This window comes from Mitsuaria sp. RG (genome assembly GCF_028369275.1).
GTDB lineage: Bacteria > Pseudomonadota > Gammaproteobacteria > Pseudomonadales > Pseudomonadaceae > Aquipseudomonas > Aquipseudomonas peradeniyensis.
The window spans coordinates 1-57,671 of sequence record NZ_JAQMYQ010000023.1 but is presented as its reverse complement, the minus strand read 5'-3'; the positions used below and the strand labels follow the sequence as shown (position 1 = coordinate 57,671).

The window sequence follows — 57,671 nt, the reverse complement described above, 5'->3', positions numbered from 1 at the left end:
AATGCCTGCTGGAAACCCCGGAGGGCTGGCTGGGCGGACGCTTCAACGACACCTGGTTGCCAGCGCCCTATGCCGACGCCCTGCACTATCGCGAGGCCCTGCCGTTCGTGCTCTCACCCGAGTCCGGTGCCGCCCGCCCGGTGCATTGCGCCAAGCTGATGCTGCTGGAGCGCCCGCGCGCCTATGTACACCTGCCCACCGCGTCGTTGCAGCTGATCTACGACCTGCGCCTGCAGGTGCCCAGGGAGGCCAAGTCGCTGAGCCTGTTCCATGTCGACGAGCGCCTGGAGGGCGATCAGTTGGTGGCCAGGCTCAATCGCAAGCGGCCGGACCTCTACCTGATGCCGCTCAAGGACGGCCAGCCAGTGGCCGAGCTGTACACCTTGAAGAAGGACCAACTGACACCCGCGGGCACGCGCGGATTGTGGCTGGCGGAGAGTTTCGCCCGCCAGGATGGCTGGGTGGTGCGGGATGAGCGGGTACGCTGGAAGGACTGGCTGAAGCAGCAGGGGCTGGTCGAAAGCAAGCCCGCGCCGGCGTCGCACCTGGAACGATTCGGGGACAAGGCACGGGAACTGCTGGCCCGGGCGCGGACCTCACTGCATAAATGAACGCGGGGCAAGCCCGCTCCCAGCATTTCGTGGGAGCGGGCTTGCCCCGCGACTTGCAACGTATCAGTGCTTGCGGATCTTCTCGACGATCGCCGTGGTCGAGCTATTCTCCACCAGGCCCAGCACCTTCACCGTGCCGCCGTAGGCCTTGACGATATCGGCGCCGACCACCTGCTCGATACCGTAGTCCCCCCCCTTGACCAGTACATCCGGCTTGACCTGGCGCAGCAGGTTCTCCGGCGTGTCCTCGGGGAAGCTGATGACCCAGTCCACCGCACCGAGGCCGGCCAGCACGGCCATGCGTCGGTCGACGCTGTTGATCGGCCGGCCCGGGCCCTTCAGGCGGCTGACCGAGGCATCGTCGTTGATGGCAACGATCAGCCGGTCGCCCTGGGCGCGAGCCTGTTCCAGGTAGGTCACGTGACCCGCGTGAAGGATATCGAAACAGCCGTTGGTGAAGACGATCTTCTCGTTGTGCGCACGGGCATCATCGATGGCCAGCAGCAGTTGCTCCAGCCCCAGCACACCCCGCTCCGAGCCCTCTTCACGCTGGATGGCGCGACGCAGCTCGGGGGCGCTGATGGCAGCGGTACCCAGCTTGCCGACCACGATACCGGCGGCCAGGTTGGCCAGGGCGACGGCATGCGGCAGGTCTTCGCCTGCGGCAATGGCGGCGGCGAGCGTGGAGATCACCGTATCACCGGCACCAGTGACATCGAACACCTCGCGAGCGCGGGCCGGCAGGTGCAAAGCCGGGTGGCCGGTGCGCAGCAGGGTCATGCCGTGCTCGCCACGGGTCACCAGCAGTGCGCCCAGGTCCAGCTCTTCGAGCAGCTTCAGGCCTTTGGCGACCAGCTCGGTTTCATCGGTGCAACGGCCAACGATGGTCTCGAATTCGCTGAGGTTCGGGGTGATCAGGCTGGCACCGCGGTAGATCGAGAAATCCTTGCCCTTGGGGTCGGCCAGCACCGGGATGCCCTTGCTGCGGGCAGCCTGGATCAGCGCCTGATGGTTCTGCAGTGCACCCTTGCCGTAGTCGGACAGCACCAGCACCTTGATACCTTCGAGCAAGGCATCAACCTCCGCGCCCAGCGACAGCGGGTCGGTGGCGAACGGCTCTTCGAAGTCGATACGCAGCAGTTGCTGGTGACGGCTCATCACCCGCAGCTTGACGATGGTCGGCTGGTGGGCGATGCGCTGGAAGATCGAGCGCACACCGGCAGCGTGCAGGCTGTTGGCGAGGCTGTCGGCAGCCTCGTCCTGGCCGGTGACCCCGACCAGCGCGGCCGGCGCGCCAAGGGCGGCGATGTTCAAGGCCACGTTGGCCGCGCCGCCGGGGCGATCCTCGATCTGATCGACCTTGACCACCGGCACCGGCGCTTCAGGCGAAATACGCGAAGTACCGCCATGCCAGTAGCGGTCGAGCATGACATCGCCGACCACCAGTACCGGGGCTTGATCGAAACGCGGCATGGACAACTTCATGGGCAACCCATTTTTGGAAAAGTGAACAGGGGCAGGATATTAGCACAGGGATGCGCAGGGCTTTACGGCCAACCGCGGCGATGCTGTATCGATTGACCGGCGAGGCCTGCCAGGCCTCGCCGTGACGCTGACTCAGGTGATGTTGGCCTTTTCGGCCTCGTCCAGCCCCATGGCGTGCAGACGGGCGTAATGGCCATTGGCCTGGAGCAGTTCGGCGTGTGTGCCGCGCTCCACCAGACGCCCCTGGTCCATGACCAGGATCAGGTCGGCCTTCTCGATGGTCGACAGACGGTGCGCGATCACCAGGGTGGTGCGCCCCTCCATCACATGATCCAGCGCCGCCTGGATATGCCGTTCAGACTCGGTATCCAGGGCCGAGGTGGCCTCGTCGAGAATCAGCAGCGGCGCATTCTTGAGCAAGGCCCGGGCAATCGCCAGGCGCTGGCGCTGGCCGCCGGAAAGCAGCACACCGTTCTCGCCGACTTCGGTATCGAAGCCCTTGGGCAACTGGTCGACGAACTCCTTGGCATAGGCATCGGCGGCGGCGGCCTCGATATCCGCGCGCGGCGCGCCGGCCAGATCGCCGTAGGCGATGTTGTTGGCCACGGTGTCGTTGAACAAGGTGACATGCTGGGTCACCTGGGAAACATGGCGGCGCAGGTTGCGCAGGCGGTATTCCTCGATCTCCACGCCGTCGAGCAGGATCTGCCCTTCCGTATGGTGGTAGAAGCGCGGGATCAACGCCGCCAGCGTCGACTTGCCACTGCCCGAGCGACCTACCAAGGCGATCATCTGCCCGGGCTCGGCGGTGAAGCTGATATTGCTGAGCACCTGACGTTCGGTACCCGGGTAGGTGAAGCTGAGGTTGCGCACGTCCAGGCGCCCCTCGACCCGCTCTTTCTCGATGGTGCCGTTGTCGACTTCGGGCTTCTCGTCCAGTTGCTCGAAGATGCTCTCGGCGCCGGCAAGGCCCTTCTGGATGGTCGAGCTGACTTCGGAGAGCTGGCGAATCGGCTTGGGCAGAAGGCCTGCCGCGGTGATGTAGGCCACCAGGTCACCCGCAGAAGCCTCACCACGCAGGAACAGCACCAGGAACATCAGCGCGGCCATGGCGGTGTAGATCACCAGTTGCAGCATCGGCGTGTACAGCGCGCCGGTCTTGGTCATGCGCAGTTGCTTGTCGGTGTTGCTCTGGCTGGCCTTCTCGAAGCGGCGCTCCTCGTAGCTTTCGCCACCGAAGCTGCGCACCACGCGGTAACCCTGGATGGTCTCGGAGGCCACGTGGGTAACGTCGCCCATGGCCACCTGGATCTTCTTGCTCTGCTTGCGGAATTTCTTGCTGGCGGTGCTCACCATCACCGCGATCAGCGGCAGGATCGCCACCATCACCAGGGTCAGCTTCCAGTTCATCCACAGCAGGTAGGCAAACAGGAACACCACCGTCAGGCCCTCACGAATGACTACCTTGATGGCATCGGTGGCGGCGCCGGTGACCATGGTCACGTTGAAGGTGATGCGCGAGATCAGGTGCCCGGAATTGTGGTTGTCGAAGTAGCGGTTGGGCAGGACCAGCAACTTGTTGAACAGCTCGACCCGCAGGTCGTGCACCAGGCACAGCGAGACCTTGGACAGGTAGTAGTTGCCGAGGAACGAACCCAGGCCCTGCCAGGCGGCAATCAGGATGATCAGCAGCGGCACCGCCTGCAGCAACTGCAGGTCGCGCAGGTAGGGCACGTCGGGGAACAGCACCGCCTGCGGATTGCTCAGCCCATCGACGAAATACTTGAGGATCCCGGCCAGCATCGGCTGGGTCGAGGCGAAGATCACGAAGCCGACGATGCTCAGCAGGAAGATGCCGATGTAGGGTTTGACATAGCCCAGCAGGCGCAGATAGATCTTCAGGCTTGCGGGGGAAGACGATTCGGGAACTGTCATGAGAATCCGTCGGGTCAAAAAGAGTCGGGATTATACCACACACGGTGTCTTGCACCGCCCGCCACAGGTTAAGATAGACGGCTGTTCCGAACCCTGGCCCCGGAGGCTTGATGCACGCACTTGACCACGCCCGTTACCTTGCCCTGCGCGAGGGCGCCCACGTCCTCGAGGCCGACGGGACTGGCGACAAGGTCCTGCGCCTGAGGGACGGTTCGATGCTCAAGCTGTTCCGCCGCAAGCGCCTGATCAGCTCGGCGGCCTGGTATCCCTACGCCCGGCGTTTCGCCGACAACTGCCAGGCCCTGGCCGAACGCGGCATCCCCTGCCCGCAGGTCAAGGCGGTTTACCGTATCGCCGAGATTGCCCGCGATGCCGTGCACTATGACCCGCTACCCGGTCATACGCTGCGCCAACTGCTGGAGCAACCCGGCAACCACCCAGGCTTGCGCGACCAGCTCGGACGTTTCATCGCGGCGCTTCATGAAGCGGGGGTGTACTTCCGCTCCGCGCACCTGGGCAACGTGGTGCTGACGCCCGAAGGCAAGCTGGGGTTGATCGACGTCGCCGACCTGCGCATGTACGCCAGGCCACTCCGCCGCTCACAACGCCAGCGCAACTTCCGTCATATGCTGCGTTACCGGGAAGATCGGGCGTGGTTGCTGGGTGACGGCGACAACGCCTTCATCGAAGCCTATCTCGCCAGCCAGCAGGTCTGCCGCCGCCAGGACCTGGCCAACGCACTGGCCTGAACGATAATGGCCGCCCGGAGGCGGCCATCTTCATCATCAGCTCGAACGTCGCTGCTGCAACCCACGGCCAAGCACCATGGCTGCCGGCAACAGGACCAATGGCCACAGCTCGTCAGGGTTGCCGATCAGCTTGCTGCCATCGAAGTTGAGCATCACCAGGGCACAGGCCAGGTACATGCCCCAAGGGTCACGAAGGCGCAAGGCCTGGACCAGGGTCATCACCACGATGACCAGGAACAGGACCAGCGAGACGCCACCGGTGTAGAGGCCCAGGGCAACGAAGATATTGTGTGGATGCTGGATCGGCATGAAGCCGCTCAGCAGCTTGTCGGTATGGAACTCGACGCCGCAGCCGACCATCCAGCCACAGTTTTGCCACTCGCCGACCATCACGTGGAACAACTCGCCACGATAGGAATCACCGCGCTCGAACAGCGAATGGAACCAGGCCATGTCCTTGACCAACCAGAGGGCGATGCCGCCAAGTACCGCGAATACCAGCAGCCAACTGCCGGCCACGCGCGGGAAGCGCCACAGCGCCCAGCACGCCCAGGCGGCAAACAGGAACGCCGCGCCGACCATCGCGGTACGCGTCTGCAGGACGAAGGTAATCGCCACCACCGACAGCGCCACGGCGGCAAACGCTTCGACCCAGCGACGACGGTGCAACCACCCCGGCATGGCCAGCGCCAGCGCACAGAGCAGCCATATACTGGTGTAGATCACGTTCTGCATGCGCGCGGGCATCAGGCTGACCCGCTCACCCAAGGCGTAGATGCCGGTCAGGTAGGCAAACGCCGAATAGCCGAAAATGTAAAGGCAGATGATCCAGAACAGCGCACGCGCGAACACTTCAGAGCGGAAGAAGCCCTGATTCGTCAGCCCTGCCACGGCAAAGACAAAGAGCGCTACATAAGCAATGTGCTTGTAGAACTGCCCATCGCCAGCAATCGCTGCGGGTACCAGGAACCACAGCAGGAATACCAGCCACACCAGCCCAAGCTTGTCGCCAAACAGCCCCGCGCCACGCTCCTTGACCAGGAACACCAGGCCAGGCAACGCGATGAAGGCGTAGAAAATGTTGTTGGTCCATTTCGATGAGGCCATCAACACGAAGCTGGCCAGGAACGCGATCAGCGCAGCGCTGAAGTAACGCCTGCTCGTGCGGTTGTCGTTACCAATCCCTTCAAACATCCTTCAACACCCATCCCAGCAATAGTCCGATAACCAGCACGCCCAACAGACGAATGCGATCCATGCGCTTGCGCCGTGCCTTCTTGATTTTCTCTTCCGCCATTTCCACATGCTCGCCGAAACCGGTATGCAGCACGGCGTCGTTCTCCAGGATCAACGCATAGCGGTCGCGCTCGGCGTACAACCGCGACAAGCTCTTCTCGCCGGAATGCGAGGCGTACGGTGCATGTGCCTGGTAGTCGGCCAGCCTGCGCAGGCCCGGGTTGAACGAGAACCCCTGCCATTCCGCCTTGTGCGAGCCCAGCTTGTGGAAAGCGATGCCCTGCAGCACCTGGCGCTCCTCCAGGAACACATAGGGGCTGTGCACCTGCAGGTCATGATTGAAGCTGCGCAGCCAGACCTGCAACGCTTGCGGGTCGGCCTCCAGCAGTGCCTGGGATTCCTCGATGAAGCCCGGGCGATAGAAGGCCCAGTCATCCTCGCAATGGAACACCCAGAAGGTCTTGATCTGCGAATAGGCGGCGTCCACCGAGCGCAACTGCCCAAGCTTGGGATTGTTGACGATGAAGGTGGTGTGCTCGCGCCAGTGTTCCGGGATGCAGCCACGCACTGCCTCGTCACCGGAGTCTTCGGTGATGAAGACTTCACGGATGGGCGCCGTGTTGTAGCGGTCGAAACTTTCGAGCGTGCGCTTGAGCAGTTCGAATCGACCACAGCTGGTCACCACCAGTGTGATCTCGCTGTTTTCACTGAAGATCATGGCTTCCTCGATGTGTGTAGGGCTTAACGCGACAGGCCGATGGCCAGCAGCACACGCTCCAGCAGGCCAGGCTTCGCGGCCGGGCGCAGCGGCGCGCGCATGGCCTCGGTGATCGCCTGCCCGAGCGCGTGGAAGGTATAGCGCTGCTCGGCCAACTGCTGGCCATTGCGCGAGATACGCTCGGCCAGGGCGAGATCGCCACGCAGCCGGGCGAGCTTCTCGCGCAACTGCTCGAGGTCGCGGTAGAGCACGATATTGTGCATGTCGACGAAGCCCAGCGCCTGGTTCTCTTCCTCGCCCTGGTCATAGGCGAACAGGACGCAGCCACAGGCCATGGCTTCGAAGTTCTTGATCATGTACTCGCCCATGCCGACGTCGGCACTGACGAAAAAGCGGATGCGGCTGAGAGTCCGGCTGTACTCCTCGCCGGATTTGGTACGGGTGATCAGCAGGTTTTCCACCGCCGCAATCGACTCGAGCATCTGCTTGCGCCCGGAGTAGGCCACGCTGCGCAGGCTGCCGACGAACGCCAACTCGATATCACGCTCATGGTTTTCATTGCGCAGCAGCGCCTGGTCGTAACCCTTGGGCACGAAGATCGCGTCGAAGCCTTCGTCGCGCAGGCGTCGGGTGACCACTGCGCCGGAGGTGATGATGCGCGCCCATGGCAGCTGGCGGTAGTACTCGCTGAATTTGCCGGTGTACTTGCAGGGAATGTAATTCTGGTAGGCGTCGTGCTCGAGGATCACCAGGTTCGGGATCGTCCGAATGAAGCGTGCCTGGCGGATCTCTTTCTTGAACCGCAGGAAGAACAGGATGCGGTCGTACTGCTCGACCTGCACATGCTCGCGGAAATAGCTGCGCAGATCGGCCTGCTCGTCACCGGTCAACCAACGGATATCGCACTCGCAGTCGGCCGCGATGCCTTCGTACAGACGGTCCAGGATGGCGCGTTGCTCTTTCTGGACCAGGAACAGGACTTTCACCGTGGTTCTCTCTTGTCGATCATTGTGCCGACCCACAGCAGTTCGTGGCGCCGTACGGCCTTGCGGAAGAATTCATTTTCACCGAATGCGGGCCAGCGCCGGGCGGCGAGGCAGCGCTGCAGGAAGCGACGGATTCGGCGCTTGAGCGGGGCCGCAGGCTGCAGGTCGTGCATCATACCCAAAGCGATGGCCTTTTGCCTCTGCTCTTGCGCATCCACCCCAAGCACCCAAGGGCGCATGGGCATGCCGGCATCGAAGAAGGGTGGCAAAGGTACACCGGTACCGGCATCACCCATCGGCCAACGGTCATTGTCGTGCAGGTGGTTGGCGTAGAACAGCAGGGTTTCAGGCCGCCAGTCGGCGCTCTGCAACGCCTGCTGCAAGGCGTCATGGGCACACACATGGTCCGGGTGCGGATCGAGGGTCGGATGCGGCATCACGATGGTTGCCGGACGCGCGCGCTCGATGAGTTCGCGCAGGTCCTGGACCAGGTTGGTCCAGCTCGGCCGGCCATCGGCATCGCTTTGCAACGCGACTTCGTTGAAACGACGGAATGGCCGGGTGTCGGCCAGGTCCGCCTCGCGCGACGGGATCGATGCCTCGGGCTCGGCCTGCATGGCAGGCAACTGCATGCAGAAATAGCCCAACTGCACGGATTGACTGGAAGGCACGCCGGCCCAACGCGGCACGGCGACGCTGTCCCAGCTGCGCAATTGGCCCTTGAGCCGGGCCGCCTCGACCAGGTCGAGGCCGAAGGTGTCGCGGTAGTACTCGTTCTCGATCTCGCCAGCGGTGAGGGTCACGATCCAGCTGCTCTTCGCCTGGGAATAGGCAGCGAACGCCGCCAGCTCGGCATCGTCGGCATGAGGGGCGATAACCATCAGGGTGCCAGCCAGGTAGTCGGGGTGACGCAGCACCAGCAACTCCATCTCGGGTGCTACGCGACAATGGCGACCACTCAGGCGCAACTGTCCGGCGTTCAGCGCCTCGGCCTGCCCGCTCAGGTTCAGGTAGCGCACACCTCTCACACCCCGCTCGAAGGCCTGGTAATCGGCGACACCACCGTCGATACGTACTGCCGGATCGAACAGCCGCCCCAACCAGCCGGCGCGCAGGCTCACCCGCAACAACAGGGTCTCGCTACCGTCCAGCGTGCAATCGCCCGGCAAGGCCAGCACCCCACCCTGGCTGCGCAGCGCATGACGCTCGCTGGCTTGCAGGTCGTACTGGTAGTCGCTGCCCGGCACATAGAAGAGGTGGTCGGAAAACCAGGCCTCATGAGCCACCCACAGCAGCACCGCGAGCACGGGCGGCAGCCACAGCGCCCACAGCGCCGAGAACAGCAGCACGACCAGCGCCAGCAGCAGGATCACCCGTTTGCGCTTGCGATGGCGTTTGAGCAGTTGCTGTTTGTTGGCGCTCATGTTCAGACCTGGAAGACGTTGACGGGGTTGCACCAACGATCCTTGTACTCCCGGTCGGACCGACCGAACGAGAACCGCAGCGCCTTGCCGCGGGTATTGGCATCCTCCCAGGCGGCCTGGGTATTGAGGAAGCTCAATACGCTACCAGGGCTGAAAGCCTTGGTCTCTGGATCGACACCGCCGTTTACATATTCGACGCTGATCCATTGCGGCGCCTCGACGCGATACACCAGTTGAATGGCGATGGGCGCCCCTTCAAGGAACAGCACCGAACCGATCAGCAGCTCGCGCAGGCGCTCGACCACCTCTGCCATGCGGGCCGCGCCGGTGGCCGGGAAGCCCCAGCGACGCTGGAACAAGTCACAGTACATCGCGGCGGTCTCGGCTGCAGTGAAATCGCCGATCGGTCGCACCTGGCCACCCGCCTCTTCCAGCAGGCGCAGCTCACGACGCTGGTTGTAGCGGAATTTCTTCGACAGATCTTCATGGGGCCGCGCCATGGCCAACTGCTCAGGTTGTGCCTTCAGGCCGGCGAAACGGCCCTGGTTCAACTCCGACAGGTAGCGACCGGCGTGGCGCAGTGGCGCCCCGGCATCGGCGGCGGCTGGCAGGATGATCTCGGCATTGCCCAGGTCGAACAGGCCTTTCTTGCCTTCACGCTTGAGCACGTCCTTGGACAGCGCCAGGTGGCGCCCCCAGGTTGGCAGCGCGGCCTTGAGCTCGGCGCCCTGGAACCAGCCCAGGTAACGCACCGGGATCCCGGCCAGGTCCGCCAGTTGCTCGATCACCAACGGGTGCGTGGCGACACTGCCGCCAAAACGCTGCCAGGCTTCGTTGTAGGCGGCCGCATCGATCACTTGCCAGCCGCGTTCACGCCAGGCCTTGAGATGATTGAGCATCAGGCCTCCGCCATCAGCGCGCGGACGTGCGGCAGTTGCCAGAAGGCATCCCGCACTGCCGAGTCACTGAAGCGCTGCTGCAGGCGCTGCAGCATATGCCCGGCGCATGCCTCGCGCTGCTGCGCGTCCAGTCCGGCCATGTGCTTCAAGCCCTGGGCCAGCTGCGCGGCATCGCCCAGCGGGAACAGCACACCCACACCCTCGACCACTTCCCGGGCGCCGCCACAGGCGGTGGCCAGCACCGGCACGCCAGCGACCATGGCTTCGAGCAGGACCATGCCGAACGGCTCATGGTCGGAGCTCAGGGCGAACACGTCGAAAGCGCGGAAATAGCGGCGTGCATCCGGCACCTGGCCGAGGAAGTCGACCTGCCCGGCGATGCCCAACTCGGCAGCCAGGGCCTTGAGTTTCGCCTCGAGGCGCCCCTTGCCCAGGATCGCCAGGCGTGCACCGGCCGGCAACCCCGGCAAGGCTTCGGCGAAACCACGCAGCAGCGTGGCCTGGTCCTTGTCCGGATGCAGGCGACCGACGTTACCGACCACCCAGGCACGTTCATCCAGGCCCAAGGCCCGGCGCGCCTCGTCACGCGGCACCAGGCTGGCCTGCAGTGCCTCGACATCGATGCGGTTGTACAAAGTCTGGATACGCTCGGCCGGCCACTGGCCCAGGCAGCGTCGCATGTCGTCGCGCACCGCATCCGACACACCGAGCAGGCTCAGGCGCTTGCGGAACAGGTTGGCGAACAGCCGCCGCCCCTTGCGCTCATAATCACCGAAGGCATGGTGCACGCCGATTACCGGCAAGCCGGTCCCCAGCAGCGCAACATAGATCGGCTTGAAGCGGTGGGCGATGCAAAAGCTGAAATTGCGCTGCGCGGCGATCTTGCGCAGCGCGCGGATCGCGCCCAGCTTCAGGCCGCGCACGGCCTTGGAACTGAACTCGAGAAACAGCACCTCGTCCGAGGCACAGCCAGCCGCTACTTTCGCGTCGGCTGCCCCGGTGAGGAACACGGTAGTGACCTTGTAGCCGCTGCCCTGGAACAGGCTGGCGTATTGACGGGCACAATCGAGGAACGGCCCGTCATAGCCATGGCAGAACTGCAGGATGCGCGGTTCAGAGCGGCTGGTCATACGGCGCGGCGCCTTCCTTGACCACCAGGATGTCTTCCATGATCAGGTACTGCAGGTCCGAGCCGAAGAACATGTTCAGGGCGTCGGTCGGCGAGCAGATCATCGGTTCGCCACGGCGGTTCAGCGAGGTGTTCAGCGACACGCCGTTGCCGGTCAGGTCTTCCAGCGCCTTCATCATGTCGTAGTAGCGCGGGTTGTACTCGCGCTTGAGCACCTGGGCGCGCGAAGTGCCGTCCTCGTGGACGACTTCCGGCACGCGGGTCTTCCACTCTTCGGCGACTTCGAAGGTGAAGGTCATGAATGGCGCGGGGTGATCGATCTTGATCATCTGCGGCGCGACGGTGTCGAGCATCGACGGGCAGAAAGGTCTCCAGCGTTCGCGGAACTTGATCTGGTGGTTGATGCGGTCGGCCACGCCTTCCACGCTCGGGCAGCCAATGATCGAACGACCGCCCAGAGCGCGCGGACCGAATTCCATGCGCCCCTGGAACCAGGCCACCGGGTTGCCATCGACCATGATCTTGGCGATCTGCTCAGGCATGTTCTCGAGCTTGCGCCATTTCGGCTGGCTCGGGTGACGGGCACAGGCGGCGATCACGTCTTCGTTGGAATACGCAGGGCCGAGGTAGACATGCTCCATCTTCTCGACCGGCACGCCACGGGCGTGGGAAACGTAGGCGGCCGCACCAACGGCGGTACCGGCGTCGCCGGAGGCCGGCTGGACGAACAGCTCCTTCACATCATCACGGGCGATGATCTTCTGGTTCAGCTTGACGTTCAACGCGCAACCGCCGGCGAAGGCCAGCTTGCCGGTCTCTTTCAGCGTGTCGCCCAGGTAATGGTCGATCATCTGCAGGGCCAGCTTCTCGAACAGCGCCTGCATGCTGGCGGCGTAGTGGATGTACGGCTCGTCGGCGATGTCGCCTTCACGTTTCGGGCCCAGCCACTCGATCAGCTTGGGCGAGAAGTAGAAGCCCTTGCCCTTCTCTTTATAGCGACGCAGGCCGATAACGTTGGCGTATTCGGTGTTGATCACCAGCTCGCCGTTTTCGAAGCTGGCCAGGCGCGAGAAGTCATACTTGCTGGCGTCGCCATACGGCGCCATGCCCATGACCTTGAACTCGCCATCGAGCATTTCGAAGCCGAGGAACTCGGTGATCGCGCCATACAGGCCACCCAGCGAGTCCGGATCGAAGAATTCCTTGATCTTGTGAATCTTGCCGTTTTCGCCGTAGCCGAAGAAAGTGGTGGCGTACTCGCCCTTGCCGTCGATACCGAGGATCGCGGTTTTCTCTTTGAAACCCGAGCAGTGGTAGGCGCTGGAGGCGTGGGCCAGGTGGTGCTCGACCGGCTCGATCTTGATCTTTTTCGGATCGAAGCCCAGTTGCTCCAGGCACCAGACGATCTTCTTGCGGTAGCGCTTGTAGCGGCGGTTGCCCATCAGCAGCGCGTCCAGGGCGCGGTCCGGGGCGTACCAGTAGCGCTTGGCGTAGTGCCAGCGGGCCTTGCCGAACAGGCTGATCGGGGCGAACGGAATGGCCACCACGTCGACGTCAGACGGCTTGATGCCGGCCTGCTCCAGGCAGAACTTCGCCGACTCGTAGGGCATGCGGTTCTTCGCATGCTTGTCACGCACGAAGCGCTCTTCTTCGGCGGCGGCAATCAGCTTGCCGTCGATGTACAGGGCCGCGGAAGGGTCATGGCTAAGGGCGCCGGACAGGCCAAGAATCGTCAGTGCCAAGGGTCTAGCCTCTCAAATCGGTATGAAGTGCGCCAACGGCCATTCGGGCGGATGGCGGCTAAAGGGCGGGATTATAACGCAAAGATGGCGGACACACCGCCCCCTTGTAGGAGCGGCCTTGTGCCGCGAAAGGGCTGCGAAGCAGCCCCGGCAATTTCAGCGGCGCATATGAAATCCGGGGCCGCTGCGCAGCCCTTTCGCGGCACAAGGCCGCTCCTACAGGGTTCGTGCGGGTTATTCGGCGATCAGCCAGTCCATGCGCAAGCTGCCGGCGGTCTGCGCCAGCTCCTTGGCCAGCCACGGCAGCAGCGTCTTGAGCTCATCTTCCAGGCCCCAAGGCGGGTTGGCGATGGCCAGGCCCGAGCCGTTCAGGCCCTGTGGGCTGTCCTGGTGATGCACGTACAACTCGACCCGCAGCAGCTTCGGCGCGCCGGTGCTGGTCAGGTCCTGGTAGAAACGGGTCAGCGAGCGCTGGTCCTTGATCGGGTACCAGATCGCCGCGACAGTCTGGCGCATGCGACCGATCGCCTCTTTCATGGCCACGGTGCAGCGCTTGAGCTCGTCGGCCTGCTCGAACGGCGGGTCGATCAGCATGATGGCGCGCTTTTCCTGCACCGGCAGAAGCGCCCGCGGGATGTGCCAGCCTTCACCCAGGTGAACGGTGACCCGCGGATCCTTCTTCATGTTCTCCTTGAGCAGCGCCCCATCTTCAGGGTGCTTCTCGTTGAGCAAGGCGCGGTCCTGCTGGCGCATCAGGCGGCGCGCGAGCTCGGGCGAGCCCGGGTAGTAGCGCAGCTCGCCATCCGGGTTCAGGCGTTTGATGATGCGCAGGTAGTCTGCGGCCGCTTCCGGCAGGTCGTCGCGGTTCCACAGGCGGGCCACGCCCTCGAGGTATTCGCCGGTACGGCTCGCCTGGTCACCCTGCAGGTCGTAGAGACCCAGGCCAGCGTGAGTGTCGATGTAGGCGAACGGCTGCTCCTTGCGCGACATCAGGGCGATGAGGCGGGTGAGCACGATGTGCTTGAGGACGTCGGCGTGATTGCCGGCGTGGAAGGCGTGACGATAGTTCATGAGGACTCCTGCGGGGGCGCCAAGTTTACCTTGCCTTGCAGCCGGCAAAAAGCATCGCGGGGCAAGCCCGCTCCCACAAATGCCCGAGGACACGTGGGAGCGGGCTTGCCCCGCGATAGGGATAACGCCGATTCAGCAGGCGTTACTTGTCAGCGTGGTACGCCGCATCAGCAGTTTCAAAACGCGAAACCATGCTGTTCGACGGGCTGCCCAGCTTGCTCACCACAAAGATGGCGATGCTGGCGAACAGGAAGCCCGGAATGATCTCGTACAGACCCATGTCCACGTAGTTCTTCCACAGGATCACGGTCAGCGCACCGACCACGATACCAGCCAGCGCGCCGTTGCGAGTCATGCCCTTCCACAGCACCGAGATCAGCACCACCGGACCGAAGGCGGCACCGAAGCCGGCCCAGGCGTAGGCCACCAGGCCCAGCACGCGGTTCTCGGGGTTGGCGGCCATGGCGATGGCGATCAAGGCAACGGCCAGGACCATCAGGCGACCGACCCAGACCAGCTCGGTCTGCGAGGCATTCTTGCGCAGGAACGACTTGTAGAAGTCCTCGGTCAGGGCGCTGGAGCACACCAGCAGCTGGCAGCTCAGGGTGCTCATCACCGCGGCCAGGATGGCCGACAGCAGCACACCGGCGATCCATGGGTTGAACAGGATCTTGGCCAGCTCGATGAACACGCGCTCATGGTTCTCGGTCACCGGACCCGCCAGGTCAGGATGCGCCGAGAAGTAGGCGATGCCGAAGAAACCGACGGCGCAGGTACCGGCCAGGCACAGGATCATCCAGGTCATGGAGATGCGGCGGGCGTTGGCGATCGACTTGACCGAGTCGGCGGCCATGAAGCGCGCCAGGATGTGCGGCTGGCCGAAGTAGCCCAGGCCCCAACCCATCAGCGAGATGATGCCGATGAAGGTCGCGCCCTTGAACATGTCGAAGTGAGCCGGGTTCACCGCCTCGATCGCCAGGAAGGTGGTATCGAAGCCACCGGTGGAGATCAGCACGATGATCGGGGTCAGGATCAGCGCGAAGATCATCAGCGAGGCCTGCACGGTATCGGTCCAGCTCACCGCCAGGAAGCCACCAACGAAGGTGTAGGCGATGGTGGCCGCGGCACCGGCCCACAGAGCGGTCTCGTAGGACATGCCGAAGGTGCTTTCGAACAGACGGGCGCCGGCGACGATGCCGGAAGCGCAGTAGATGGTGAAGAACACCAGGATGACGATCGCCGAGATGATCCGCAGCAGACCGGTCTGGTCTTCAAAACGGCTGGAGAAGTAGTCCGGCAGGGTCAGGGCGTCACCGTTGTGCTCGGTCTGCACGCGCAGACGGCCGGCGACGAACAGCCAGTTCAGGTAGGCGCCGACGGTCAGGCCGATGGCGATCCAGGCCTCGGAAAGGCCCGCGAAGTAGATGGCGCCCGGCAGGCCCATCAACAGCCAGCCGCTCATGTCCGATGCGCCGGCGGAAAGCGCGGTGACCACGCTGCCGAGACTACGGCCGCCGAGAATATAGTCGGAAAGGTTCTTGGTGGAGCGATAGGCGGCGAAGCCGATCAGCACCATTGCCGCAATGTAGACCACGAAGGTGATCGTTAGTGGATTGCCCATGAGTTGTGCCCTGGCGTTGTTTTTATCTCTTGCGACCGCCGCGCACGACGGTTGCACCCAGGCGGCGCATCCTATGCAACAACATGAACGAGGTGCAACCATTTTTCATTTGCAAGTTGCACCCAGCCATGGCTTTTCGGATAAAGCCCCTTTTTTGCTCCTTTTCGGAGCAAACATAGCGTTTTACATAAGCAAAAGCAGTAAAAAAGACCGTTTTGGCTGTAAGGAAACAGCCTTCAGACGAGTTGCACCTTTACCGTGAAGAATTCGGGTTGCACCCGGTTGCACCCGAATTGTCCTACAGGCTAATCTTGCCTTCAGCTTAGGTCACATCCGTGGCCAATAACGAGGATAAGAAATGGCGACGACCACCCTTGGGGTCAAACTCGACGACCCGACCCGTGAGCGACTCAAAGCAGCTGCGCAGTCCATCGACCGCACGCCGCACTGGTTGATCAAGCAAGCGATCTTCAACTATCTCGAGAAGCTCGAGGGTGGCGCCACCCTGAACGACCTCAACGGCCATGCCGCCGCTGGCGATGACGCCGGCGAAGTCGCCGCCGACCACGCCCACCAGTGCTTCCTGGAGTTCGCCGAAAGCATCCTGCCGCAGTCGGTACTGCGCTCGGCGATCACTGCCGCCTACCGCCGCCCCGAGCAGGAAGTGGTGCCAATGCTGCTGGAGCAGGCACGCCTGCCGGCCGCCCAGGCAGAAGCCACCAACAAGCTGGCCGCGAACCTGGCCGACAAGCTGCGCAACCAGAAGAGCGCCGGCGGCCGTGCCGGCATCGTCCAGGGCCTGCTGCAGGAGTTCTCGCTGTCGTCCCAGGAAGGCGTGGCGCTGATGTGCCTGGCCGAAGCGCTGCTGCGCATCCCCGACAAAGGTACCCGTGACGCGCTGATCCGCGACAAGATCAGCACCGGCAACTGGCAGCCGCACCTGGGCAACAGCCCGTCGCTGTTCGTCAACGCCGCCACCTGGGGCCTGCTGCTGACCGGCAAGCTGGTCAGCACCCACAACGAATCCGGCCTGACCTCCTCGCTCACCCGCATCATCGGCAAGAGCGGCGAGCCGATGATCCGCAAGGGCGTCGACATGGCCATGCGCCTGATGGGCGAGCAATTCGTCACCGGCGAGACCATCGCCGAGGCCCTGGCCAACGCCAGCAAGTTCGAAGCCAAGGGCTTCCGCTACAGCTACGACATGCTCGGCGAAGCCGCGCTGACCGAGCACGACGCGCAGAAATACCTGGCCTCCTACGAGCAGGCGATCCACTCGATCGGCAAGGCTTCGCACGGCCGTGGCATCTATGAAGGCCCGGGCATCTCGATCAAGCTCTCGGCCCTGCACCCACGCTACAGCCGCGCCCAGTACGAACGCGTGATGAGCGAGCTGTACCCGCGCCTGCTGTCGCTGACCCTGCTGGCCAAGCAGTACGACATCGGCCTGAACATCGACGCCGAGGAAGCCGACCGCCTGGAGCTGTCGCTGGACCTGCTCGAGCGCCTGTGCTTCGAGCCGTCGCTGGCCGGCTGGAACGGTATCGGCTTCGTCATCCAGGCCTACCAGAAGCGCTGCCCGTACGTGATCGACTACGTCATCGACCTGGCCAAGCGCAGCCGTCACCGCCTGATGATCCGCCTGGTGAAGGGCGCCTACTGGGACAGCGAGATCAAGCGCGCCCAGGTCGAGGGCCTGGAAGGCTATCCGGTCTACACCCGCAAGGTGTACACCGACGTGTCCTACGTCGCCTGCGCCCGCAAGCTGCTGGCCGTGCCAGAAGCCATCTACCCGCAGTTCGCCACCCACAACGCCCACACCCTGTCGGCCATCTACACCATCGCCGGGCAGAACTACTACCCGGGCCAGTACGAGTTCCAGTGCCTGCACGGCATGGGCGAACCGCTGTACGAGCAAGTCGTGGGCAAGATTTCCGAGGGCAAGCTGAACCGTCCGTGCCGCGTGTACGCGCCGGTCGGCACCCACGAGACCCTGCTGGCCTACCTGGTCCGCCGCCTGCTGGAAAACGGCGCCAACACCTCGTTCGTCAACCGCATCGCCGACCACTCGATCTCCATCCAGGAACTGGTCGCCGACCCGGTCGCCAGCATCGAGCGCATGGGCACCCAAGAGGGCAGCATCGGCCTGCCGCACCCGCGCATCCCGATGCCGCGTGAACTGTACGGCAGCGAGCGGGCCAACTCGGCCGGCATCGACATGGCCAACGAACACCGCCTGGCGTCGCTGTCCTGCGCCCTGCTGGCCACCGCCCACAACGACTGGAAAGCCGCCCCGCTGCTGGGCTGCGCCGCCAGCGAACAGCCGGCCGCGCCGGTGCTCAACCCGGCCGACCACCGCGATGTCGTGGGTCATGTGCAGGAAGCCACCGTCGCCGACGTCGACAACGCCATCCAGTGCGCGCTGAACGCCGCGCCGATCTGGCAGGCCACCCCGCCGGCCGAGCGCGCCGCGATCCTCGAACGCGCCGCCGACCTGATGGAAGCCGACATCCAGCCGCTGATGGGCCTGCTGGTGCGCGAAGCCGGCAAGACCTACGCCAACGCCATCGCCGAGGTGCGCGAGGCCGTGGACTTCCTGCGCTACTACGCGGTGCAGGCACGCAACGACCTGCGCAACGACAGCTGCCGCCCGCTGGGCCCGGTGGTGTGCATCAGCCCGTGGAACTTCCCGCTGGCGATCTTCTCCGGCCAGGTGGCCGCGGCCCTCGCCGCTGGCAACCCGGTACTGGCCAAGCCGGCCGAACAGACCCCGCTGGTCGCCGCCCAGGCCGTGCGCCTGCTGCTGGAAGCCGGCATCCCCGAAGGCGTGCTGCAACTGCTGCCAGGCCAGGGCGAAACCGTCGGTGCCGGCCTGGTCGGTGACGAGCGCGTCAAGGGCGTGATGTTCACCGGTTCCACTGAAGTCGCCCGCCTGCTGCAGCGCAACATCGCCGGCCGCCTGGACAACCAGGGCCGCCCGATCCCGCTGATCGCCGAAACCGGCGGCCAGAACGCCATGATCGTCGACTCCTCGGCGCTGACCGAGCAGGTGGTGATCGACGTGGTGTCCTCCGCATTCGACAGCGCCGGCCAGCGTTGCTCGGCCCTGCGCGTGCTGTGCCTGCAGGAAGACTCCGCCGACCGCGTGATCGAGATGCTCAAGGGCGCCATGGCCGAAAGCCGCCTGGGCAACCCGGAGCGCCTGTCCGTGGACATCGGCCCGGTGATCGACGCCGAAGCCAAGGCTGGTATCGAGAAGCACATCCAGGGCATGCGCGACAAAGGCCGCACCGTCTACCAGGTGGCCATCGCCGAAGGCGAGGAAATCAAGCGCGGCACCTTCGTGATGCCGACCCTGATCGAGCTGGAAAGCTTCGACGAGCTCAAGCGCGAGATCTTCGGCCCGGTGCTGCACGTGGTGCGCTACAACCGCAAGGACCTGGACCAGCTGATCGAGCAGATCAACGCTTCCGGCTACGGCCTGACCCTGGGCGTGCACACCCGCATCGACGAGACCATCGCCAAGGTGGTGGACAACGTCAACGCCGGCAACATGTACGTCAACCGCAACATCGTCGGTGCCGTGGTCGGCGTGCAGCCGTTCGGCGGTGAAGGCCTGTCGGGCACCGGCCCGAAAGCCGGTGGCCCACTGTACCTGTACCGCCTGCTGTCGACCCGCCCGGCCGACGCCATCGCCCGCCACTTCCAGGCCGACGATGCGCGCAGCCAGGCCGACACCACCCTGCGCGACCAGCAGCTCAAGCCGCTGACCACCCTCAAGACCTGGGCGGCCAGCAGCCAGATGAGCGACCTGGCCGCGCTGTGCGAGCAGTTCGCCGAGCAGTCGCAGAGCGGCATCACCCGCGTGCTGCCAGGCCCGACCGGCGAGCGCAACACCTACAGCGTGCTGCCACGCGAGCACGTGCTGTGCCTGGCCGACAACGAGGCCGACCTGCTGGCCCAGCTGGCGGCGGTACTGGCCGTGGGTAGCTCGGCGGTGTTCCAGGACGGCGAGCCGGCCAAGACCGTGCGCGGCCGCCTGCCGAAGGAGCTGCAAGCGAAGATCAAGCTGGCGGCCGACTGGAGCAAGGATGACGTGGCCTTCGACGCGGTCATCCACCACGGTCACTCCGACCAGTTGCGCGGCGTCTGCGAGCAGGTGGCCAAGCGTGCCGGGGCGATCGTCGGCGTGCACGGGCTGTCGAGCGGCGATCACCAGATCGCCCTGGAACGCCTGGTGATCGAGCGGGCGGTGAGTGTTAACACCGCGGCGGCGGGCGGTAACGCCAGCCTGATGACCATCGGCTGACACTGACGGTCGTTGAACAGGAAAAGGAGAGCTCAGGCTCTCCTTTTTTGTGGGAGCAACTGTCTTGCCGAGATTTCTCAACCTAGAACGGTCCCTCTATGAAAGGGCCGCTGAGCGGCCCCAGCAATCTTTGCATCAATGCTGAAATCCTGGGGCTGCTACGCAGCCCTTTCGCGGCACAAGGCCGCTCCTACACAGGTTGGCGCAGTGCCTGTAGGAGCGGCCTTGTGCCGCGAAGAGGCCGGCACTGACAACACAAGTCTCAGTGCTTCATGCCAAGCTCGGCATCATCCATCAATGCCTTGGCCAGGGCGCTCAGGTAATACGACGCCCAGAGCAACTGGGGCTTTTCCTCCATGATCCCGGTGATGGTCAGGTCGCGCACGCAGCCCATCAGCTCCGACGCTTGATCGCGGGCGTCCTGGCAGGGGATGCCGGGCTCGATGCAGAACAGCGGGTCGGTCATGCCTTCGCCTTGGTAGAACTTGGTCTTGCCGGCGGTGGTGTGGGTGTCTTCTGTGGTCATGATTATCTCCCTGAAATGGTTGGTGCCTGTGCGGACGCCATCGCGGGGCAAGCCCGCTCCCACGCCAGAACTCAGTAGGCCTCGGCTGCGTGGGAGCGGGCTTGCCCCGCGATTGGGCTTAATGCAACGTCGGCGCCTGCGCCGGCATCTGCACCTGGATCAACGCCGCTTCGAGCAACACACGCAGCGATTCCATTTCATGCATCGACGCCATCATCAACACGGCAGCCGGCGACCTGGGTTTGAGCTGTACGGCGTGATGGGCCACGGTCAAGGCGCACAGGGCGTACTCGGTGGCCTGGATGAGGGTGTCTTCGAGGGAATGAGGGTTGTGGGGGGGATCGGGGACAATCTTCAACATAGCTACCTCTTGCTGATCAAGTGGGACCACCACCCGTTGCTGTCAAACAAGAAGGTGGCAGCTGTATATGGGTTGACAGACCGGTCAGCAAGAGCAAAACCCCGGCGCACGCGAAGTGCCCCACATACAGCCGCCATAAAGGGCAAAGCCGTTGAGTAAGCTCTTGATAATCGGCCTGTCAAAGCCGGTCGCTGATTGTGCAGCGACCGTCCGAGACTAGAGGCCAACCCGGAGCACCGCAATGGCTTGAAAGGGCTTGGGAGTATGTTTGGGAATTGGACTACATGGAATAGGGAAAGTCTTGGAATCTGCGTAGGAAACGCACTGCGGCTCGGCCATTCGAGCCATAGGTGCGACTGGAAAGCTGCGATTAATTTGAGGCCAAAACAGCCATCAGGCCGATTTCTTTTTCACCGTGAAGTCAACTTCCAGGTCGGCGTTCGCCAGAATATTCACCAGTGCATCCAGCGAGAACTTGTCTATCTTGCCATTGAGCAAGTCACTCAAGCGTGGCTGAGTCAGATGCAGTCGCCGTGCTGCGTCTTTCTGCGGCAGATCCCAGGACCGGACAATCCTGGCCAACACCCTCATCAGCTTCGCCCGAAGCCGCAGGTTCTCGGCCTCTTCCGGTGAGTCGAACAGCGCATCCCATACCGAAGTGGAGCGTTCGTTTGTCATCGCAAATCCCTCTGTGCATCCATCTCGTTCAAACACTGTCGACTCCAGCTCAGCAGGCGCCCAACAATTTGTATCGCGCTTTCGCCAGATCGATATCGCGCTTTTCCGTCTTCTCGGTCGTCTTGCGAAACGCGTGCAGGACATAAACCGCTTCTGGTCGACTCACGACGTAGAACACCCGAAACGCCCCGTCCTGACACTTGATGCGGATTTCCCGCGTCCCAGGCCCAACGCTTTCCATTGGTTTCCAGTCGAAGGGGGCCTCACCGTCCTGGATCAGCTCCAGCTGATACCCGGCCCGCTGCCTTGCCACAATCGGAAAGTCCCGCAGGTCCTGCTTGCTGCTACCCAACCATTCGATTGGCTTTTGCCCATCATGCATCCTGCACGCTCCCGCCAATGCACTCGCCTGGCTTGTCCTTATCGGAGACGTAAGCTCTCCATGAGCGGCAAAGATAAAACTATATCGATATCGATATAAGTGCAATTGCGTGACAAGGCTTTGCGACGGGTAACACCTACGCCCATACTGCCCGGCGCAACCCAAAGACGGCCTGGGCGATGGCAACTTCTGCCCCCATATCACCCAAACCAATTAACCTGTCCCCTGCCCTATTACCTTGCCTAGACTCGCTGCATCCCGAACCAGGAATGCCGCCATGTCCGAGCAACTCCTCAGCAGCCGCAACCTCGCCTTCGAACTCTACGAAGTCCTCGACGCCGAAGCCCTGACCCAGCGCCCGCGCTTCGCCGAGCACAGCCGCGAGACCTTCGACGCGGCGCTGACCACCGCCCGTACCATTGCCGAAAAGTACTTCGCCCCGCACAACCGCAAGGGCGACGAAAATGAGCCGCGCTACGTGGACGGCCGCGCCGAGCTGATCCCGGACGTTAAGCCTGCGGTCGACGCCTTCCTCGAAGCGGGCTTTCTCAACGCCAACCGCGACTTCGAAGTCGGCGGCATGCAGCTGCCCAGCCTGGTATCGCAGGCCTGCTTCGCCCACTTCCAGGCCGCCAACGCCGGCACCACGGCCTACCCGTTCCTGACCATGGGCGCGGCCAACCTGATCGAGAGCTTCGGCAGCGACGAACAGAAACGCCTGTTCCTGCAACCGATGATCGAGGGCCGCTACTTCGGCACCATGGCCCTGACCGAACCCCACGCTGGCTCGTCGCTGGCCGATATCCGCACCCGCGCCGAACCCGCGGGCGACGGCACCTACCAGCTCAAGGGCAACAAGATCTTCATCTCCGGTGGCGACCACGAGCTTTCGCAGAACATCGTGCACATGGTCCTGGCCAAGCTGCCGGACGCGCCGCCCGGGGTGAAGGGCATCTCGCTGTTCATCGTGCCCAAGTACCTGGTCAACGCCGACGGCAGCCTGGGGCCACGCAACGACGTGCTGCTGGCCGGGCTGTTCCACAAGATGGGCTGGCGCGGGACCACCTCCACCGCGCTTAACTTCGGGGACAACGGCCAGTGCGTCGGCTACCTGGTGGGCCAACCGCACCAGGGCCTGGCCTGCATGTTCCAGATGATGAACGAGGCGCGCATCGGCGTCGGCATGGGCGCGGTGATGCTGGGTTACGCCGGTTACCTGTATTCCCTGGACTATGCCCGTCAACGTCCACAGGGCCGCCTGCCGGACAACAAGGACCCGCACAGCCCCGCCGTGCCGATCATCGAGCACAGCGATGTGAAGCGCATGCTGCTGGCACAGAAGGCCTACGTCGAGGGTGCTTTCGACCTGGGCCTGTACGCTGCCCGGCTGTTCGATGACACCCACACCGCCGCGGATGCTGAGGCTCGCCGGCAAGCCTTGGAACTGCTCGACCTGCTCACCCCCATCGTCAAGTCCTGGCCCTCGGCGTTCTGCCTGAAAGCCAACGAACTGGCGATCCAGATCCTTGGCGGCCACGGCTACACCCGCGAATACCCGGTCGAGCAGTATTACCGCGACAACCGTCTCAACCCGATCCACGAGGGCACCGAGGGCATCCAGTCCCTCGACCTGCTCGGGCGCAAGCTGGCGCAGAACAACGGCGCCGGGCTCAAGCAACTGATTCGCCTGATCGCCGGCACCTGCGAGCGCGCCAGCCATCACCCGAACCTCGATCCGTTGCGCCAGCCCCTGGAGCACCTGGTCAATCGCCTGCAAAGCGTGACCCTCGCCCTGCTCGGCGACCTGGCCGCCGGCAAGGTCGCCGGCGCGCTGGCCAACTCGGCGCTGTACCTCAAGGTGTTCGGCCACTGCGTGATCGGCTGGCGCTGGCTGGAGCAGGCCATTCATGCCGAGGTCGGCCTGCTCAAGGGCAGCGACCGCGACTTCTATCAGGGCAAGCTCCAGGCCGCGCGTTATTTCCTCACCTGGGAGGTGCCGGGCTGCCATAATGACCTCGCTTTGCTCGAGGCCCGCGACGACACCTGCCTCGCGATGCAAGAGGGGTGGTTCTAGGGGGAGCCACCGCACACACGGAGATTTCCATGTTCGACTCCAGCACCCTGCTGCGCCAGCGCTTTGCCGCGCTGCGCAGCACGGCCGAACTGTTCTCGCTTCGCCATGTGAAACAATCGCACCAGTCACTGTCGGTACGGCGCAACGTCGCCGAGCCGCCCTTCTTCAGCCAGGACGAAGGCGCCATGCTCACCGTGCGGGTGGATGGCGTCGAGGCCTACGCGGCCACCGCCGACCTGTCCCAGGCCGGGCTGCAACGCGCCCTGGAGCAGGCCGAGGCGCTGGCCCGGCGGATCAAGGCCAGCAGCCTGCTCGACCTGAGCGGCCAGCCGGCCCCGGACGGGCGCCACGACCATGTCTCGCCCAACTTCGAACAGCCCCTGCCCAACCTCGCCGACTGCCTGGACCTGCTGGCCGCCGAATCGGCCAGCGTGCCACGTGACGAACGCCTGGTGGACTGGCAGGCTAGCCTTGGCATCAGCGTGGTCGAGCAGACCTACCTGAACTCCGCCGGCGCCGAGCTGCGCCATGCCCAGCGCTTCGTCTACCCGGGCCTGGGTGTCACCGCCAGCGACGGCCAGGATAGCCAGAGCCGCAGCCTGGGCCGGGAGAACTTCGGCCAACAGGGCGGCGTCGAGGTGATCGAGCGCTGCGGCCTGGTCGGCGCGGCCCGCCGCGTGGCTGACGAGGCGCTGCAATTGCTGCTGGCACCCAATACCCCGAGTGGCCGGCGCGACCTGCTGCTGATGCCCGACCAGATGATGCTGCAGATCCACGAGTCCATCGGCCATCCACTGGAGCTGGATCGCATCCTGGGCGATGAGCGCAACTACGCCGGTACCAGCTTCGTCAAAGCCGGCGACTTCGGCCATCTGCAATACGGCTCGAAGCTGCTCAACGTGACCTTCGACCCGACCCTTCGCGAGGAGCTGGCCAGCTACAGCTTCGATGACGACGGCACCCCGGCCAGCAAGCAGTTCCTGATCCGCGACGGCCTGCTGGTTCGCCCCCTGGGCGGCGCGTTGTCACAGCTGCGCTCGGGCCTGGACGGCGTGGCCAACAGCCGTGCCTGCGGCTGGAATCGGGCGCCGATCGACCGCATGGCCAACCTCAACATCGAGCCGGGCGACCAGTCGCTCGCGCAACTGGTCAGTGGCATCGAGCACGGCATCCTGATGCGCACCAACCGCTCCTGGTCCATCGACGATGCGCGCAACAAGTTCCAGTTCGGTTGCGAGTGGGGGCAGTTGATCGAGCACGGCGAGCTCAAGGGCGTGGTCAAGAATCCTAACTACCGGGGCATCTCCGCCGATTTCTGGCGCAACCTCTCGGCCGTGGGCGACAGCAGCACCTTCCAGGTGCTTGGCACCCCCAACTGCGGCAAGGGCGAGCCCAACCAGGTGGTGCGGGTCGGTCACGCATCGCCCGCCTGCGTGTTCCGCCAGATCGACGTATTCGGGGGAGACGCCTGATGAGCACGTATCAACAACGCTTCGAGGACCTGCTTGGCGCCCTTCGCGACGCGGTGCTGCCCGAGGAGCAGTTCACCCTCGGCTACAACGCCGAGCATTCGCAGTTTGTACGCTTCAACCATGCCAAGGTGCGCCAGGCCGGATTGGTCGCCCAGGCCAGCGTGCAGTTGCGATTGATCCGCGACGGCCGCCAGGCCGAGCAGCACATCACCCTGGGCGATGACGCCGGGCTGGATCGCCAGCGCCTGCACGACGGCCTCGGGCAACTGCGTCAGACCCTGCCGTTGCTGCCGGTCGACCCGTACCTGAGCCTCGATCAGAGCGCTTGGCACAGCCACAGTCTGCTGGAGCAGCCACTGCCCGAGCTGGATGACGTGCTGACCCTGGTCGAACACGACGCCGGTGACCTGGACCTGGTCGGCATCTACGCCGCCGGCCCCATCTGCCGGGGCTTCGCCAGCTCCTTCGGGGCCTTCGGCTGGCACCAGGCCAACAGCTTCAACTTCGACTGGAGCCTGTTCCACGCCAACGGCCAGGCGGTCAAGGCCAACTATGCCGGGCAGGCCTGGAGCGGCGAGACCTTCGCCGCGCGCCTGCGCCAGGCCCGCGAACAGCTCGAGCATCTGGGCCGACCGGCCGTCACCCTCAAGCCCGGCAGCTACCGTGCCTACCTGGCGCCGGCGGCGATGGACGAGATTGCTGGCATGCTCTGCTGGGGTGGTTTCTCCGCCCAGGCCCTGGCCACGGGCAACAGCCCGCTGCAGCGCCTGTACAACGGCGACGCGCAACTGAGCCCACAAGTGAGCTTCAGCGAGCAGGTCAGCGGCTCGCTGAGCCCGGCGTTCTCCGACGAGGGCTCGCCCCGTCGCGACCTGCTGCTGATCGGCGAAGGCCGTGCGCTGGAGCGGCTGGTAAGCGCCCGCAGCGCCGCCGAGTTCGCCCAGGAGGCCAATGGCGCCGACAGCCATGAGTCACCGTGCGCGCTGAGCCTGGCCCCGGGCAACCTGCCCGGCGAAGAGGTGCTGGAGCGTCTGGGCACCGGGCTGTACATCAGCAACCTGTGGTACCTGAACTACTCGGACCTGCCCGCCGCGCGCATGACCGGGCTGACCCGCTTCGCCACCTTCTGGGTGGAAAACGGCCAGATCCAGGGGCCGGTAAGCACCATGCGCTTCGACGACAGCCTGTACAACCTGCTGGGTAGCCAGCTGGAGGACCTGACCCAGGAGCGCGAGATGATCCTCTCGACCAGCACCTACGGGCAGCGCAGCACCGGGTCGAGTCATCTGCCGGGGGCGTTGCTGAAGGGGTTGACCCTGACACTGTGATCCGCAGGACCGACCTCTTCGCGGGTAAACCCGCTCCCACAGGTTTGTCGATAACCCTGTGGGAGCGGGTTTACCCGCGAAGAGGTCGGCACAGGCAACACAAAACGTAGAGGTAGCTGATGTCCGATCGCGCACCACTGGACCCCGTCACCGCCCGCTGGATCCCCTGGGTGGTGGCCATCGCCTTCTTCATGCAGTCTCTCGACGGCACCATCCTCAACACCGCGCTGCCGGCCATGGCCCGCTCCCTGGCCGAAGACCCGCTGCGCATGCAGGGGGTGATCATCGCCTACATGCTCACCGTGGCCCTGCTGATCCCGGCCTCGGGCTGGATCGCCGACCGTTTCGGCACCAAACGCATCTTCTTCAGCGCCATCCTGCTGTTCAGCTTCGGCTCGCTCTTGTGCGCCATGGCCAACAGCCTCGGCTTCCTGATCCTCGCCCGGGTCATCCAGGGCCTGGGCGGCGCGCTGATGCTGCCGGTCGGGCGCCTGGTGGTGCTGCGCGCCTACCCGCGCTCGGAACTGGTGCGGATCATGAGTTTCATCACCATCCCCGGCCTGCTCGGCCCGCTGCTGGGCCCGACCCTGGGTGGCTGGCTGGTGGAGATCCTCAGCTGGCACTGGATCTTCCTGATCAACCTGCCGGTGGGCGCACTGGGCTGCTACGCCGTGTGGAAGTTCATCCCCGACCTGCGCGGCGCCGAACGCACCAGCTTCGATGGCCCGGGCTTCCTGCTGTTCGGCGCGGCGATGGTGCTGATCACCATCGCCATGGAAGGCCTGGGCGAACTGCACCTGCCACACCTGCGGGTGATGCTGTTGCTGTTCGCCGGCATGGCCTGCCTCGCCGCCTACTGGCTGCGCGCCGGGCGTGACCCGGAGCCGCTGTTCTCGCCCTCGCTGTTTCGCGTACGGACCTTTGCCATCGGCATTCTCGGCAACCTGTTCGCCCGCCTGGGCAGCGGCGCCCTGCCCTTCCTTGTGCCGTTGCTGCTGCAGGTGGCGCTGGGCTACTCGCCGGCCCAGGCCGGCATGAGCATGATCCCGCTGGCGGCGGCGGCGATGCTCGCCAAGTCCATCGCCCGGCCGCTGATCGAGCGCCTGGGCTACCGCATCGTGCTGACCGGCAACACCCTGCTGCTGGGCCTGCTGCTGGCCAGCCTGGGGCTGGTCGACGAGCAGACGCCCTATGCCGTGCTGCTGGGGCAACTGGCGCTGCTGGGCGCGGTCAACTCGATGCAATTCACGGCAATGAACACGGTGACGCTGATCGACCTCGACGACGCCAGCGCCAGCAGCGGCAACAGCCTGCTGTCAGTGGTCGCGCAACTGTCGCTGAGCCTGGGCGTGGCCTGCGCCGGCGCCTTGCTCGGCGGTTTCACCGCGGCCGGCAGCGGCGATGGCGTGGAGAGCACGCTGGGCGCGTTCCAACTGACCTTCGTCACCATCGGCGTGATGGCCATGCTGGCGGCGGCGATCTTCCTGCAACTGGCGCCGACGGACGGAAGGCGCGCCCGTCGTCCGGAACATCACGTCGAGTCGTAGGGCGAATGGCTTTGAGGCTGGTAGACTATGCGGCATTTTTCGCTTCGCACCGCAGGCCCGCCTCGTGACCGTTGAAAACACCGCTTTTGCCACCCTACCGCTGTCCGCCGCCATGCTGGCCAACCTGGACGCCCTGGGCTACGCCTCGATGACGCCGATCCAGGCCCAGAGCCTGCCGGTCATCCTCAAGGGCCAGGACCTGATCGCCCAGGCCAAGACCGGTAGCGGCAAGACCGCCGCCTTCGGCATCGGCCTGCTCAACCCGATCAACCCACGTTACTTCGGCTGCCAGGCCCTGGTGCTGTGCCCGACCCGCGAACTGGCCGACCAGGTGGCCAAGGAGCTACGCCGCCTGGCCCGCGCCGAGGACAACATCAAGATCCTCACCCTGTGCGGCGGCGTCTCGCTCGGCCCGCAGATCGCCTCGCTGGAACACGGCGCGCACATCATCGTCGGCACCCCGGGGCGCATCCAGCAGCACCTGGACAAAGGCACCCTGGTGCTCGACGGTCTCAACACCCTGGTCCTGGACGAAGCCGACCGCATGCTCGACATGGGCTTCTTCGACGCCATCGCCAGCATCATCGGCAAGACCCCGTCGCGCCGCCAGACCCTGCTGTTCTCCGCCACCTACCCGGCCGGCATCGAGCAACTGGCCAAGGACTTCATGCGCCAGCCGCAGCAGGTCAAGGTCGAGGCGCTGCACAGCGACAGCCAGATCGAACAGCGCTTCATCGAGATCGACCCGCAGCAGCGCCTGGAAGCGGTGACCCGCGTGCTCGGCCACTATCGCCCGCAGTCCTGCGTGGCGTTCTGCTTCACCAAGCAGCAGTGCGAGGACCTGGTCACCCACCTGACCGCCAAGGGCATCGTCGCCCAGGCCCTGCACGGCGACCTGGAGCAGCGCGACCGCGACCAGGTGCTGACGATGTTCGCCAACCGCAGCAGCTCGGTGCTGGTGGCCACCGACGTGGCCGCCCGCGGCCTGGACATCGACGGCCTGGACCTGGTGATCAACGTCGAGCTGGCCCGTGACGCCGAGATCCACGTGCACCGCGTCGGCCGTACTGGTCGCGCCGGTGAGAAGGGCGTGGCGATCAGCCTGGTGGCCCCTGCCGAAGGCCACCGCGCCCAGGCCATCGAGGACCTGCAGAACAAGCCGCTGCGCTGGGAACAGCTGGACAACCTCAAGAGCAAGGGCGGCGAGCCGCTGCTGCCGACGATGACCACCCTGTGCATCGGCGCCGGGCGCAAGGACAAGCTGCGCCCGGGCGACATCCTCGGCGCGCTGACCGGCGATGCCGGGTTGCCAGGCAAGCAGGTGGGCAAGATCGCCATCTTCGATTTCGTGGCGTTCGTGGCCGTGGAGCGGGCGGTGGCCAAGCAGGCGATGCAGCGGCTGAACAGCGGCAAGATCAAGGGTCGTGCCCTCAAAGTCCGTATCGTCTGACCTATTTTTGGGGCCGCTTTGCGGCCCTTTCGCGGCACAAGGCCGCTCCTACAGGGGGATCGCGTACATCCTGTAGGAGCGGCCTTGTGCCGCGAAAGGGCTGCAAGGCAGCCCCGGCAATTCTGAAGAGGTAACACCGTGCACTCCACCGACGTGATCATCCTCGGCGCCGGCGCCGCCGGCCTGATGTGTGCCCAGCTCAGCGCCCGCCGCGGGCGCCGGGTGCTGCTGCTCGACCACGCCAACAAGCCGGGCAAGAAGATCCTCATGTCCGGCGGCGGGCGTTGCAACTTCACCAACATGTATACTGAGCCGGCCAACTTCCTCTCGCACAACCCGCACTTCTGCAAGTCGGCGCTGGCCCGCTACACCCAGTGGGACTTCATCGAGCTGGTGTGCAAGCACGGCGTGCCGTACCACGAGAAGAAGCTCGGCCAGCTGTTCTGCGATAACAAGTCCAGCGACATCCTCGACATGCTCCTGACCGAATGCGACGAGGCCGGCGCCGAGCTGCGCATGAACACCAGCATCGAGCGGATCGACAAGACCGAAAGCGGCTATACCCTGCAGACCAGCGCCGGCCCGTTCGCCTGTCAGTCGCTGGTGATCGCCACCGGCGGCCTGTCGATCCCGACCCTGGGCGCCACCGGCTTTGGCTACCAGGTCGCCCGCCAGTTCGGCCATGAACTGTTGCCGACCCGCGCCGGCCTGGTGCCGTTCACCATCACCGAGCCCCAGCTCAAGGCACTGTGCACTGAATTGTCGGGCACCTCGCTGGACTGCGTCGCCAGCTGCAATGGCACGAGCTTCCGCGAGAACCTGTTGTTCACCCACCGCGGCCTGAGCGGCCCGGCGATCCTGCAGATCTCGTCGTTCTGGGAAGCCGGCGACACGCTGGAGATCAACCTGCTGCCTGATCGCGATGCGCTGGAGTGGCTGCAGGGCCAGCAGGTCGAGCGCCCCAACAGCGAGCTGAAGACCGTGCTGGGCGAGGTATTCACCCGCAAGCTGGCCAACCTGCTGGCCGAACAGTGGTTCGTTTCGAAACCATTGAAGCAGTACACCCCGGCGGAATTGACCCAGATCGCCGAAAAACTGGCGGCCTGGCAGGTGATCCCGGCCGGTACCGAGGGTTATCGCACCGCCGAGGTGACCTTGGGCGGTGTCGATACCCGCGAGGTGTCGTCCAAGACCATGGAGTCGCTGAAAAGCCCTGGGCTGTACTTCATCGGCGAGGTGCTGGACGTGAGCGGGCACCTGGGTGGTTTCAACTTCCAGTGGGCCTGGGCTTCGGCCAACGCGGCGGCGCAGTTCGTGTAGAGTAGAATCCATTCAGCAGCACGGAACGCTTCTTGCTGGTCTGTGCTGGAGCGCCATTTATTGGGGCTGCTGCGCAGCCCTTTCGCGGCACAAGGCCGCTCCTACAGAGGGACGCGATCTCCTGTAGGAGCGGCCTTGTGCCGCGAAAGGGCCGCACAGCGGCCCCAAACGGCCTCAAAGGTATTCAACCGATCTCAGCCCAGGGCCATCATGTCATCGAGCTCGTTCCGCCATTCATTGCGTCGCCTGTGGGGCCAAGACAAGTTCAGCTACGCCATCCGCGTGACCATCGCCCTCACCGGCAGCATGGCCTGGTGCTGGTACCAGAACGAGATGAGCCTGCTGATTCCGCTGTTCCTCGGCATCATCGCCAGCGCCCTGGCCGAGACCGACGATGGCTGGCAAGGCCGGCTCAGCGCCCTGCTGGTGACCCTGGGCTGCTTTGCCATCGCCGCGCTGTCGGTCGAGCTGCTGTTCCCCTACCCCTGGATCTTCGCCGTCGCCCTGGCCCTGGCGGCGTTTTCCCTGACCATGCTCGGCGCCCTGGGCGAACGCTACGGGGCGATCGCCTCGGCCACGCTGATCCTGTCGGTCTATACCATGATTGGCGTCGACCAGCGCGGTGGTGAAGTCAGCGATTTCTGGCACGAGCCGTTGCTGCTGGTGGCGGGGGCGGCCTGGTACGGGCTGCTGTCGGTGCTGTGGCAGGCGCTGTTCTCCAACCAGCCGGTACAGCAGAGCCTGGCCAGGCTGTTCTTTGAACTGGGCAGCTACCTCAAGCTCAAGGCCAGCCTGTTCGAGCCGGTGCGTACCCTCGACGTCGAGGCCACGCGCCTGGAGCTGGCCAAGCAGAACGGCAGGGTGGTGGCGGCGCTCAACGCGGCCAAGGAAATCATCCTGCACCGGGTCGGCAACAGCCAGCCCAACTCCAAGGTCAGCCGCTACCTCAAGCTGTACTTCCTGGCCCAGGACATCCATGAGCGGGTCAGTGCCTCGCACTACCCCTACAATGCGCTGACCGACGCTTTTTTCCACAGCGACGTGATGTTCCGCTGCCAGCGCCTGCTGCGAAAGCAGGGCTCATCCTGCCAGGAGCTGGCCCGCTCGATCCGCCTGCGCCAGCCCTTTGTGCTCGCCAGCGGCTACCCCGAGGCCCTGGAAGACCTCAATGCTTCGCTCGAGCACCTGCGCATCCAGAGCAACCCGGCCTGGCGCGGCCTGCTGCGCTCGCTGCGGGCGCTGGCGGCAAACCTGGCCACCCTGGACCGACTGCTCAGCGCCGCGAGCAATCCGGACAGCCTGGCCGATGCCAGCGACAGCAGCCTGCTCGACCGCTCGCCACGCAACCTCAAGGATGTGTGGAAACGCCTGCGCACCCAGCTGACGCCGACCTCGCTGCTGTTCCGCCATGCCTTACGCCTGTCGTTGGCGCTGTCGGTGGGCTATGGCATGGTGCACCTGATCCACCCGACTCAAGGCTACTGGATCATCCTCACCACACTGTTCGTCTGCCAGCCCAACTATGGCGCAACCCGGCGCAAACTGGTGCAGCGGATTTTCGGTACCGCCATCGGTCTGACCGTGGGCTGGGCGCTGTTCGACCTGTTCCCCAACCCGATCATCCAGTCGCTGTTCGCGGTGGTCGCCGGGGTGGTGTTCTTCGTCAATCGCACCACCCGCTACACCCTGGCCACGGCGGCGATCACCCTGATGGTGCTGTTCTGCTTCAACCAGATCGGCGATGGCTACGGCCTGTTCCTGCCGCGCCTGTTCGATACCCTGGTGGGCAGCCTGATCGCCATTCTCGCGGTATTCCTGTTCCTGCCCGACTGGCAAGGCCGGCGGCTGAACAAGGTGCTGGCCAACACCCTGGCCTGCGCCAGCGAGTACCTGCGTCAGATCATGCAGCAATACGCCCACGGCAAGCGCGACGACCTGGCCTATCGCCTGGCCCGGCGCAACGCGCACAACGCCGACGCGGCGCTGTCCACCACCCTGGCCAACATGCTGATGGAACCGGGGCACTTTCGTAAGGAAGCCGATGTCGGCTTCCGCTTCCTGGTGCTGTCGCACACCTTGCTCAGCTACCTCTCGGGGCTGGGGGCGCACCGCGACACGGCGCTGCCGGCCGAGGTCCACGAGCAGCTGATCGATGGCGCCGGGCGAAGCCTGGCCAGCAGCCTCGACGAAATCGCCAATGGCCTGGCGGCGCGCTTGCCGGTGGCGATCCACAGCGACGCCGAGGAAGCCCTGGCCAATGCGCTGGAGCAGATGCCGGAGGAGCTGGACGAGCATCAGCGGCTGGTGCAGACGCAACTGGCGTTGATCTGCCGGCAACTGGGGCCGTTGCGGACCTTGGCGGGGCATTTGATCAAGGAAGGTGAGCCGGCCTGAAATTCAGCCCCCTGTACCGGCCCTTTCGCGGGTAAACCCGCTCCCACAGGGAACGCATTGCACCTGAAGACGGCTCCCGACCTGTGGGAGCGGGTTTACCCGCGAAGGCATCAACACGGTACAAGATCAGAACCCATGCTGGCGCAGCAACCGGTCGTAGCTGCCGTCGGCCTTCATCGTGGCGATGGCCTTCTCGAAGCGGGCGACGATCTTCTGGTGCTCGGGATGTTTGAGGCTGACCAGGATATGCAGGCTGTTCTCGCTCAGCGGCGGGTCGACGAACGCTACCCCCTCCCGCACCGGCTGCGGCTCGCGCTGCAGGTTGTAGCGCGCCACGTACTCATCCTCCACCGCCAGGTTGACCCTGCCGGCCGCCAGCATGCGCACGGCGGACGAGAAGTTGCGCACCAGCACCTTGTTCAGGCGCTCGTCGCTGTCGAATTCGGGGGAATAGGCGTAATCGCGCACCACGGCGATGGTGTAGGGATACAGGTCGGACTGGCGCGCATAGGCGAACGCTTCACCCTCGCGCTTGAGCAGGCGGATGCGGTTGACCAGGTAGGCGTCGGAGAACTGGCCGATCAAGGTACGGTCATTGTTGTACCAAGCGTTGATCAGCACATCGTAGCGCCCCTCGCCCACGCCCATCAGCGCCCTGGCCCAGGGCACCTCCTCGAACTCGGTGGCGTAGCCGGCGCGGGTCAGCGCCGTGGTGACGATGCTGGTGGCCAGGCCGCCCCCAGGCATGCCGGTGTCGGTAAAAGGCGGCCAGCTGTCGGCCACCAGCCGCAGCTTGCCATGGGCCAGGGCAGGCCCCGCGCACAACAGCCCGAGCAAACCAAGAACGCAAAGCAGTGGCCGCATGCTCAAGTCCTTTCGCAATTGGTAACCCACGCGGTAACGGCGATCTTAACGACTACTGTTCTGGGAGCCTACACAAGGCTGATCGTTGTAGCACGCGACAATACTGTCAAATTGCCTCTATTTTGGCCGGACTGTGGATAATTTCATCGTTCAACCGCGCAGGCGTTCGAAGACCCACTGGGCAATCTGCGTATCCTGCACCGCGACACCGGTCAGGTCGGCCAAGGTGACCTCGTACTGATCCTGACGCCCCGTTCCCTGGCCGGCCAGCACCGCGCCCAGCTCCAGCAGGCGCGAAGGTTCGAACAACCCCGCCTTGAGCGCGTGGGAAACCTCGCCATAGGCACCGCACTGGGCCTGCGAGTCGACGATGATTCGCGACATCGAAGCGACCAGCGCCGCATCCAGCTCCTGCTTGCCGATGCAGTCCGCGCCGACCGCCGTGATATGGGTACCGGGACGAACCCACTCGCGCCTGAGCAACGGCTCACGTGACGGGGTAGTGGTGACGATCAGGTTGGCCGCCTGCGCGACAGCCTGCGGCTGCCCGACCGTCTGCACGCTGAAGCCCAGCGCCCGGGCATGCTCACGGTAGTCCGACAGGCCCTGCGCACTGCGCCCCCAGACAACCACCTGGCGGCAGTTCGTCAGCGGCATCAGGTACTCCAGTTGCAGGCGGGCCTGCAGACCGGTGCCAAGCATGCCGATGGCCTCGACCTCGCGAGGCGCCAGCAGGCGGGCAACAATGCGCCCGGCCAAGGCTGTGCGCACGGCGGTCAGCCAACCCTGGTCGGCCAGCCAGGCCAACGGTTCACCGGTGCGGGCCGACAGCACCAGCATCAAGCCGTCATTGCTGGGCAGGCCTTTACCCGGATTGTCGTAGAAACCACTGGAGACCTTGACCACGAAGGTTTCGCCGCCTTCGAGATACGCCGACTTGATACAGCAATCACCATTGGCCTGGGGGAACTGGAAAGTCTGCACCGGCGGGGCCTGCACCTGGCCCGCACTGTAGGCCTTGAAACCGTCCACCAGCCGCCGCTCGATCGCGTCAAGGTCGAGGCAGGCCTTGATCGCCTGCAGGTCGTGGATCTTCATGCGATGGCCTCCAGGTATTTCTCCAGCTGGATGTTGCGCCCGCACAACACCACCGCCACCTTCTTGCCCTGGTAGTGCCCGGCCAGCTGCTTCATGCCTGCCAGCGCGACGGCGGCAGCGCCTTCGATGATCCAGCGCTCGCAAGCAGCGGCATCACGCATGGCCTGCCTGATCTCGTCCTCGCTGACCAGCACGGTGCGCGTCAGCAGGCGCTGGCAAATGGGCAAGGTGACCGCGTCCGGCTCCACGCCACCGGCGGTGCCGTCGGACAGGGTGGGCAACTCTTCCATCTCGATGATCCGGCCTTGTTCGATGGAGCGTTGCAGGGTCGGCGCGTTGGCCGGCCAGCAGCCGATGATCTGCACCGACGGCGCCAGCTTGTGCAGTGCGGTGGCGATGCCGGAGACCATCCCGCCGCCGCCCACCGCGACGTACACCGCGTCCAGGTCCGGCGCCTGCTCGAACAGTTCCATGCCGATGGTCCCCTGCCCGGCGATGACCTCCAGATCGTTGTAAGGTGAGACGAATGGCTTGTTCTGACACCCAGCCTCCTCACGAGCCAGTTGCTCCGCCCCCAGCGAATCGGCCTCCAGGACCTGCACCTGCGCCCCCAGCTGACGCATCGCCTCGATCTTGGCCGGCGAGGCTTCATCGCTGACATACACCGTCACCGGCACGTCCAGCAGCTGACCGGCCAGGGCAAGCCCTTGCCCATGATTGCCCGAGGAAGCAGCGATAACCCCCCTGCTGCGTTGCGCCTCGCCCAGCAGCCGCAGCTTGTTGCTGGCGCCGCGGAACTTGAACGAACCGGTCAGCTGGAGGTGTTCGCACTTGAGATGGACGTCGCAGCCAGTCATGGCCGAGAGCGCCAGGCTGCGTGCCAGCGGTGTCACCGGCACCTGCGGGCGCAAGGCCTGATGAGCCTGGAGAATGGACTGGTACAGCTGCTCGAGCGCCAGATCGTCGATAGGCATGGGGTGGAATCTCCTCGGAAAGCGACAGGCAGGTGCCAACGCAACATGGAATAAAAATCCACCGTAGAATATTTTTCCACCAAGCACAAGCCTGGAAACTAGGCCTCCCGAGCGAGCTTCACATACTTGTAGACCGTCGCCCTGCCCATGCCGAGGATATTGGCCACGTAGTCGAACGTACCGCCGCCGCGGAAGGCACCTTCCCCGTGCAGGGCCTCGACCAGCTCGCGTTTCTGCTCCCGGCTGAGCCCGTCGAGGCTCAAGCCATGCTGCCTGAGCCAGGCATGCAGGAAGGTGTTGATGCGCTCCTGCCAGTCATCACGGAACAGCACGTCTGGTTGGGGCAGCAAGCGGCTGGCCTGGAAGAACAGGTCCAGTGCCTGCTTGGCCTGCTCCAGCACCGAGATGTTGAAGTTGATGCACAGCAGCGCCTCGGCAGCCCCTGACTCATCGACCATGACGCTGCTGATCGAACGCACTTTCTGACCGTTCCAGTTGAGCTTCTCGTAGGGCCCCAGCGGCGTTGTGGCGCTGAGCTCGCCCGGCAGATCCTCCAGCGCCGAGTCGTCGCCCAACTGCCGTCTGGAAATATTGTTGGCGATATGCACGACCGTCTGGCTGCGCAGGTCGTGGACCACCACTTCGGCATGGGGGAACAACAGGGTCGCGACACCATCGGCCATGGCGGCGTAGTTGCTGAAGCGTGTATTGGTGGCCTTGGCAGACATCGGAACATCCTGAAAATTGGGTGTATTGCTCAAAACCTGAAAACTTGCGCAGTCCCTGTGGGAGCGGGCTTGCCCGCGAACACGGGCGTAGCCCGTGCCATACAGCGCGGTGTCTGTTTCGCGGCTAAAGCCGCTCCCACAGAGGACATGGCCTGTCAGGGATAACCCAGCACGTCGCGCAGCTGGCGCAGGTGTTGGATGATCCACTGCTTGTCGATCGCCCCCCAGTCGCGGATGCGGTAGTGCCCGGCATGGTTGCGCGCCCCGGCCTGCTGCTCGAACTCGCAGACGATATCCAGGTCGGCCAGGGCGGCGATGGTGTCCTGCGCGGTGCGCCGCGGCATGCCGGTCGCTTCCATCAGCGCCGGCACGCTGGTGGCGGTCTGGCTGTCGATCAGCCAGGCCACGTAGAGGCGGCGGTAGAAGCTGCTGCGGGTCTTGCTCACTTCCGTGGTCATGGGGTGCTTGTCCCTCAGGTATTGCCCGGCAGTTCCCGATAGGTCAGGTAGACGCGCAGGTCGAATTCAAGTTGATGGTAGTCCGGCTCCATGTGCTGGCAGAGCTGGTAGAACGCCTTGCTGTGATCGCGCTCCCTCAGGTGCGCCAGCTCATGCACCACAATCATGCGCAAAAACTGCGGCGCTGCCTCGCGGAACAACGAGGCGACGCGGATTTCCTTCTTGGCCTTGAGCTTGCCGCCCTGCACCCGCGACACCGCCGTGTTCAGGCCCAATGCACGGTGGGTGAGGTCCAGGCGGTTGTCGAACAGCACCTTGTCCAGCGGCGGCGCGCTGCGCAGGTACTGCTGCTTGATTTCCTGGGCATAGCCGTACAGCGCCTTGTCGCTCTGCACGTCATGACGCTCGGGGTAGCGCTGGCGCAGGTAGTCGCCCAGGCGATCGCTGGCGATCATCTGGCGCACCTGTTCCTGCAGGTGCGGCGGATAGGCTTGCAGGTAGCGTAAGGCGGTCATGGCAGGCGTTCGGAACGAGAAGACGCGAGTTTAGCCAATCACGACGCCCATGGGAAAACCACCGGGAAGTTGCCGGCATCGCTGGCGGTCAGCGGACGGGCGACCAGGAACCCCTGCACGTAGGCGCAGCCGGCATCCTTGAGCCATTCGGCCTGGGCCTGGGTCTCCACGCCCTCGGCAATCACCGTGATGTCATAGGCCGCGCACAGGCCGATGACGCTGCGCACCAGGGCGATGTCCGCCGCCGAGTCCGGCAGTCGCGCAACCAGGTGGCGGTCAAGTTTGAGGGTGTCGATGGGCAGGTCGCGCAGCATGCGCAACGAGCAGTCACCGGCGCCGAAGTCGTCCAGCGCCACGCGTATGCCCAGCTCACGCAGGCGGTGCACCTGCTTCACCGCCGCGTCGATGTTGTACATCAGCGACGTCTCGGCCACCTCCACCTCCAACTGGGCGGGCTGCAGCTGGTGCTTGTCGATCACCTGGGCCAGTTCATCGACCAACCCGGGCATGGTGAACTGGGCGCGGCTCAGGCTGATGCCCAGCACCAGCTGCGAACCGAATCGATCACTCCAGGCATTGCGTTGCGCGGCGCCCTTGCGATAGATCCAGCTGGCCAGGCGGTTGATCAGGCGCGCCTCTTCCAACAAGGGAATGAACAGCCCGGGCGGCACATCGCCGACACTCGGGTGCTTCCACCGTAACAGCGCCTCGAAGCCGCGCAGCCGGCCATCGGCGAACGCCACCTGGGGCTGGTAGACCAGGCTGAAGTCGTTCTGCTCGATGGCCGTGCGCACGCTGTCCTCGAGCATCAGCCGCGAGCGGGCGCGGCCATTGAGCTCCTGGTCGTAGAAGCGGTACTGCTGGCGGCCGGCCTGCTTGGCCGCATACATCGCGGCATCGGCTGCCCGCAGCAGGCCTTCCACGTTGGCGCCGCAGTCAGGGTAGGTGGCGATGCCGATACTCACCCCCAGGTTGACCTCCAGGCCGTCCACCTGCTGGAAGCTCGACATCCGCTCCAGCAGCTTCTCGGCATAGCGCCCGGCTTGCTCGGGGTACGGCAGGCCATCGAACAGCGCGGTGAACTCGTCGCCACCCATCCTGGCCAGTAGCGCCTCGCTGCCCAGGCACTCCTTGAGCTGATCGGCCACCCAGCGCAGGACCTTGTCACCGGCCTCGTGGCCAAGCAGGTCGTTGATCCGCTTGAAGCCGTCCAGGTCCATGTACATCAAGGCCTTGGCCTTGTCCGAGCGCTCGTTGCGCAGCAGCGCGCTCTCGGCGGCCTGATAGAAGCCACGACGGTTGAGCAATCCGGTCAACGGGTCGGTGACCGCCTGGTACTCGAGCTGCTGATGCAGGCTGCGCACCACCGACATGTCCAGCACCGTCACCACCATGGCCTTCTGCTCGGCGGGCAGCGGCGCGCAGGACAGCGCCACCGGCACCAGCTGACCACCGAGGGTGCGCAACTGGGCATCGTGCACGCGAAAGATCTGCCGGCCCAGGTAGGCCTGGTAGAAGTCCGACTCATGCCACAGGTTGGCGCAGGGTAGCTGGATCAGGTCGAGCATGTGCGCGCCCTGCAGCTTGTCCACCGGGGCATCGAGCAGGCGCGAGATGGCCGGGTTGGCGAAGCCGATGCAGCCCGCCTCGTCCACCACCAGGATACCCTCGGCGGCGTTCTCCAGGATCGAGGCGTTGAAGGCCCGCGCCGACTCCAGTTCACGGGTCAGACGCTGCAGCATGCGCCGGTTGCGCTGCTGCTCCAGCAGGGCTTGGACCTTGGGCTTGAGAATCTGCGGGTCGAAGGGTTTGAACAGGTAGTCCACCGCGCCGCTGGCATAGCCTTTGAGCACAGCGGCATCGGACTGTTCGTTGGCGGTGAGGAAGATGATCGGGGTCAGCCGCGTGCGTTGGCTGCCGCGCATCAGGCGGGCCACCTCGAAGCCGTCCATCTCGGGCATCTGCACGTCGAGCAGGACCAGGTCGACTTCGTGTTCGAGCAGGGTGCTCAGGGCTTCCATCCCTGAACTGGCAGTCAATACCTGCCAATCCTGGCGGGACAACAGGGCCCGCATGCTGATGAGGTTCTCCGGATAGTCGTCTACGACCAGCAGCACCGAGCTGCTTTCCGGTGATTGTGAATAAGCGCCATCCATGCTGCTTCTCTTGGTAAGTCCAACTTCGACTTGTGATTGGATCCGATTGTTACTCTAGACTCGGCACCCGAAGACGCAATGCAGGCAGATGGCTATACGCCATCGGAATTGATGTTAGCCGACTAACGGTATAAGCGGTGGAGAGGCGACGTACGGGACGCGCAAACCAGCAGGCACAAAAAAGCCCGCATCACTGCGGGCTTTTTTTGTTGAACGGTGCCGGATCAGTTGATCTTGGCGGCCAGTTCACCCTTGGCGTAACGCTGGAACATGCCTTCCAGGGAGATCGGCTTGATCTTCGAGGCGTTGCCGGCGGTACCGAAGGCTTCGTAGCGAGCGATGCACACGTCGCGCATGGCCTTGACGGTTTCACCGAAGAACTTGCGTGGGTCGAACTCGCTTGGGTTGGTCGCCATCAGACGACGCATGGCACCGGTCGAGGCCAAGCGCAGGTCGGTGTCGATGTTGACCTTGCGCACGCCGTACTTGATGCCTTCGACGATTTCTTCGACCGGCACGCCGTAGGTTTCTTTGATGTCGCCACCGTACTGATTGATGATCGCCAGCCACTCTTGCGGCACCGAGGAGGAACCGTGCATCACCAGGTGGGTGTTGGGGATGCGCTTGTGGATTTCCTTGATGCGATCGATCGCCAGGATGTCACCGGTTGGCGGCTTGGTGAACTTGTAGGCGCCGTGGCTGGTGCCGATGGCGATGGCCAAGGCATCGACCTGGGTCTTCTTGACGAAGTCGGCGGCTTCTTCCGGGTCGGTCAGCATCTGGCTGTGGTCCAGGATGCCTTCGGCGCCAACGCCATCTTCCTCGCCGGCCTGGCCGGTTTCCAGGCTGCCCAGGCAGCCCAGCTCACCTTCCACCGACACGCCGCAGGCGTGGGCGAACGCCACGGTCTGCTGGGTGACGCGGACGTTGTAGTCATAGTCGGACGGGGTCTTGCCGTCTTCCTTCAGCGAGCCGTCCATCATCACCGAGCTGAAGCCCAGCTGGATCGAGCGCTGGCACACGTCAGGGCTGGTGCCATGGTCCTGGTGCATGCACACCGGGATGTGCGGGAACTCTTCGATGGCGGCCAGGATCAGGTGGCGCAGGAACGGGGCACCAGCGTACTTGCGGGCGCCGGCCGAGGCCTGGACGATGACCGGAGAGTCGGTGGCGTCGGCGGCTTCCATGATCGCGCGCATCTGCTCGAGGTTGTTGACGTTGAAAGCCGGAACGCCGTAGCCGAACTCGGCGGCGTGGTCCAGCATCTGGCGCATGCTAATGAGTGCCATTGTGTATCTCTCTCCCGACAAGCGTCGTTTGTTTCATGCAAGCCTGCCGCAGGGGCGGTTGCTGTTCAAGTAGTGTGGGCCATCTACGTGGCCCGGCCAGTCACGGTGCCTTGCAGCCCCGCCCAATCAGATCGTTGGTCGCCACCCAGTACACCAGGCCTTCTTCACCTTTGGTGTGGAAGGCCAGCATGCCATCGCTGTACAGCGCGCCGGAGGCACCCGGCTCGGCCTTGAGCCGATGGACCTGGTCGCCACCGCCGAGACGGACATCGACCGCGTCCTGCTGCGCGTCGGCGAATCGCCACAGCACTTCGGCCTGGCTGTCGCAGACCCAGCGGGTCCAGTTATCCGCCGGGGCGGGTTTGGCAGGCTGCAACAGCGAGCAGCCTGCCAGGGTCGCCAGGGCCAATGCGGCCAGAAGCGCTTTCATCCTAAAACCTCGTCATGGGTCCGCTGCGCGGCCCTTCACGGGTAAACCCGCTCCCACAAGGTCAGTGCATTCCCTGTGGGAGCGGGTTTACCCGCAAAGGGCTGCGCAGCAGCCCCTCTTCCAAGACCACAAAACCCAGGCGTGGTTGCCAGCCACCCGATCAAGGGCAGCCCACGGCCTTGCGCTGGTGTTCGTCGTCGTACTTTTCCAGGCCGTCCGGCCCCAGGCGCTTGTTGATCACCGGTGCCGTCTCCGCCTGCCACTGGGACTGGTAGCAACCGCCCTTGGGCGGCTGCGCCGGATCGGCTTCGCTGCCCTTGTTGCCGGCGCAGGCGCCCAGCAACAAGGCCACGATCATCACAGGCAATTGCTTGACCATCAGGTCGCTCCCTTTGCCAGGCGCCTTCACGCTCAGGCCTTGGCCCGCTCTTCCAGGATTGCCACGGCAGGCAGGACCTTGCCTTCGACGAACTCGAGGAACGCGCCGCCACCGGTAGAAATGTAGGAGATATCGGCACCCACGCCATACTTGTCGATGGCCGCCAGGGTGTCACCGCCACCGGCGATGGAGAACGCGGCGCTGTCGGCGATGGCCTTGGCCAGGACCTTGGTGCCGTTGCCAAACTGGTCGAACTCGAACACACCGACCGGACCGTTCCACAGGATAGTCTTCGAGGTCTTCAGCAACTCGGCGAACTGCTCGGCGGTCTTTGGACCGATGTCCAGGATCATGTCGTCGGCGGCCACGTCGGCGATCGCCTTGACGGTGGCTTCGGCGCTTTCGGCGAACTCCTTGGCGACCACCACGTCCACCGGCAGCGGTACGCTGACCTTGGCGGCGATGGCCTTGGCGGTCTCGACCAGGTCAGGCTCGTACAGCGACTTGCCGACCGGGTGACCGGCGGCGGCGAGGAATGTGTTGGCGATGCCGCCACCGACGATCAGCTGGTCGCAGACCGTGCTCAGGCTGTTCAGCACGTCCAGCTTGGTGGAGACCTTGGAGCCGGCAACGATGGCCGCCATCGGCTTGGCCGGTGCCTTCAGGGCCTTGCCCAGGGCATCCAGCTCGGCTGCCAGCAGGGGGCCTGCGGCAGCGACCTTGGCGAATTTGGCGACGCCATGGGTGGAGCCTTCGGCGCGGTGGGCGGTGCCGAAGGCGTCCATCACGAACACATCGCACAGGGCGGCGTATTTCTGCGCCAGCTCGTCGGCGTTCTTCTTCTCGCCCTTGTTGAAGCGCACGTTTTCGAACAGCACCAGGTCACCGGCCTGCACCTGAACGCCGTCGAGGTAGTCGGCGACCAGCGGCACGTCGCGGCCCAGGGCCTTGCCCAGGTAGTCGGCAACCGGCTTGAGGCTGTTCTCGGCAGAGAACTCGCCTTCGGTCGGGCGGCCCAGGTGCGAGCAGACCATCACCGCCGCGCCCTTCTCCAGGGCCAGCTTGATGGTCGGCAGCGCTGCCAGGATACGCGCGTCGCTGGCCACCACACCGTCCTTCACAGGGACGTTGAGGTCTTCGCGGATCAGTACGCGCTTACCTTGCAGGTCGAGGTCGGTCATCTTCAACACGGTCATGAATGCAGTCCTTCAGGGCTGTTTGCTGCGGGTTGGGTGTACGACGTGCAGATAGTGTTCGGCAACGTCGAGCATACGGTTGGCAAACCCCCATTCGTTGTCGAACCAGGCCAGCAGGTTCACCAGGCGGGGGCCTGAGACACGGGTCTGGCTGGCATCGACGATGGCCGAATGCGGGTCATGGTTGAAATCACAACTGGCGTGGGGCAGCTCGGTGTAGGCCAGCAAGCCTTTCAGCGGGCCGTCCAGGGCGGCCTCGCGCAGCACCCGGTTGACTTCCTCGGTGGTGGTATCGCGGGAAGTCTGCAGGGTGATGTCCAGGCACGAGACGTTTACCGTCGGCACGCGTACCGCTTTGGCCTGGATTCGCCCGGCAAGTTCCGGCAGCAGGCGTTCGATACCCCGGGCCAGGCCCGTGGAAACCGGAATCACCGACTGGAACGCCGAACGGGTGCGGCGCAGGTCTTCGTGGTGGTAGGCGTCGATCACCGGCTGGTCGTTCATCGCCGAGTGGATGGTGGTGATCTGCACGTACTCGATGCCAAAAGCCTGGTCCAGCACGCGCAACAGCGGCACGCCGCAGTTGGTGGTGCAGGAGGCGTTGGACACCAGCAGCTCGCTGCCGGTCAGGCAATCCTGGTTGACGCCGTAGACCACCGTGGCGTCGATGTCCGCCTCGCTGGCCATGGGCTGGGAAAACAGCACCCGCGGCGCGCCGGCGTCGAGGAAGCGCTGGCCGTCGGCACGGGTGTGGTAGGCACCGGAGCATTCCAGCACCAGGTCGATGTCCAGGGCGGCCCAGTCGATGCCTTCCGGGGTGGCGCTGCGCAGTACTTTCACGCAGTCGCCATTGATATGCAGACAGTCGCCGTCGACCTTCACCTCGCCGGGGAAACGCCCGTGGGTGGAGTCGAAGCGCGTCAGGTATTCCAGGCTGGCCTGGTCGGCCAGGTCGTTCAGCGCGACGATCTCGAAACCGGCCTTCGCCCCCCGCTCGAACAGTGCGCGCAGGACACAGCGGCCGATGCGGCCGTAACCGTTGAGTGCAACTTTGTAGGGACGCGGGTGGGGCATAGGTAGCTCTTGAACTCCGGCGGTTGAACGGGGCCGCTGCGCGGCCCATTCGCGGCACAAGGCCGCTCCTACAGGAAACGGCGTGCGCAATGCCCTGTAGGAGCGGCCTTGTGCCGCGAACGAGGGCCAAAGGCCCTCGCCTTACCTGTATCAGTCTTCCAGCAGCTCTTCGGCGGTACCCAGGATGTTGTCCAGGGTGAAGCCGAACTCCTCGAACAGCGCGCTGGCCGGGGCCGACTCGCCGTAGGTGGTCATGCCGATCACGCGGCCTTCGAGGCCGACGTACTTGTACCAGAAGTCGGCGTGAGCGGCTTCGATGGCGATACGCGCGCCAACTTCCAGCGGCAGTACCGACTGCTTGTAGGCTGCGTCCTGGGCGTCGAACACGCTGGTGCTCGGCATCGACACGACGCGGACCTTGCGGCCGTCCGCGGTCAGCTTGTCGAAGGCTTGAACGGCCAGGCCCACTTCGGAGCCGGTGGCGATCAGGATCAGCTCAGGCTCGCCGGCGCAGTCCTTGAGCACGTAACCGCCACGGGCGATATCGGCGATCTGCTGGGCGTCGCGGGTCTGGTGCTGCAGGTTCTGGCGCGAGAAGATCAGCGCCGACGGGCCGTCCTTGCGCTCCAGGGCGGCTTTCCAGGACACGGCGGATTCCACCGCATCGGCCGGACGCCAGGTGTCCAGGTTCGGCGTGCTGCGCAGGCTGGTCAGCTGCTCGATTGGCTGGTGGGTCGGACCGTCTTCGCCCAGGCCGATGGAGTCGTGGGTGTAGACGTGGATCACGCGCTGCTTCATCAGCGCCGACATGCGTACGGCGTTGCGGGCGTATTCCATGAACATCAGGAAGGTGGCGCCGTAAGGCACCAGGCCGCCGTGCAGGGCGACGCCGTTCATGATGGCGGTCATGCCGAACTCGCGCACGCCGTAGAACACGTAGTTGCCGCTGGCATCGTTGGCTTCGACGCCCTTGCAGCCTTTCCACAGGGTCAGGTTGGAGCCGGCGAGGTCGGCGGAGCCACCGAGGAACTCTGGCAGCAGCGGACCGAAGGCGTTCAGGGTGTTCTGGCTGGCCTTACGGCTGGCGATGGTCTCGCCCTTTGCAGCAACTTCGTTGATGTAGGCCTGGGCCTTCTCGGAGAAGTCGGCCGGCAGGTCGCCGGCGGCGCGGCGCTTGAACTCGGCAGCCAGCTCAGGATAGGCCTTGGCGTAGGCGTCGAAGCGCTGGTTCCACTCGGCTTCGACCTTGGCGCCAGCTTCCTTGGCATCCCACTCGGCCTTGATGTCGGCCGGGATTTCGAACGGGCCGTGGTTCCAGTTCAGTTCCTTGCGGGCCAGGGCGATTTCGTCGTTGCCCAGCGGTGCGCCGTGGCAGTCTTCCTTGCCCTGCTTGTTCGGCGAGCCGAAGCCGATGATGGTCTTGCAGCAGATCAGGGTCGGACGGTCGCTCTTGCGCGCGGTCTCGATGGCGGTCTTGATCTCGTCGGCGTCGTGGCCGTTGACGTTGCGGATCACCAGCCAGTTGTAGGCTTCGAAGCGCGCCGGGGTGTTGTCGGTAAACCAGCCGTGGACTTCGCCGTCGATGGAGATGCCGTTGTCGTCGTAGAAGGCGACCAGCTTGTTCAGGCCCAGGGTGCCGGCCAGCGAGGCGACTTCATGGGAGATGCCTTCCATCATGCAGCCGTCGCCGAGGAACACGTAGGTGTTGTGGTCGACGATGTTGTGGCCTTCACGGTTGAACTGGGCACCCAGCACTTTTTCCGCCAGGGCGAAGCCCACGGCGTTGGCCAGGCCCTGGCCCAGCGGGCCGGTGGTGGTCTCGACGCCCGGGGTGTAACCGAACTCCGGGTGGCCCGGGGTGCGGCTGTGCAGCTGGCGGAAGGCCTTGAGGTCGTCGATGGTGACGTCGTAGCCGGTCAGGTGCAGCAGCGAGTAGATCAGCATCGAGCCGTGGCCGTTGGACAGCACGAAGCGGTCGCGGTCGGCAAAGCTTGGGTTGCTCGGGTTGTGCTTCAGGTAATCGCGCCAAAGCACTTCGGCGATATCCGCCATACCCATGGGGGCACCTGGGTGGCCGCTGTTGGCCTTTTGCACGGCATCCATGCTGAGGGCACGAATGGCGTTGGCACGTTCACGACGGCTGGGCATCGCTGAGTCTCCTGGGGCTTGAAATAGGTGGTGAAGCGAAAAAAGGCGGCCATTTTCGCCCACAGGGGGGGCCGGGGGCAATGACGTATGGTCGCAGTCGGGTTTTTTTCCTGTGTTTGTTCGGCAATTTGGGTGAAAACAGCGGGATTGCCGTCGACTTCTTCGCGGGTAAACCCGCTCCCACAGGTCTGCGCGATCTCTGTGGGAGCGGGTTTACCCGCGAAGAGGCCCGCACAGGCGAACCGATCCTCCGCCCATCGACCAATATCAAAACTTTTTGATATTGGTCTTGCTAGGGTAACGATGCCTGTCTAGACTCCCGCCCCATGAACCTCAATGCGCCCATCACCCCACAACGCAGCGACGAGCTGGCCGCCCTGTGCAAGGCCGGCGGCGACCCCCTGCGCCTGAACGTGCTGCGCGCATTGGCCAATGATTCGTTCGGCGTGCTGGAGCTGGCGCAGATCTTCGACATCGGTCAGTCGGGCATGAGCCATCACCTGAAGGTGCTGGCCCAGGCCGAGCTGGTGGCGACCCGCCGCGAAGGCAACGCGATCTTCTACCGCCGCGCCCTGCCCGACAGCCAGCGCCTGGGCGGCCGTCTGCATTCGGCGCTGCTCGAGGAGGTCGACGACCTCGCCCTGCCTCAAGCAGTGCAGGCTCGCATCGCCCAGGTCCAGCAGCGTCGCGCCGCCACCAGCCAGGATTTCTTCCTGCGCGTGGAAGAGAAGTTCCGCGCCCAGCAGGACCTGATCGCCGGCCTGCCGCAGTACCGCGAAAGCCTGCTGGCACTGCTCGACAAGCTGAGCTTCGACGCGGGCGCCAGCGCCCTGGAGGTCGGCCCCGGCGACGGCGGTTTCTTGCCCGACCTGGCCAGGCGCTTCGAGCAGGTCACGGCCATGGACAACAGCCCGACCATGCTCGAGCTGGCCCGCCAGGTCTGCGAGCGCAACGAATTGAGTAACGTAAACCTGCAGTTGGCCGATGCACTGGGTGCAACGGATGTGGAAGCCGACTGCGTTGTGCTGAACATGGTCCTGCACCATTTCAGCGACCCGGCCCAGGCCCTGCGCCTGCTGGCCAGACGGGTGAAGGCGGGCGGCAGCCTGCTGGTCACCGAGCTGTGCAGCCATGACCAGGGGTGGGCCCGCGAAGCCTGCGGCGACCTGTGGCTTGGCTTCGAGCAGGACGACCTGGCCCGTTGGGCCAACGCGGCAGGGCTGGCCCCCGGGGACAGCCTCTACGTGGGCTTGCGTAACGGTTTCCAGATCCAGGTCCGGCACTTCCAGCGGACCACTGGCGACATACAACATCGGTAAATTTCAGGAACCCATCGAGATGAGCGAATACTCCCTTTTCACCTCCGAGTCCGTGTCCGAAGGGCATCCGGACAAGATCGCCGACCAGATCTCCGACGCGGTGCTGGACGCCATCATCGCCCAGGACAAGTACGCCCGCGTGGCCTGCGAGACCCTGGTCAAGACTGGTGTCGCCATCATCGCCGGTGAAGTCACCACCTCGGCCTGGGTCGACCTGGAAGAGCTGGTGCGTAAAGTGATCATCGACATCGGCTACAACAGCTCCGACGTCGGCTTCGACGGTGCCACCTGCGCCGTGATGAACATCATCGGCAAGCAGTCGGTGGATATCGCCCAGGGTGTCGATCGCTCGCGCCCTGAAGACCAGGGTGCCGGCGATCAGGGCCTGATGTTCGGCTACGCCAGCAACGAGACCGACGTGCTGATGCCGGCGCCGATCTGCTTCTCGCACCGTCTGGTCGAGCGCCAGGCCGAAGCGCGCAAGTCCAAGCTGCTGCCATGGCTGCGCCCGGACGCCAAGTCGCAGGTCACCTGCCGCTACGAAAACGGCAAGGTAGTCGGTATCGATGCCGTGGTGCTGTCGACCCAGCACAACCCTGAGGTTTCGCAGAAAGACCTGCAGGAAGCGGTGATGGAGCTGATCGTCAAGCACACCCTGCCGGCCGAGCTGCTGCACAAGGACACTCAGTACCACATCAACCCGACCGGCAACTTCATCATCGGTGGCCCGGTGGGCGACTGCGGCCTGACCGGCCGCAAGATCATCGTCGACAGCTACGGCGGCATGGCCCGCCACGGCGGTGGCGCGTTCTCCGGCAAGGACCCGTCCAAGGTCGACCGTTCCGCCGCCTACGCCGGCCGCTACGTGGCCAAGAACATCGTTGCCGCGGGCCTGGCCGAGCGCTGCGAGATCCAGGTGTCCTACGCCATCGGCGTAGCCCAGCCGACCTCCATCTCGATCAACACCTTCGGTACCGGCAAGGTCTCCGACGACAAGATCGTGCAGCTGGTGCGCGAGTGCTTCGACCTGCGTCCGTACGCCATCACCACCATGCTCGACCTGCTGCATCCGATGTACCAGGAAACCGCCGCCTACGGTCACTTCGGCCGTACGCCGCAGCAGAAGACCGTCGGCGACGACACCTTCACCACCTTCACCTGGGAGCGCACCGACCGCGCCGCCGCCCTGCGCGACGCCGCTGGCCTGTAAGCCTCCTACAGCAGTACCGGAAAGCCCCTGCCGAGTGATCGGCAGGGGCTTTTTTGTGACATATGGGCTGACAAATGCCCACCGTCGCCCACGCCGTCACCCGCCTAGGCTGAGAACTCCTTCCCGCCTTGCAAGGATGCCGGCCATGCCATTACTGCTGATAGTCGTAGCGCTGCTGTTGCACCACCCCGTTGTCCTGGCGGGTGTGTGCCCGGCCTGGGACTCGGCGCAGGCCGAGGCCGAGGTCGCCCGGCTGCGCGCCACCCTCGCCCACTGGGACGACCAGTACCATCGCCAGGGTATCGCCCTGGTGGCCGACGAACTCTACGATCAAAGCCGCCAGCACCTGCTGGAGCTTCAAGCCTGCTTTGGTCTTTCCCACGACGACGCTCCGCTGGCGAGCGCCCGCGGCACTATCCCCCATCCGATCCCCCACACCGGTGTCGACAAGCTTGCCGACGAGCAGGCCGTAGCCCGCTGGCTGCTGGGCAAACGCGACATCTGGATGCAGCCGAAGGTCGACGGCGTCGCGGTGTCACTGATCTACCGCCAGGGCCAACTGACAGGCCTGCTCAGCCGTGGCGACGGCACACTAGGGCACGACTGGAGCCGGCACATCCCGGCGCTGAGCGGTATCGTGCGACAACTTTCCCAACCTTTGGACAGTGTGTTCCAGGGTGAGCTGTACTGGCGCCTGGACCACCACGTGCAAGCAGAAGCAGGCAGCGCCAACGCCCGCGGCTCCGTCGCCGGGCTGCTGGCACGCAAGCGGATGACCGAGGAACAAGGCGCGGGCATCGGCCTGTTCGTCTGGGACTGGCCGCACGGCCCGGACAACCAGGCCGAACGCCTGGCGCAGCTGACAGCGCTTGGTTTTCCGAACAGTCAACGCTTGAGCGTGGCCATCGAGGATGTCGCCGAGGTTGCGCGCTGGCGTCAGCACTGGTACCGCTCGCCCCTGCCCTTCGCCAGCGACGGCGTGATCCTGCGCCAGGACAGCCGCCCCGCAGCACAGCGCTGGCGCGCCCAGGCGCCCTACTGGATCGCTGCCTGGAAATACCCGTTCGCCCAGGCGCTGGCGCAGGTCAGGGAGGTGCAGTTCCGAATCGGCCGTACCGGGCGCATCACACCCTTGCTGCTGTTGCAGCCGCTGACCCTGGACGATCGCCGGATCAGCCAGCTCAGCCTTAGCTCGCTGGCGCGCTGGAGGCAGCTGGACGTCCGGCCCGGTGACCAGATCGCGGTCAGCCTGGCCGGCATGACCATCCCACGCCTGGAAAGCGTGGTGCATCGCGCCGCCCGGCGTCCCGAGGTTCAGGCTCCGGATCCGTCTGTTTATAACGCCTTCAGTTGCTGGCAGGTCGACGATGGCTGCCAGCAGCAGTTCCTTGCCCGCCTGGCCTGGCTGGGCGGCAAGCAGGGACTGGACCTGCCGGGCCTGGGGACCGAAACCTGGAAACGTCTTGTCGAAAGTGGCCATATCGTGCAGTTGACCGATTGGCTGAACCTCGATCAGAAACAGCTGCTCGAGGTACCCGGGATCGCCCAGGCACGGGCCAGGCAATTGCAGACTGCTTTCTCTCAGGCCCGCCAGCAGCCGTTCAAACGCTGGCTGCGAGGCCTCGGCGTACCCGCACCGTCCAGCCTGCAAATGGGCCCCGACTGGCACACACTGGCATCCAGAAACATAGAGCAATGGCTTGCCGAACCTGGCGTCGGACCTGGTCGAGCAGAGCAATTGCAGGCTTTTTTCGCCCACGAGCGGGTTCAGGAGCTGGCCCGAAACCTGCGCACCCATGCAATCGAGGGTTTCTAATTTGCGCAGATCAAGGCAGCATTTCGTTTTCTGCTGCCCAGCCTCGAATGGAGCCCTCGATGAAACTGCTTTCGTCCCTCGCCCTGTCTACCCTGCTCGGTTTCGCCGCCAGCCCGCTGCTGGCCGCCGCAGAGCAGCCGGGCCTGACCGGTTGCGCGGCCAAGCGCCAGGCCATCAGCGAACAGATCGAACAAGCCCGCGCCCATGGCAACAGCGACCAGCAGGCGGGGCTGGAAAAAGCCTTGAGCGAAGTCACCGAACACTGCACCGATGCCGGCCTGCGCAAGGAGCGCGAGCAGAAGGTGCTCGACGCTCGCCATGAAGTGAACCAGCGCACCAAGGACCTGGACAAGGCCATGAAGAAGGGCGACGCGGAGAAGATCAACAAGCGCAAGGACAAGCTGGCCGAGGCGAAGAAGGAGCTGCAGGAGGCCGTGGACGAGCTCGAACGCTAGTCGACCGGTCTTATGTGTACGAACCGTGGGAGCGGGCTTGCCCCGCGATGACGTCAGCCCAGGCAACGTCACTGGCCGATCCGGCGCCATCGTGGGGCAAGCCCGCTCCCACGAGCCCGCACCCACAACGGCCCACTCGCTCAGTGATTGCGAAACTCGCTATGACAGGCCTTGCACGCCGCCTCGACCTTGTCCATCGGCGCCTTCACCTGCGCCACGTCCAGCGGCTGGGCACGGGTCACCGCGACCAGTTCGCCAGTGACGCCCTCCAGTTGCCGGGCCAGGTCCTGGAACCGCGCCTGGCGCTGCCAGACCTCGGCCCGCGCGCTGCTGTCACCCTCATCGCGCACCTGCGGGAAGTGCTGCCACGGCGCGTGGGCCAGGCTGTCCAGCTTCGCCGCGCCATCGGCGAACTTCACGCCGTCGAAGGGCAAGCGCCCGCGCAGCATGCCCCCCATGTCTTCGCTGGTCTTGAGCATCTGCTTGAAGATCGCCTTGCGCTGGCCCAGCGGCGAGTTGGGATCAACGCCGTCACAGGCACTCAGGGCAAGGGCGGCAAGCAGTACTACGGTCAATCGCTTGAACATCACGGTCTCTTCGGCCAGGAAAACGGGCGGCCAGTATCACCGCCTCGCGGGCAAAGACCAATAGCCACACAGAAAACAGGGGCGAATCTTCACGCTTTGCCCCACACAGGACCGACAACATGAAATCTGCATTGCGCCATCTCGCCTGGGCACTGCCTGCCCTGGCGCTCCTGGCCGGCTGCAACGGCGGCGAAAGCGCCAAGCCCGAACCCCACGCCATCGCCACCTACGTGCCCGCCAACTTCAAGGACCTGCCCCAGGTCAGCGACGACGACCTGCTGGCCGGCTTCTACGCCTGGCGCAGCGGTTGCGAGAAGCTCAGGCGCGACCCGGTGTGGGCCGCCACCTGCGAAGCAGCGGGCTCGGCCACGGCCAATGCCGCCCAGGTGCGCACCTTCCTCGAACAGAATCTACAGGTCTATGGCCTGCGTTCGGCGCAGAACAGCGCCAACGGCCTGATCACCGGCTATTACGAGCCGGTCTACCCCGGCAGCCTGGCCCGCACCGACAGAGCGCAGGTCCCGGTGTATGGCGTGCCCGAGGACATGATCGTGGTCGACCTGGCCGGCGTGTACCCCGAGCTAAAGGGCAAACGCCTGCGCGGGCGCCTCGACGGGCGGGTGCTCAAGCCCTACGACACCGCCGAGGTGATCAACCGCGACGGCGCCAAGGCGCCGGTACTGGCCTGGCTGACCGACCCGATGGACCTGCAGTTCCTGCAGATACAGGGCTCGGGCCGTATCCAGCTGGAGAACGGCCGCCAGTTGCGCCTGGGCTACGCCGACCAGAACGGCCACCCGTACCGGCCGATCGGCCGCTGGCTGGTTGAGCAGGGGCAGTTGCCGAAGGAAGAGGTGACCATGGGCAGCATCCACGCCTGGGCCCAGGCCAACCCGCAGCGTGTGCCCGAGCTGCTGGCCAGCAACCCAAGCTACGTGTTCTTCAGCACCCGCCCGGACAGCAACGAGGGGCCGCGCGGCTCGCTCAACGTGCCGCTGACCGCGGGCTACAGCGTGGCGATCGACCGCAAGGTAATCCCCCTTGGCAGCCTGCTCTGGCTGTCCACCACCCGCCCGGACGGCAGCCCGGTGGTGCGCCCGGTCGGCGCCCAGGACACCGGCGGCGCCATCACCGGCGAAGTGCGCGCGGACCTGTTCTGGGGCACCGGCCCCGAGGCCGGCGAACTGGCGGGGAACATGAAGCAGCAAGGGCAGATCTGGATGCTGTGGCCCAAGGGGCAGCCTTTGCCAGAAGTACCAAAGGTTCCTTGATGGCTGCATGCGCCCTGTAGGAGCGGCCTTGTGCCGCGAAAGGGGCGCGCTACAGACATCGCAGGGCCCGCTTCGCGGGCCTTTCGCGGCACAAGGCCGCTCCTACAACAATCAGCGCAGACCGGCAGATTTTCTCAAGTCAGATGGACACCACGAAGAACGCCACGATCAGCGCCATCCCGACGAACCACACCAGCGAGCGCAACACTGCCCAGTCGGCCAGATAGCAGATGATGTAAAGCAAGCGGCTGGTGATGTACACCACCCCAAGCACATCCTGGGTCACCTGCTCGGCATTGCCGACGATGTCGGCCACCAGAACCGCCGCGGCAAACGCGGGAAACGCCTCGTAGCCATTCAATTGGGCAGCATGGGCACGCCGTGGCAGCCCTTCGAGCTTGTCCAGAAACGCACGCGGGTCGTGATTGGCACGCAGGCCAAAATACCCGCTGCTGAGTTTGGCGATCAATGCACACAGCGGTGGCAGGACCAGCGCGACGAGAATGCACCACAGGGCAACGGTCATCTACAGGACTCCTTGTTCACAGAGGATCGGTCAGAGCTTCATCACCAGCATGCCAGCCAGGACCAGCCCGCAAGCTAGGAGTCTCGGCCCGCCAAAAGGTTCTTTGAGGTAGCGCATGCCCAGCAGCACCACGAGGATCACGCTCAGCTCACGCAGCGCCGCCGCCTCGGCGACCGACCCCAGGTGCATGGCCCACAGCACCAGAGCGTAGCTCAGCAGCACGCACAGCCCCACCGCCAACCCCAACCGCCACTGGGTGCGCCAGAACAGCGCGAATTGCGGCCCGCGGGCAACGCCGGCCAGCAGCGGGAACGGCCAGGCACTGAGCAGGGTCAGCCATACCAGGTAGTCCATGGGCTTGCCCCACAGGCGAACAGCTTGGCCATCGAACCAGGTGTAGCAACCGATGCACAGGCCAATCAGCGCCACCACCGGCAGCATCGACCAGGGCAGGCGATCACCGCCACCACCCTGCCACAGCAGGCAGGCCATACCGCAGGGGATCAGGAGGATGCCGATGATCTGCTGCTGGCTGAGCGACTCGCCGGCGAAGGCCAGGGTCAAGCCCAGGACCACCAACGGCGACAGGCCACGCATCAGCGGATAGACCAGGCCCAGGTCGCCCACTTTGTAGGCTTTTATCAACAGGTAGCGATACAGCTGTTCGGCAAGCGCCGAAGCCAGCAGCCAGGGCCAGATGCTGGCAGGGGGAAACTCGACGAACGCCACCGCCAGAACGGCGAAGACCAGTGCCACAAGGTCCATGCTGGCGATCACCAGCAGGCGTTCGGCGCTGAATTTGATCAGGGTGTTCCAGGTCGCGTGGAGCAGGGCTGCGACCAGTACCAGGGAGGTTGCCAACACGCGGGATTCCTTGCGCAAAGACCAGGCGACACCTCGCACTATAACGGTTTGCTGTTGCTTGTAGGCATCGTGGGAGCGCCTGCCGCCCGACTTGAGGAACGATTCCGACAAAACCGGTCATAAGGTGTGTCCCGAACCCCGCGCCAGGTCATCAAAGAACTGCCCGAGCCACTCGGGAAACGACTTGGAAGCCACTGTTACAGGATTCGGGATGCTTGAATTAGTTGCCGCGTTTATCTGCCTCACCACCCTCCTCACCTATGTGAACTACCGCTTCATCGGCCTGCCGCCGGCCATCGGCGTGATGGTCACCGCACTGCTGTTCTCCCTGATGCTGCAGGGCCTGAGCCTGATCGGCTTTCCTGGCCTGGAAGAGCGCGTCGAAGGCCTGATGAACCAGATCGACTTCAATGACCTGCTGATGCACTGGATGCTGTCGTTCCTGCTGTTCGCCGGCGCCCTGCACGTCAACCTCGCCGACCTGCGCAGCTACCGCTGGCCGATCGGACTCTTGGCCACGATCGGCGTGCTGATCGCCACCGTGGTGATCGGCTACCTGGCGCACTGGGTGTTCGCCCTGTTCGGCTGGAACGTGCCGCTGATCTACTGCCTGCTGTTCGGCGCGCTGATCTCGCCGACCGACCCGATCGCCGTGCTCGGCGCGTTGCGTACCGCCAACGCCTCCAAGCCGCTGAAGACCACCATCGTCGGCGAGTCGCTGTTCAACGACGGCACCGCGGTGGTGGTGTTCACCGTGCTGCTAGGCATCATCCAGCTGGGCGAGACGCCGAGCGTGTCCGACACCGCCCTGCTGTTCGCCCGCGAAGCCATCGGCGGGGTGGTGTTCGGCGGGGTGATCGGCTACGCGACCTACCGCATGATCAAGAGCGTCGAGCAGTACCAGGTCGAGGTCATGCTGACCCTGGCGCTGGTGATCGGCGGCTCGGCCATGTGCTACGAGCTGCACGTCTCGGCGCCGATCGCCATGGTGGTGGCCGGCCTGATCATCGGCAACCTGGGGCGCAACCTGGCGATGAACGACATGACCCGCCGCTACATGGACGGTTTCTGGGAACTGATCGACGACATGCTCAACGCCCTGCTGTTCGCCCTGATCGGCCTGGAGCTGTTGCTGCTGCCGTTCAACTGGCTGCACCTGGCGGCCGGTGGCGTGCTGGCGGTGGCGGTGCTGGCCTCGCGCCTGCTGACCGTGGCGCCGGCCATCGTGTTGCTGCGCCGCTGGCGGACCGTGCCGCAAGGCACCATCCGCGTGCTGACCTGGGGAGGCCTGCGCGGTGGCGTGTCGGTGGCCCTGGCGCTGTCGCTGCCACAGGGCGATGAGCGTGACCTGCTGCTGTCGATCACCTACATCGTGGTGCTGTCGTCGATCCTGGTGCAGGGTCTGACGGTCGGCAAGGTGGTACGCAAGGTCAGCACACAGCCTTGAAAAGGCCGGGACCGCTTTGCGGCCCTTCGCGGCACAAGGCCGCTCCTACAGGGGATTGCGTTCTTCTGTAGGAGCGGCCTTGTGCCGCGAAGGGCTGCAGAGCAGCCCCCGAGAATTACTCCACGGCGCTGTCCGGGAACTGATCCTGGATGTACTTGATCTCGGTACGCCCGTGCGGCGCCGGCTGGCCATCCTCGCCCAGGTTGACGAAGACCATCTTGTCTACGGTCAGGATCGCCCTGCGAGTGATCTTGTTGCGCACTTCGCACTTGAGGGTGATCGAGGTGCGGCCGAACTCGGTGGCGGTGATGCCCAGCTCGATGATGTCGCCCTGGCGCGAGGCGCTGACGAAGTTGATCTCGGAAATGTACTTGGTCACCACACGCTGGTTGCCCAGCTGGACGATGGCGTAGATCGCCGCCTCCTCGTCGATCCAGCGCAGCAGGCTGCCGCCGAACAGGGTGCCGTTGGGGTTGAGGTCTTCGGGTTTTACCCATTTGCGGGTGTGAAAGTTCATCTGTACTCCTGGCCTGCGGCCTCATGAACATCGAGCGGCGAACGGCGGATCAGCCGTCCGACCACGTCCTACATGGTAGCCCCATTGATTTGCGTCAACCATGTCCACGCCCTACGACCATTGGTCAGTATCCGCGCAACGCGGTTTGACACCCACCCCCACGGATCTAGCCTGACCCCTGTGATCCGCAGATCACTCCAGGTGGTCGGACAACCGGAACTTGGCATACCGTGCGGCAGTACCGGCATTCGCAGGAAGCGAGGCTCCGGGCAGTGCCAGTGGAGAGCGACTGAGGCTCACCATTGACCTACTCGAAATCAGTGAAAGGGAATCCACTATGTCCAGAATCATTGATGTCAGCATCAACGTCGACACTGAAACCATCCTCAAAAAGTACCCTACCGCGAGCAGGGATCCGAACAAGCCCACATTCATACCACCGGAACACATTTACATGGTCACCTATCAGGACAACGTCATCTCCGGCCAGGCCGGTGGTGAGTTGCATCTCCGGGGCCGTGTGGGCGATGTGGTCCGCTGGCGCGAGCAAAGCATCTCGTTCGGCTTCGAGCAATCGGTAATCCTCTACGGATTCGTCTCCGACGATCCCAAGCACAAACTCCTGGAAGACCCTCGCCCCCTCCACGCAGAGGTTCAATCAGCCGTACCCAACGAGAACAACAAGACCATCCCGACATGCCAGATCCTCGACAACTACTACTGGCGTGGCGATCTGCTCAAGCAAGGGAAAGTCACCTACCACTTCAAGTTCATGATCGTCGATCGCGACTGCAAGTGCTGTGGCTACTTCGAATGGGATCCGTTCATCACCATCACCAACTGATCCACGCCGCGGCCCCCCCCCCCCCCCCCCCCCCGGGGGCCCCCCCCCCCCCCCCCCAA

Annotated in this window: 49 protein-coding genes and 1 pseudogene (1 of these 50 running past the window's edge); 18 read left to right on the top strand and 32 right to left on the bottom strand. The window is 64.6% G+C overall.

All coding sequences use genetic code 11. The features are described from left to right. Positions 1-611, top strand: partial view of a metal ABC transporter ATPase gene (locus POF53_RS14580; protein WP_203648214.1) — the 3' portion only. The gene continues 358 nt to the left of window position 1, outside the view; 611 of the gene's 969 nt are visible here — the last part of the coding sequence; its start codon lies off the left edge, out of view; it ends in the stop codon at positions 609-611. A 63-nt stretch (positions 612-674) separates the two neighbouring features. Here POF53_RS14580 and hldE read toward each other — a convergent pair whose 3' ends face one another. Then, on the bottom strand, positions 675-2,084 hold the full coding sequence (gene hldE, locus POF53_RS14575) for a bifunctional heptose 7-phosphate kinase/heptose 1-phosphate adenyltransferase (protein ID WP_498968222.1): 1,410 nt from the start codon (positions 2,082-2,084) through the stop codon (positions 675-677). 144 nt (positions 2,085-2,228) lie between these two features. After that, complete coding sequence (msbA, locus tag POF53_RS14570) at positions 2,229-4,031, bottom strand: lipid A export permease/ATP-binding protein MsbA (protein WP_203648215.1); 1,803 nt, start codon at positions 4,029-4,031, stop codon at positions 2,229-2,231. 110 nt (positions 4,032-4,141) lie between these two features. Here msbA and POF53_RS14565 point away from each other — a divergent pair, with 110 nt between their 5' ends. After that, the gene (locus POF53_RS14565; protein ID WP_232856305.1) at positions 4,142-4,780 is read left to right on the top strand and encodes a phosphotransferase; all 639 of its coding nucleotides are present in this window, start codon (positions 4,142-4,144) and stop codon (positions 4,778-4,780) included. A 36-nt stretch (positions 4,781-4,816) separates the two neighbouring features. Here POF53_RS14565 and POF53_RS14560 read toward each other — a convergent pair whose 3' ends face one another. The 9 genes from POF53_RS14560 to putP form a co-directional block, all read right to left on the bottom strand. After that, positions 4,817-5,974 (bottom strand): O-antigen ligase family protein, encoded by a 1,158-nt coding sequence (locus POF53_RS14560; protein WP_232856304.1) that lies wholly within the window; start codon positions 5,972-5,974, stop codon positions 4,817-4,819. Further along, on the bottom strand, positions 5,967-6,734 hold the full coding sequence (locus tag POF53_RS14555; RefSeq protein ID WP_203648218.1) for a glycosyltransferase family 2 protein: 768 nt from the start codon (positions 6,732-6,734) through the stop codon (positions 5,967-5,969). The genes POF53_RS14560 and POF53_RS14555 overlap by 8 nt, the downstream gene beginning before the upstream one ends. 23 nt (positions 6,735-6,757) lie before the next feature. After that, complete coding sequence (locus tag POF53_RS14550; RefSeq protein WP_203648219.1) at positions 6,758-7,720, bottom strand: glycosyltransferase family protein; 963 nt, start codon at positions 7,718-7,720, stop codon at positions 6,758-6,760. Next, positions 7,717-9,144 carry a PIG-L deacetylase family protein gene (locus POF53_RS14545; protein WP_203648220.1) on the bottom strand — a complete coding sequence of 476 codons (1,428 nt, stop codon included), beginning with the start codon at positions 9,142-9,144 and terminating at the stop codon, positions 7,717-7,719. Before POF53_RS14545 ends, POF53_RS14550 begins: the two co-directional genes overlap by 4 nt. A 2-nt stretch (positions 9,145-9,146) precedes the next feature. Continuing rightward, a complete protein-coding gene (locus POF53_RS14540; protein ID WP_232856303.1) occupies positions 9,147-10,043 on the bottom strand; it encodes an antimicrobial resistance protein Mig-14 in 897 nt (298 codons plus the stop codon). Further along, a complete protein-coding gene (locus tag POF53_RS14535) occupies positions 10,043-11,173 on the bottom strand; it encodes a glycosyltransferase (protein ID WP_232856302.1) in 1,131 nt (376 codons plus the stop codon). The genes POF53_RS14540 and POF53_RS14535 overlap by 1 nt, the downstream gene beginning before the upstream one ends. Then, positions 11,157-12,914 (bottom strand): carbamoyltransferase family protein, encoded by a 1,758-nt coding sequence (locus tag POF53_RS14530; RefSeq protein ID WP_028688304.1) that lies wholly within the window; start codon positions 12,912-12,914, stop codon positions 11,157-11,159. Before POF53_RS14530 ends, POF53_RS14535 begins: the two co-directional genes overlap by 17 nt. A gap of 234 nt (positions 12,915-13,148) precedes the next feature. Next, positions 13,149-13,985: a 23S rRNA (adenine(2030)-N(6))-methyltransferase RlmJ gene (locus tag POF53_RS14525; protein ID WP_203648224.1), complete on the bottom strand. Its 837-nt coding sequence runs from the start codon at positions 13,983-13,985 to the stop codon at positions 13,149-13,151. A gap of 142 nt (positions 13,986-14,127) precedes the next feature. After that, on the bottom strand, positions 14,128-15,606 hold the full coding sequence (gene putP / locus POF53_RS14520; protein ID WP_232856301.1) for a sodium/proline symporter PutP: 1,479 nt from the start codon (positions 15,604-15,606) through the stop codon (positions 14,128-14,130). On the opposite strand from putP, the gene POF53_RS14515 reads away from it, so the two are divergent. Together POF53_RS14515 and putA are read left to right on the top strand one after the other, a co-directional pair. Next, positions 15,605-15,868, top strand: coding sequence for a hypothetical protein (locus POF53_RS14515; protein WP_498968216.1), 264 nt, complete (start codon positions 15,605-15,607; stop codon positions 15,866-15,868). The genes putP and POF53_RS14515 overlap by 2 nt on opposite strands. Positions 15,869-15,964: 96 nt before the next feature. Beyond that, the gene (gene putA / locus POF53_RS14510; protein ID WP_498968214.1) at positions 15,965-19,915 is read left to right on the top strand and encodes a trifunctional transcriptional regulator/proline dehydrogenase/L-glutamate gamma-semialdehyde dehydrogenase; all 3,951 of its coding nucleotides are present in this window, start codon (positions 15,965-15,967) and stop codon (positions 19,913-19,915) included. Positions 19,916-20,177: 262 nt separating this feature from the next. On the opposite strand, the gene POF53_RS14505 is transcribed toward putA, so the two are convergent. The 4 genes from POF53_RS14505 to POF53_RS14490 form a co-directional block, all read right to left on the bottom strand. Continuing rightward, positions 20,178-20,441: a DUF3077 domain-containing protein gene (locus POF53_RS14505; RefSeq protein WP_498968212.1), complete on the bottom strand. Its 264-nt coding sequence runs from the start codon at positions 20,439-20,441 to the stop codon at positions 20,178-20,180. Positions 20,442-20,559: 118 nt separating this feature from the next. Further along, a complete protein-coding gene (locus tag POF53_RS14500) occupies positions 20,560-20,802 on the bottom strand; it encodes a hypothetical protein (RefSeq protein WP_046854291.1) in 243 nt (80 codons plus the stop codon). Positions 20,803-21,195: 393 nt separating this feature from the next. After that, positions 21,196-21,480, bottom strand: a complete 285-nt coding sequence (locus POF53_RS14495) for a helix-turn-helix domain-containing protein (RefSeq protein ID WP_110734806.1) — start codon at positions 21,478-21,480, stop codon at positions 21,196-21,198. Between the two features lie 49 nt (positions 21,481-21,529). After that, complete coding sequence (locus tag POF53_RS14490) at positions 21,530-21,862, bottom strand: type II toxin-antitoxin system RelE/ParE family toxin (protein ID WP_203648230.1); 333 nt, start codon at positions 21,860-21,862, stop codon at positions 21,530-21,532. Between the two features lie 277 nt (positions 21,863-22,139). On the opposite strand from POF53_RS14490, the gene POF53_RS14485 reads away from it, so the two are divergent. The 7 genes from POF53_RS14485 to yccS all read left to right on the top strand — a co-directional run bounded on the left by POF53_RS14485 (position 22,140) and on the right by yccS (position 33,447). Beyond that, positions 22,140-23,936: an acyl-CoA dehydrogenase gene (locus POF53_RS14485; protein WP_254464090.1), complete on the top strand. Its 1,797-nt coding sequence runs from the start codon at positions 22,140-22,142 to the stop codon at positions 23,934-23,936. Positions 23,937-23,965: 29 nt separating this feature from the next. Beyond that, positions 23,966-25,408: a TldD/PmbA family protein gene (locus POF53_RS14480; RefSeq protein WP_254464089.1), complete on the top strand. Its 1,443-nt coding sequence runs from the start codon at positions 23,966-23,968 to the stop codon at positions 25,406-25,408. After that, on the top strand, positions 25,408-26,736 hold the full coding sequence (locus POF53_RS14475; RefSeq protein WP_254464088.1) for a TldD/PmbA family protein: 1,329 nt from the start codon (positions 25,408-25,410) through the stop codon (positions 26,734-26,736). Before POF53_RS14480 ends, POF53_RS14475 begins: the two co-directional genes overlap by 1 nt. A 119-nt stretch (positions 26,737-26,855) precedes the next feature. Continuing rightward, positions 26,856-28,283, top strand: coding sequence for a multidrug transporter subunit MdtD (mdtD, locus tag POF53_RS14470; protein ID WP_203648234.1), 1,428 nt, complete (start codon positions 26,856-26,858; stop codon positions 28,281-28,283). 64 nt (positions 28,284-28,347) lie between these two features. Beyond that, a complete protein-coding gene (gene dbpA / locus POF53_RS14465; RefSeq protein WP_203648235.1) occupies positions 28,348-29,733 on the top strand; it encodes an ATP-dependent RNA helicase DbpA in 1,386 nt (461 codons plus the stop codon). Between the two features lie 138 nt (positions 29,734-29,871). Then, positions 29,872-31,053, top strand: coding sequence for a BaiN/RdsA family NAD(P)/FAD-dependent oxidoreductase (locus POF53_RS14460; RefSeq protein WP_232856294.1), 1,182 nt, complete (start codon positions 29,872-29,874; stop codon positions 31,051-31,053). A 210-nt stretch (positions 31,054-31,263) separates the two neighbouring features. Beyond that, positions 31,264-33,447 carry a YccS family putative transporter gene (gene yccS, locus POF53_RS14455; protein ID WP_254464087.1) on the top strand — a complete coding sequence of 728 codons (2,184 nt, stop codon included), beginning with the start codon at positions 31,264-31,266 and terminating at the stop codon, positions 33,445-33,447. A 126-nt stretch (positions 33,448-33,573) separates the two neighbouring features. On the opposite strand, the gene POF53_RS14450 is transcribed toward yccS, so the two are convergent. From POF53_RS14450 to tkt, 13 genes are all read right to left on the bottom strand, one after another. Continuing rightward, positions 33,574-34,311 (bottom strand): substrate-binding periplasmic protein, encoded by a 738-nt coding sequence (locus tag POF53_RS14450; RefSeq protein WP_254464086.1) that lies wholly within the window; start codon positions 34,309-34,311, stop codon positions 33,574-33,576. A gap of 150 nt (positions 34,312-34,461) precedes the next feature. Continuing rightward, positions 34,462-35,409: an ornithine cyclodeaminase family protein gene (locus POF53_RS14445; protein WP_254464085.1), complete on the bottom strand. Its 948-nt coding sequence runs from the start codon at positions 35,407-35,409 to the stop codon at positions 34,462-34,464. After that, positions 35,406-36,383, bottom strand: coding sequence for a threonine/serine dehydratase (locus POF53_RS14440; RefSeq protein WP_254464084.1), 978 nt, complete (start codon positions 36,381-36,383; stop codon positions 35,406-35,408). The genes POF53_RS14445 and POF53_RS14440 overlap by 4 nt, the downstream gene beginning before the upstream one ends. A gap of 98 nt (positions 36,384-36,481) precedes the next feature. Next, the gene (locus tag POF53_RS14435) at positions 36,482-37,111 is read right to left on the bottom strand and encodes a helix-turn-helix transcriptional regulator (RefSeq protein ID WP_203648242.1); all 630 of its coding nucleotides are present in this window, start codon (positions 37,109-37,111) and stop codon (positions 36,482-36,484) included. 155 nt (positions 37,112-37,266) lie between these two features. Continuing rightward, entirely contained in the window at positions 37,267-37,569 is a 303-nt protein-coding gene (locus POF53_RS14430) for a winged helix-turn-helix domain-containing protein (protein ID WP_254464083.1), read from the bottom strand. Between the two features lie 14 nt (positions 37,570-37,583). Continuing rightward, complete coding sequence (locus POF53_RS14425) at positions 37,584-38,084, bottom strand: M48 metallopeptidase family protein (RefSeq protein ID WP_254464082.1); 501 nt, start codon at positions 38,082-38,084, stop codon at positions 37,584-37,586. A 38-nt stretch (positions 38,085-38,122) separates the two neighbouring features. Further along, entirely contained in the window at positions 38,123-40,240 is a 2,118-nt protein-coding gene (locus POF53_RS14420; RefSeq protein ID WP_254464081.1) for a putative bifunctional diguanylate cyclase/phosphodiesterase, read from the bottom strand. Positions 40,241-40,464: 224 nt separating this feature from the next. Further along, positions 40,465-41,529, bottom strand: coding sequence for a class II fructose-bisphosphate aldolase (fba, locus tag POF53_RS14415; RefSeq protein ID WP_232856288.1), 1,065 nt, complete (start codon positions 41,527-41,529; stop codon positions 40,465-40,467). A gap of 100 nt (positions 41,530-41,629) precedes the next feature. Next, complete coding sequence (locus POF53_RS14410; protein ID WP_110734782.1) at positions 41,630-41,959, bottom strand: MliC family protein; 330 nt, start codon at positions 41,957-41,959, stop codon at positions 41,630-41,632. A gap of 160 nt (positions 41,960-42,119) precedes the next feature. Then, entirely contained in the window at positions 42,120-42,338 is a 219-nt protein-coding gene (locus POF53_RS14405; RefSeq protein ID WP_203648248.1) for a hypothetical protein, read from the bottom strand. A 32-nt stretch (positions 42,339-42,370) separates the two neighbouring features. Continuing rightward, positions 42,371-43,534: a phosphoglycerate kinase gene (locus POF53_RS14400; protein ID WP_203648251.1), complete on the bottom strand. Its 1,164-nt coding sequence runs from the start codon at positions 43,532-43,534 to the stop codon at positions 42,371-42,373. 12 nt (positions 43,535-43,546) lie between these two features. After that, positions 43,547-44,608, bottom strand: a complete 1,062-nt coding sequence (epd, locus tag POF53_RS14395) for an erythrose-4-phosphate dehydrogenase (RefSeq protein WP_110734779.1) — start codon at positions 44,606-44,608, stop codon at positions 43,547-43,549. 150 nt (positions 44,609-44,758) lie between these two features. Then, a complete protein-coding gene (gene tkt, locus POF53_RS14390) occupies positions 44,759-46,756 on the bottom strand; it encodes a transketolase (protein WP_498968203.1) in 1,998 nt (665 codons plus the stop codon). A 326-nt stretch (positions 46,757-47,082) separates the two neighbouring features. On the opposite strand from tkt, the gene POF53_RS14385 reads away from it, so the two are divergent. The 4 genes from POF53_RS14385 to POF53_RS14370 all read left to right on the top strand — a co-directional run bounded on the left by POF53_RS14385 (position 47,083) and on the right by POF53_RS14370 (position 51,556). After that, on the top strand, positions 47,083-48,075 hold the full coding sequence (locus tag POF53_RS14385; RefSeq protein WP_203648263.1) for an ArsR/SmtB family transcription factor: 993 nt from the start codon (positions 47,083-47,085) through the stop codon (positions 48,073-48,075). A 19-nt stretch (positions 48,076-48,094) separates the two neighbouring features. After that, positions 48,095-49,285, top strand: coding sequence for a methionine adenosyltransferase (gene metK, locus POF53_RS14380; protein ID WP_186715851.1), 1,191 nt, complete (start codon positions 48,095-48,097; stop codon positions 49,283-49,285). Positions 49,286-49,430: 145 nt separating this feature from the next. Then, positions 49,431-51,101: an NAD-dependent DNA ligase LigB gene (gene ligB, locus POF53_RS14375; protein ID WP_254464078.1), complete on the top strand. Its 1,671-nt coding sequence runs from the start codon at positions 49,431-49,433 to the stop codon at positions 51,099-51,101. Between the two features lie 59 nt (positions 51,102-51,160). Further along, the gene (locus tag POF53_RS14370; protein WP_203648267.1) at positions 51,161-51,556 is read left to right on the top strand and encodes a DUF1090 domain-containing protein; all 396 of its coding nucleotides are present in this window, start codon (positions 51,161-51,163) and stop codon (positions 51,554-51,556) included. Between the two features lie 140 nt (positions 51,557-51,696). Here POF53_RS14370 and POF53_RS14365 read toward each other — a convergent pair whose 3' ends face one another. Next, entirely contained in the window at positions 51,697-52,143 is a 447-nt protein-coding gene (locus POF53_RS14365) for a c-type cytochrome (protein ID WP_232856285.1), read from the bottom strand. 119 nt (positions 52,144-52,262) lie between these two features. Between POF53_RS14365 and mltA the strand changes: the two genes are divergently transcribed. Then, positions 52,263-53,414: a murein transglycosylase A gene (mltA, locus tag POF53_RS14360; protein ID WP_254464077.1), complete on the top strand. Its 1,152-nt coding sequence runs from the start codon at positions 52,263-52,265 to the stop codon at positions 53,412-53,414. A 139-nt stretch (positions 53,415-53,553) separates the two neighbouring features. Here the strand turns inward: mltA and POF53_RS14355 are convergent, their stop codons facing one another. Both POF53_RS14355 and POF53_RS14350 read right to left on the bottom strand, forming a co-directional pair. Then, the gene (locus POF53_RS14355; RefSeq protein ID WP_110734763.1) at positions 53,554-53,940 is read right to left on the bottom strand and encodes an MAPEG family protein; all 387 of its coding nucleotides are present in this window, start codon (positions 53,938-53,940) and stop codon (positions 53,554-53,556) included. Positions 53,941-53,970: 30 nt separating this feature from the next. After that, positions 53,971-54,804 carry an EamA family transporter gene (locus POF53_RS14350; protein ID WP_232856283.1) on the bottom strand — a complete coding sequence of 278 codons (834 nt, stop codon included), beginning with the start codon at positions 54,802-54,804 and terminating at the stop codon, positions 53,971-53,973. Between the two features lie 211 nt (positions 54,805-55,015). Between POF53_RS14350 and POF53_RS14345 the strand changes: the two genes are divergently transcribed. Next, positions 55,016-56,251 carry a cation:proton antiporter gene (locus tag POF53_RS14345; protein ID WP_232856282.1) on the top strand — a complete coding sequence of 412 codons (1,236 nt, stop codon included), beginning with the start codon at positions 55,016-55,018 and terminating at the stop codon, positions 56,249-56,251. A gap of 136 nt (positions 56,252-56,387) precedes the next feature. Here POF53_RS14345 and POF53_RS14340 read toward each other — a convergent pair. Next, positions 56,388-56,768 (bottom strand): annotated as a pseudogene (locus POF53_RS14340) (acyl-CoA thioesterase); the annotation flags it as partial. Positions 56,769-57,105: 337 nt separating this feature from the next. On the opposite strand from POF53_RS14340, the gene POF53_RS14335 reads away from it, so the two are divergent. Then, positions 57,106-57,612 (top strand): inclusion body family protein, encoded by a 507-nt coding sequence (locus tag POF53_RS14335; protein ID WP_232856281.1) that lies wholly within the window; start codon positions 57,106-57,108, stop codon positions 57,610-57,612. Positions 57,613-57,671 lie beyond the last annotated feature (59 nt).

What these genes read in the sequence shown, in the direction of transcription:
- hldE (WP_498968222.1), bottom strand. Translation starts at nt 2,084, where the DNA reads ATGCCGCGTTTCGATCAAGCCCCGGTACTGGTGGTCGGCGATGTCATG.
- msbA (WP_203648215.1), bottom strand. Translation starts at nt 4,031, where the DNA reads ATGACAGTTCCCGAATCGTCTTCCCCCGCAAGCCTGAAGATCTATCTG.
- POF53_RS14565 (WP_232856305.1), top strand. Translation starts at nt 4,142, where the DNA reads ATGCACGCACTTGACCACGCCCGTTACCTTGCCCTGCGCGAGGGCGCC.
- POF53_RS14560 (WP_232856304.1), bottom strand. Translation starts at nt 5,974, where the DNA reads ATGTTTGAAGGGATTGGTAACGACAACCGCACGAGCAGGCGTTACTTC.
- POF53_RS14555 (WP_203648218.1), bottom strand. Translation starts at nt 6,734, where the DNA reads ATGATCTTCAGTGAAAACAGCGAGATCACACTGGTGGTGACCAGCTGT.
- POF53_RS14545 (WP_203648220.1), bottom strand. Translation starts at nt 9,144, where the DNA reads ATGAGCGCCAACAAACAGCAACTGCTCAAACGCCATCGCAAGCGCAAA.
- POF53_RS14540 (WP_232856303.1), bottom strand. Translation starts at nt 10,043, where the DNA reads ATGCTCAATCATCTCAAGGCCTGGCGTGAACGCGGCTGGCAAGTGATC.
- POF53_RS14535 (WP_232856302.1), bottom strand. Translation starts at nt 11,173, where the DNA reads ATGACCAGCCGCTCTGAACCGCGCATCCTGCAGTTCTGCCATGGCTAT.
- POF53_RS14525 (WP_203648224.1), bottom strand. Translation starts at nt 13,985, where the DNA reads ATGAACTATCGTCACGCCTTCCACGCCGGCAATCACGCCGACGTCCTC.
- POF53_RS14515 (WP_498968216.1), top strand. Translation starts at nt 15,605, where the DNA reads ATGAGTTGTGCCCTGGCGTTGTTTTTATCTCTTGCGACCGCCGCGCAC.
- putP (WP_232856301.1), bottom strand. Translation starts at nt 15,606, where the DNA reads ATGGGCAATCCACTAACGATCACCTTCGTGGTCTACATTGCGGCAATG.
- putA (WP_498968214.1), top strand. Translation starts at nt 15,965, where the DNA reads ATGGCGACGACCACCCTTGGGGTCAAACTCGACGACCCGACCCGTGAG.
- POF53_RS14505 (WP_498968212.1), bottom strand. Translation starts at nt 20,441, where the DNA reads ATGACCACAGAAGACACCCACACCACCGCCGGCAAGACCAAGTTCTAC.
- POF53_RS14500 (WP_046854291.1), bottom strand. Translation starts at nt 20,802, where the DNA reads ATGTTGAAGATTGTCCCCGATCCCCCCCACAACCCTCATTCCCTCGAA.
- POF53_RS14495 (WP_110734806.1), bottom strand. Translation starts at nt 21,480, where the DNA reads ATGACAAACGAACGCTCCACTTCGGTATGGGATGCGCTGTTCGACTCA.
- POF53_RS14490 (WP_203648230.1), bottom strand. Translation starts at nt 21,862, where the DNA reads ATGCATGATGGGCAAAAGCCAATCGAATGGTTGGGTAGCAGCAAGCAG.
- POF53_RS14485 (WP_254464090.1), top strand. Translation starts at nt 22,140, where the DNA reads ATGTCCGAGCAACTCCTCAGCAGCCGCAACCTCGCCTTCGAACTCTAC.
- POF53_RS14480 (WP_254464089.1), top strand. Translation starts at nt 23,966, where the DNA reads ATGTTCGACTCCAGCACCCTGCTGCGCCAGCGCTTTGCCGCGCTGCGC.
- POF53_RS14475 (WP_254464088.1), top strand. Translation starts at nt 25,408, where the DNA reads ATGAGCACGTATCAACAACGCTTCGAGGACCTGCTTGGCGCCCTTCGC.
- mdtD (WP_203648234.1), top strand. Translation starts at nt 26,856, where the DNA reads ATGTCCGATCGCGCACCACTGGACCCCGTCACCGCCCGCTGGATCCCC.
- yccS (WP_254464087.1), top strand. Translation starts at nt 31,264, where the DNA reads ATGTCATCGAGCTCGTTCCGCCATTCATTGCGTCGCCTGTGGGGCCAA.
- POF53_RS14450 (WP_254464086.1), bottom strand. Translation starts at nt 34,311, where the DNA reads ATGCGGCCACTGCTTTGCGTTCTTGGTTTGCTCGGGCTGTTGTGCGCG.
- POF53_RS14445 (WP_254464085.1), bottom strand. Translation starts at nt 35,409, where the DNA reads ATGAAGATCCACGACCTGCAGGCGATCAAGGCCTGCCTCGACCTTGAC.
- POF53_RS14440 (WP_254464084.1), bottom strand. Translation starts at nt 36,383, where the DNA reads ATGCCTATCGACGATCTGGCGCTCGAGCAGCTGTACCAGTCCATTCTC.
- POF53_RS14435 (WP_203648242.1), bottom strand. Translation starts at nt 37,111, where the DNA reads ATGTCTGCCAAGGCCACCAATACACGCTTCAGCAACTACGCCGCCATG.
- POF53_RS14430 (WP_254464083.1), bottom strand. Translation starts at nt 37,569, where the DNA reads ATGACCACGGAAGTGAGCAAGACCCGCAGCAGCTTCTACCGCCGCCTC.
- POF53_RS14425 (WP_254464082.1), bottom strand. Translation starts at nt 38,084, where the DNA reads ATGACCGCCTTACGCTACCTGCAAGCCTATCCGCCGCACCTGCAGGAA.
- POF53_RS14420 (WP_254464081.1), bottom strand. Translation starts at nt 40,240, where the DNA reads ATGGATGGCGCTTATTCACAATCACCGGAAAGCAGCTCGGTGCTGCTG.
- fba (WP_232856288.1), bottom strand. Translation starts at nt 41,529, where the DNA reads ATGGCACTCATTAGCATGCGCCAGATGCTGGACCACGCCGCCGAGTTC.
- POF53_RS14410 (WP_110734782.1), bottom strand. Translation starts at nt 41,959, where the DNA reads ATGAAAGCGCTTCTGGCCGCATTGGCCCTGGCGACCCTGGCAGGCTGC.
- POF53_RS14405 (WP_203648248.1), bottom strand. Translation starts at nt 42,338, where the DNA reads ATGGTCAAGCAATTGCCTGTGATGATCGTGGCCTTGTTGCTGGGCGCC.
- POF53_RS14400 (WP_203648251.1), bottom strand. Translation starts at nt 43,534, where the DNA reads ATGACCGTGTTGAAGATGACCGACCTCGACCTGCAAGGTAAGCGCGTA.
- epd (WP_110734779.1), bottom strand. Translation starts at nt 44,608, where the DNA reads ATGCCCCACCCGCGTCCCTACAAAGTTGCACTCAACGGTTACGGCCGC.
- tkt (WP_498968203.1), bottom strand. Translation starts at nt 46,756, where the DNA reads ATGCCCAGCCGTCGTGAACGTGCCAACGCCATTCGTGCCCTCAGCATG.
- POF53_RS14385 (WP_203648263.1), top strand. Translation starts at nt 47,083, where the DNA reads ATGAACCTCAATGCGCCCATCACCCCACAACGCAGCGACGAGCTGGCC.
- metK (WP_186715851.1), top strand. Translation starts at nt 48,095, where the DNA reads ATGAGCGAATACTCCCTTTTCACCTCCGAGTCCGTGTCCGAAGGGCAT.
- ligB (WP_254464078.1), top strand. Translation starts at nt 49,431, where the DNA reads ATGCCATTACTGCTGATAGTCGTAGCGCTGCTGTTGCACCACCCCGTT.
- POF53_RS14370 (WP_203648267.1), top strand. Translation starts at nt 51,161, where the DNA reads ATGAAACTGCTTTCGTCCCTCGCCCTGTCTACCCTGCTCGGTTTCGCC.
- POF53_RS14365 (WP_232856285.1), bottom strand. Translation starts at nt 52,143, where the DNA reads ATGTTCAAGCGATTGACCGTAGTACTGCTTGCCGCCCTTGCCCTGAGT.
- mltA (WP_254464077.1), top strand. Translation starts at nt 52,263, where the DNA reads ATGAAATCTGCATTGCGCCATCTCGCCTGGGCACTGCCTGCCCTGGCG.
- POF53_RS14355 (WP_110734763.1), bottom strand. Translation starts at nt 53,940, where the DNA reads ATGACCGTTGCCCTGTGGTGCATTCTCGTCGCGCTGGTCCTGCCACCG.
- POF53_RS14345 (WP_232856282.1), top strand. Translation starts at nt 55,016, where the DNA reads ATGCTTGAATTAGTTGCCGCGTTTATCTGCCTCACCACCCTCCTCACC.
- POF53_RS14335 (WP_232856281.1), top strand. Translation starts at nt 57,106, where the DNA reads ATGTCCAGAATCATTGATGTCAGCATCAACGTCGACACTGAAACCATC.